A 57671-nucleotide genomic window follows, 5' to 3' on the forward strand; every position below is an offset into this window, starting at 1 on the left:
GGGTCCGGCAGCGTCGCGTTCACCGAGCAGACCGTGACGATCGCACCCGCCCGCTCGATCAGCGACGGCAACGCCGCCCGCGTCGCGCGCACCGCGGACATCAGGTCGAGATTCAGCGTATTCAGCCAGTCGTCGTCGGTCACGGACAGGAACCCGGCCGGCCGGGGCCGGACAAAACCGACGTTGTTCACCAGGATGTCGATACCGCCGGTCCGCGCCACCACATCGTTGACCAGCCGCCCCGGCGCGTCGGCGGTGCTCAGGTCGACCGCGACGGCGTCGACCGGTAACGACTTCAGCTCACCGTCCGTGCTCCGCGACGCGGCCACCACCTGGACGCCTTCGTCCACCAGCGCGCTGGTCACCGCCAGCCCGATCCCCCGGCTCGCGCCGGTGACAAGCGCGGTCTTACCTCGTAATCGAAGATCCATCGAAGGACTCCCGTCGTGGCGCCAAAGATGCGCGGCCGTGCCTCGATGGCCGCGCCCCTGGTTGAGGCTAGTGGCCCACCTTCGGGCACCCGAGAGCGCGGCCCGCTCGATAGGTCAGAGGCCGAGCAGGCCGGGGTCGGCGGCCAATACGCGGAACCGCTCGCCCGGCTCGGCGACGAGCCGCCTGGCCGTCAGATCCATCAGGCCGCCCACCCCCGTCACCTCCGCGACCAGTTCGCCTTCGGGCGTCGTGAACTGCTGCTCCACCTGGAACGTCTTGCCCGTGCCCCACACGAACGCGCAACTCACCAGCACGGCGTCGCCGGCGCGCAGCTCCTTGCGGAACCGGATGGTCGTCTCGAGGTTCACCGGCCCGATCCCGTCGGCGATCAGATCCGCCTGGCGGATGCCGGCCACGCGCAGGATCTCCCAGCGGGCGTGCTCGGCGTACTGCAGATAGACGGCGGTATTGAGATGTCCCTGCGCGTCGGTTTCGTAGCCGCGCACGCGCATCTCGACGCTGAACGGTTCCCCCATGCCCTCGAGTTTTCCACGGGCTTATCCGGAGCCGCCTGCCGGTTCCGGCCGTTTCAGCGGGTGTCGGCTGCGATCATCGGCTGGGGGCCTCTTTCGGCCTCTTCCGGCTTCTCTCGGCTTCTCTCGGCTTCTCTCGGCTTCTCTCGCAGGGCGAGGCATAGCGCAAACACATCGCTGTCACAGCTCTCGATGCTTGCCTGGTGGTGCTCCATCACGGCGGAAACCACCGGAGGAATCTCGTGACCGACCACGACCGGACATTTGAGGGGCGACGACTGCCCCGGCCGCACGACGAGGTTGTCGATCAGGGGCTGTCCTTTGATCTGGGGACCCTCATGGGACGGCGGACGCTGTTCCGCGCGATCGGGCTCGGCGGGGCGACACTCGGGCTGGCGGCCTGCTCCGAGGACACGACCTCATCGTCACCGTCGCCCGCAGCGACGGCGGCGTCCGGGGAGATTCCGGGTGAGACCGCCGGGCCCTACCCCGGGGACGGGTCGAACGGGCCGGACGTGCTCGAGCAGAGCGGCATCGTCCGCCGGGACATCCGGTCCAGCTTCGGCGGGGCCACCGGTACCGCCGAGGGCGTACCGATGACGCTAGATCTCACCATCAACGACCTCGCTAACGGCGGCCGGCCCTTCACGGGTGTCGCGGTCTACGTCTGGCACTGCGACCGGGCCGGGCGGTATTCGCTCTACTCCGACGGCGTCACCGGCGAGAACTACCTGCGTGGGGTGCAGATCGCCGACAGCACCGGCAGGGTGACGTTCACCAGTGTCTTCCCGGCGTGCTACAGCGGACGGTGGCCGCACGTCCACTTCGAGGTCTATCCGGACCAGGCTGCCATCACCGACTCCGCGAAGGCCATCGCGACGTCGCAGCTCGCGCTGCCGAAGGAGATCTGCGAGAAGGTGTACGCCCAGAGCGGTTACGAGGCGTCCGTCAGCAACCTCGCACGCGTCAGCCTGGACAGCGACAACGTGTTCAGCGACGACGAGGCCGCCAAGCAGCTCGCGATCGTCACCGGCGACGTCGCCGGCGGCTACACGGTCTCACTCGTCGTCGGCGTCGACACCACGACGACGCCGACCGGCGGCCAGCTCTCCGGCGGCGGCCCGGGCCAGGCCCCGAACGGCACCCCACCCAGCGGCGGCCCGGGACGATGAACCAACGCCGTGAACTGCTACCTTGATGAGCTGATGACGCGACGATTCGGTGACCGAGCCAGATTCTGCATCGAGATCGGCGAGATCACGCCGCCCAGCCTGCGCACCGTCGACCTATGGGCCAGCGGCAAATGGCTCACCACAGACGACAACACGGTCTTCCTTCCCACCTTCATGAATTTCCTACGGTCCACAGCAGCCCAGGTGCGCCGCCGTGACGTCAGTCCGTGCCCTTACCCGGACCATTCGCCAGAGGAGATCTTCCGACTGCTCGACGCGGACGACGAGACAGACCTCCGGGAGCAGTTTTGGCTGATGCACTGGGGCGAGACCGTTGACAACGTGACGACCTACGTCTACATGGACGGTGACAATCTAGTGATCGTCTTCGGGTATTGGCGGGCATCGCACCCCTTCCCCGACGACTTGGGGAAGGTCTTCGTTGCCAGGATCCCGCCGGACGAGTTCGCGGCCGTTCTCGAGGAGGCAGCTGATCTCTTGAATGCCGATTTCCCCACCCCAACTCAGGGACGCTTGCCCGAGGGGCTGCCTATGTCGTCGCGCGAGCCCTACCCTGTCCCGGGTGACTGACGATCTCTCGCTGGCTCCGTTTCGCATCCACACCCTTGAGGACGGATCACAGCAGCTCTGGCTCTTCGACGGCGACATGGAAGAGGTCGCGGACGTCTTTGAAGACCGCGACGCGGAAAGCAACGGGCACGGATGGGAAAGCTTCGCCAGCTGGCTGCTCGAAACCGAAATGCCCGACAACGCCGAGCTGATCTGGTTCGGTTCCGAGGGCGACACCTTTGTCGCCGGAAGCTCCGACCCGGCAGCACTACGCCAACTCGCCGAGCGCCTGCACGCCGCATTCCATGACCGTTCGTTGCTCGCGCGACTCGTCACCGAAGCCGAACTCGACTGACTGGCGCTGGTCGTGACTAGCGATCTTTCGCGTTCGAGGCCTCTTCGCTGATCGGCTTTCTGCAAGCGGCGCCCTACGAGGCCATAATGTGGGATCCGTGTCCGCTGTACGGGACCGGCGACCACATCGTGGCAGCGCGTCCGAAGTGTGAGATATGCATCCACAGTGGAGCACCTTTATCTCCGCTTTCACGCCCTTTGTTCGGCCGCTTTCCCCGACGTTTTGTAGACCTTGGAGACTTCGGGCTCGCATGTGGGCGCAACTCTCCAAGGTCTCCAGAATGCCCAGGATGTGGCCGGGATCGCCACATAGTGGGATAGGCGGGACGAGGCTCGCGTCGACCTGGAGGCATGTGCGGCTCGTCGGTCACCTCGGCGGCCGATGCCGGCTGCGGACGACGGTCGAGGACTGCTCGACCGTTGACCTCGAAAATCACCACGAGTCAGTGAAGGTTTGGAAGATCGATCCGACTCCGCACCGCTCAAGGTCATGACGAGCGCCTCCGCCTCGGCCACATCTTCGGCGGCGAACTCACCGCTGCGAACAGTTGTCGAAAAGTCGTCCACCTCCGCGCGGACGCACGGCTGACGAGCCCCACCCCGCCGGCGGCTGCACCCGGGCGTCGCTCCTGGCGGTCGGGGGCGGAGCGCGGGCGTACCGGGAAATGAGGGGTTGGATCAGGCGGCTTGAGGCGCGGATCGGGTGCCCGGGGAGGAAAACTCTGGACTGGGCGACCGCTGACATTCACGATCGTCGAATGCCTACCGATCGCTTCAGTCACTCCTTTGTCGTGGATGCGCTTCCCTCCCGTGTGTACGCCCATCTGATCGAACCGCAGAGCTACGTCGGTCTGTCACCGTTAGTCGTAACCGTGCGTGAGGTGGAGCAGGTGGCGGATGCGGTGCGTTACGTCGCGGTGGAGCGGTTCGGCTTCGGGCCGTTTCGGTGGGACAACAACATCCGGGTCGAGATGCGTGGCACGCCTGATGTACGAGTGGTCAGTGATGTGAGCAGCCCGGGACGGGTCCGGCTGGTCGCGACGGTCGACCTCCGGCCGGCGCGCCACGGAACTCAGGTCACCGAGATCATTGAGCTCACCGCGCCCATTTTGTTACGTGGCTTCGCCAACGGGCAGGCCCGGAAGGTGCAGCAGGAGCGTGCCGCGGAGCTGACCCGCCGGATGCGGGCCTGAGGAATGCCAAGCTGACCGCCGGATGCGGGGCTGAGGGCCGTTGGGCCGACCGCTGGATGCGGGGTAAGGGCCCCGGGCCGACCGCCGGGCGCCAGCGGGGAAGAGCCGGAAGCGTGCCTGCGGGGCCGGGAAGGGATAGCGTGTCAACCCATGGCGGTGGATTGGCGCTCGCCGCGCACAACCGTCGGCAGGCCGCTGCTCCGGCCGTGGATGGCACCACCTCGTCCGCCCGGCCTCGTGGCACGTCCCGCCCTGTCCGAACGCCTGCGGGCCGCCGTCATCCACGACGGAAGCACAGCCGCCGCGGCCGACAACGGCGCCGTCGTTCTGCACGGCGCCGGCGGCTACGGCAAGACCACTCTCGCCACCTGGCTGTGCCATCGGCCGGAGACGCGGGAACGCTTTCCCGGCGGCCTGCTCTGGGTCACTCTCGGTGAGCACGTCGCGGGGCCGGAACTTGCCAGCCGCGTCAACGGACTTATCGAGCGCCTCACCGGCACCAGACCCACCAGCACCGACCCCGATCAGGCACGCGACCAGCTCGGCGCCCTGCTCGACACCGCCCGCGAGCCCATCCTCCTGATCGTCGACGACGCCGGCAGCACGCACGCCGGCACGTTCCCGGCCGGGAACCGCCTCCTCATCACCCGCCACGACACCCCACGCGGCATCGAGGTCGGACCGATGACCGAGCACGAGGCCAAGGCCTTACTGCTGCGCGATCTGCCGGGCGACCTCACCCCGCAAACCGGCTGGGCCCTGATGCTCCACCTGGCCAACCGGGCCGCCATGCGCGCGGTCCGGCACGGCGCCGCACCCGAGAACGCCCTGCACGCCGGCCAACAGCGGCTCGATGCGGGGCTGGCCCTGCTCCCGCCGGACTATCGCGACCGGTTCGCCTACCTGGACATCTTCGGCCCGGATGTGGAGATCCCCCTCGAGGTGCTGCATCCCTTGTGGGGCGGCCGTTTCGGCGAGGTCGCCCGGATCTGCGAGGCCCTCGCCGACCTGGCCCTGGTGCAACGCGGACGACCCGGCACGATCCGCCTCCACCAGGTGATCCGCGACCACCTGCTGCGCACCGGGAACCCTGGCGAACGGGTCATGCGACACCGCCGCCTGCTGGACGCCACCGACCACCGGCACAACGACTACCTGGTCGCGCACCTGGCCGAACACATGGCCGCCGCCGACCGCCCGGACGAGCTGGCGGATTCGCTCACCGACCCGGGCCGCGTCGTGCAGCGGCTGCAACGGCACGGCACCGCGGCGGTGGCGGCGGACCTCGCGTACGGGCAAGGGTTGAAAAAGGCCGACCGGCTGGCGGAGATCCTGCACCGGGACAGCCGCCTGCTGGCGCCGACCGATCCGCCGGACGCGCTCGGCGCGATCATCGCGAGCCGCCTCGGCGAACCGCCCGCGAAGAACGAGCACGCGTGGCTGGTCAACCGCCCGGTGCCGGAAGGCCCGCCACCCCGCGCGCCGGAAACAGCGTGGGTCACCGACGAGCAGGGCGAGGTCCGGGCCGCCACGGTCTCCCCGGACGGCTCCTGGATGGTGAGCGGCGGCGCCGACGGCACCGCCGCCATCTGGGACTGCGAGACCGGGAAGCTGCTGCGCCGGCTGAGCGTCGCGGCCGAGGTCACCGCCGTCACCCCCGACCCCCATTGGCTGGCGGTCGGGAGCGATGACGGCCTGGTCCGCATCTGGGACCCGGAGAGTGGCCGGCTTCTGCATCGCCTGCGGTGCGAGGGCCCGGTCACCGCGATGACGGCGGCGAAGGGCATGCTCGCCGCCGGCACCGCGACCGGCACCATCAAGGTCTGGAACCCGCGCACCGGCCGGCCGCTGACCATGATGCGCATCGACTCCTCCATTCGCGACTGTCGGTGGTTCGACGACGACAGCCTGCTGGTGGTGGCCGAGCGGGGCAGCTACGCGTTCCGGCTCACCTGAAGACGTAGGTGCGGGCCGGAACGACCGCCGCGGTCCGGAAGTTCGCGTTCACCTGCGCGACCTCGGCACTGTTCGGGTTCGCGTTCGTGCAGGACACCGGCGCGCTGCTGCCGGACATCAGATCCCCGCACAATCCCGTACGCCGGTCCGGCAACCCGAGAATGTGCCCGAACTCGTGCGCGGCGATGCGCGGCTGGAAGTACCCGTCGTCCACCGCTTCCCGGCCCATGTACCAGCGGCCGTTGCCGAGCGACGTCGTGTAGGTACGCGGCCAGCCGTTGTCCGCGTACACCCGGACGTTGGGGGTGCGCCCGGCGGTGACCGGCATCAGCCGCACGTTGGTCGCCCGGCTGTTCCAAATCTGCGCGCCCTGGTCGACCACCGCGCGGAACTCTTGGGCCTGGCTCGCGTCGTAATAGAGGATGCGTGGCGCGGCCGAGGCCGGCGTGGCGGTCAGGGCGAGCATGACCGCTACGGCGCCGAGTAGGGCCGCCAACCGTCTGCGGAGCATCGAAACCCTCCTGGGGGTGAAGGAAAGGGACTTCCGACGCTAGCCATTCGATAGATCACAATCTATATATCGAAGACCCAATCTCCCGTACGCGATGACGTGCGCAACGTAATGGATGACACAACGCGGAACCGGTGCGCGCGACGTACACGTCCTTTACGGTTCGATGCGCAAAACAGGAGGAGAGGCACCAATGACCGACGATTCAGTGCTGGTGGCCGGAGGCGGCATCGCCGGGCTGGCGGTCGCGCGGGCGCTGCGGCAACGCGGCATCCGCACGTTCGTCTCCGAGCGCATGGCCGACGCCGCCTCGGGCGGTCTGTCGATCATGTTACCGGGCAATGCGATCATGGCGTTTGCCGAACTGGGGCTGCGGAACCGGCTGGAGCGGCTGGGTGAGGCCGTGCACCGCCGCGAATATCGGTCGGGCAGCGGCCGGTTGCTGTTCGAGGTCGACGAGGACGCGTTCTGGGGTCCGCTGGCGCAGCCGCGCGTGTTGCGCCGCTCCGAGCTGCTGGATCTGCTCGACGACAAGCACGAGGACAACCGGCGCTCCTCCGCGGTGGTGTCGGTGCGGCCGGTCGACGGCGGCGCCGAGGCCACGTTCGACGACGGGCACGTGGAGCGGCACGGCTTCGTGATCGGTGCCGACGGCGTGCGGTCGGCCGTCCGCCAGTCCGTCTTCGGCGAGCATGAGGCGCGTTTCGCGGTGCTCAGCGCCGCGGCCTTCCGGTGGATCGCCCCCAACCCGGGCGTCGACAGCTATGTGGGCTGGACCGGCGAGGGGTCGTTCCTGCTCATTCCGCTGGACCGCGGCGAGGTGTACGTGTTCGCGTCGGCGACCGGGGGCGCCGGCTTCGAGGCCACGCCGGAGTGGTTGGAGCGCACGTTCGGGAGCTTTCCCGAGCCGGTGCGCGCCGTCGTGGCGTACGCGCGAAATCACCCGGAGGCGCTGCACCACTCGCCGATCGAGGAGATCCGGATCAACGAGTGGACGCGCGGGCGGGTCGCGCTGATCGGTGACGCCGCGCACGCCACCTCTCCGATGTGGGCGCAGGGCGGGGCGCTCGCGGTGGAGGACGCCGTCGTGATGGCGGACACGCTGGCCCGCGGCGACTGGGACAGTGCCGGGCAGCGCTACGAGCGGCGGCGGCGCAAGCGGGTCGACCACGTGCAGCTGGCGACCGACCAGTTCTCGGCGGCCGCGTCGCTGCCCATCGAGGTCCGCGAGCGCACCATGCCGGAGGTGGGCCCTAAGGCGTACCGCGCGGCGTACGGTCCTCTTCGGGAGAAGCTGACGTAGTCGCGGGTTCCTCCGCCGGGCCCACCGTGGGCTCGGCTTTCAGACGGCCCCGGCGGGTGTCCCAGATGTCGCGCGCGATGATCTGCAGGATGCCCGCCGCCGGGATCGCCAGCAGCGCGCCCAGCAGCCCGGCCACCTCCACCGCGATCAGGATCGCCAGCAGCACGGTCAGCGGGTTGAGCTGCACGGTCCGGGCGAAGATGATCGGCTGCAGCAGGTGGTTCTCCAGCTGCTGGTAGACGACGAAGAACACGATCAGCACGATGCCCGCGGTCAGCGACTGAGCGAAGCCGGCCAGCACCGCGACGACGGCGCCGAGGGTCGCGCCGACCAGCGGTATCAGGTCGGCGATCCCGACGAACAGGGCGATCAGGCCGGCGAACGGCACGTGCAGCAGGGCCAGTACGGCGTACGCGAGAAGTCCGGCGATGACGCTGATGAGCAGGTTGCCGCTGATGTAGCCGGTGATGGTGCGGCCGCAGTCCGACGCGACCCGGCTGATCCGCTTGGCGTGCTCCTCGTTGAACAGCGACAGGACGCCGCGGATGACCCGGGGTGCCTCGACCACCATCAGGTAGGACAGCACGAAGATGGTGACCAGCCCGGCGACCCCGGTGGCGGCGGTGCGCAGCGCGCTGATCGTCGGGGCGCCGAGCCCGGTGAGGTAGCCGCGGAGCTGGTCCGAGTGGCTCTGGATGTACTGCACGACGTGGAAGCGCTCGGCGAGGCTGCCGACCGGTCCACGCCCGGCCCGGATGTCGTCGATGTAGCGCGGCACGTCGTCGGCGAGCTGGCCGGCCTCGCGCACCAGCGGGATCACGAAGAGCGTGACCAGCCCGCCGATGAAGATCACGGCGAGCAGGTAGACCAGCAGCGTGGCGAGCCACCGTTTGATCCAGCGGGCCCGGCGTTCGAGCCAGGAGACCACCGGGTGCAGGGCGACCGCGAAGAAGATCGCGATGATGATCCAGGTGAGGACGCGGCGGGTCTCGTAGGCCAGGGTGAGCACCAGCAGCGTGGCGATCACCAGCCCGATGACCACCAAGGAGTACCGGGCGACGGTCCGGTTGCTCACGCTCGGCATTCCGCCCGGTTACCCGGCGCCGACCTCGGCAAACGTATGGCCGCATCGTTGTGATCGCTAACATCGCGGAAATACGCACCGTTGACACTGTGAATGTTAGCGATAACACTTAAGCCTCCCCGGTGCGAACCCTCGATGCGGAGGTAATCCCCCATGTCCGTTGATCCGTCCGCGGCGTACGTGGTGGGTGTCGATTTCGGCACCCTCTCCGGCCGTGCGGTCGTCGTCCGGGTGTCCGACGGCGCGGAGCTCGGCTCCGCGGTGCACGACTACCCGCACGCGGTGCTCACCGAGGCCCTGCCGGACGGCACGCCGCTCGGCCACGACTGGGCGTTACAGGTGCCCGGCGACTACGTCGACGTGCTGCGTACCGCGGTGCCCCAGGCGATCGCGGCGGCCGGCGTCGACGCGGCGCAGGTCATCGGGATCGGCACCGACTTCACCGCCTGCACGATGATCCCGGCGCTGGCCGACGGCACGCCGCTCAACGAGGTGGCCGGGTGGGAGAACCGCCCGCACGCGTACGTGAAGCTCTGGAAACACCACGCGGCCCAGCGGCAGGCCGACCGGATCAACTCGCTGGCCGCTGAACGGGGCGAGGCGTGGCTGCCGCGGTACGGCGGGTTCATCTCCTCGGAGTGGGAGTTCGCGAAGGGGCTGCAGCTTCTCGAGGAGGACCCCGAGGCGTACGCGGCAATGGACCGCTGGGTCGAGGCCGCCGACTGGATCATCTGGCAGCTGACCGGGGATTATGTCCGCAATGCCTGCACGGCGGGTTACAAGGGCATCCGGCAGGACGGCGAGTACCCGTCGCGAGAGTTCCTCGCCGCGCTGAACCCGGCCTTCGAGGATTTCGTGGCGTCCAAGCTCGACCAGCCGATCGGTGAGCTGGGCGCGGCCGCGGGGACGCTGACCAAGCAGGCCGCCGAGTGGACCGGGCTGCCGGAGGGCATCGCGGTCGCGGTGGGCAACGTGGACGCGCACGTGACCAGCGCGGCGGCCGCGGCGCTCGACCCGGGTCAGATGGTCGCGATCATGGGTACGTCGACGTGTCACGTGATGAATTCCGCGGAGATCCTCGAGGTGCCGGGCATGTGCGGGGTGGTCGACGGCGGGATCGTCGCCGGCCTGTACGGGTACGAGGCGGGCCAGTCCGGCGTCGGTGACATTTTCGGACATTTCGTGAAATATTTGGCGCCTGAATATTCGCATGAGCGCCTCACCGAGCTGGCGGCGCGGCAGAAACCGGGAGAACACGGACTCATCGCGCTGGACTGGCACAGCGGCAACCGCTCGGTGCTGGTCGACCACGAGCTGTCCGGCCTGCTCATCGGCGAGACCCTGGCGACCAAGCCGGAGGACATCTACCGCGCGCTGATCGAGGCCACCGCCTTCGGCACCCGCAAGATCGTCGAGACGTTCACCGAGGCCGGCGTGCCGGTGCGGGAGTTCATCGCGGCCGGCGGCCTGCTCAAGAACCGGCTGCTCATGCAGATCTACGCGGACGTGCTGAACATGCCGCTGTCGCTGATCGGCTCGGAACAGGGCCCGGCGCTCGGCTCGGCCATCCACGCGGCCGCCGCGGCCGGCGCCTACCCCGACGTCCGTGTCGCGGCCGCCGCCATGGGACGCGTCGAGCGCGACGTCTACCAGCCCGATCCGGCCGCCGCCGCGGTCTACGACGAGCTCTACGCCGAGTACTCCACGCTGCACGACTACTTCGGCCGGGGCGGCAACAAGGTTATGCGCACGCTGCGAGCCATCCAGCGAAAGGTCTCCTCATGATCGTCACCGACGCGGTACGCGACACGATCGCGCACCTGCGCCGCCAGGTCGCCGCGTTACACGCGGAGCTGCCCCGCAACCAGCTCGTGGTGTGGACCGCGGGCAACGTCTCGGCCCGCGTGCCGGGCGCCGACCTGCTGGTCATCAAGCCGTCCGGGGTCTCCTACGACGAGATCACCGCCGATCGCATGGTCGTCACCGATCTTTCCGGCCGGCTGGTCGACGGCGAGCACAACCCCTCGTCGGACACCGCCGCGCACGCGTACGTCTACCAGCACATGCCTGCCGTCAACGGTGTGGTGCACACCCATTCCACGTACGCGACGGCGTGGGCCGCCCGCGGCGAGGCGATCCCCTGCGTGCTCACGATGATCGCCGACGAGTTCGGTGGTGAGATCCCGGTCGGGCCGTTCGCGCTGATCGGCGACGACTCGATCGGTCGCGGCATCGTCGAGACGCTCCGCACGCACCGCTCCCCCGCGGTGCTGATGCGTAACCACGGCGTGTTCACCGTGGGCAAGTCCGCCCGCGACGCGGTGAAGGCCGCGGTGATGTGCGAGGACGTCGCCCGCACGGTCCACATCGCCCGGCAGATCGGCACCCCCATTCCCATCGCACAGCCGGACGTGGACTCCCTCTACGCCCGGTACCAGAACGTCTACGGACAGGAGCCCGCCAAGTGAAGCCGCAGATCTGGTTCCTGACCGGCAGTCAGCATTTGTACGGACCGGAGACGCTCGACCAGGTCGCCGCGCAGTCCGCCGAGATCCAGCAGATGCTGGTGTCCGGTGGGCTGCACGCCGAGCTGGTCGGGCGCCCGGTGCTGACCGACTCCAGGGCGATCCGGCAGACCATGCTGGAGGCCAACGCCGACCCGTCGGTCATCGGCGTGATCGCGTGGATGCACACGTTCTCGCCCGCCAAGATGTGGATCAGCGGGCTGGACACGCTGCGCAAGCCGCTGCTGCACCTGCACACCCAGCACAACCGGTCGCTGCCGTGGGGCACGATCGACATGGACTTCATGAACCTGAACCAGGCGGCGCACGGCGACCGCGAGTTCGGCTTCATCCAGGCCCGGCTGGGAGTGCCGCGCAAGACGGTGGCGGGGCACGCGTCCGACCCGTCGGTGGTGTCGCGGGTGGACGCGTGGATCCGGGCGGCGGCCGGCTTCCAGCACATGCGCACGCTGCGGCTGGCCCGCTTCGGCGACAACATGCGGGACGTGGCGGTCACCGAGGGCGACAAGGTCGAGGCGGAGTTGCGTTTCGGGGTCTCGGTCAACACGTACGGGGTCAATGATCTGGTTTCGGTTGTCGACGCGGTGTCGCCGTCCGAGGTGGATGCGCTGGTCGGGGAGTACGCGGACGTGTACGAACTGGATCCGGCGCTGGCCAAGGGCGGGGATCGGCACGATTCGTTGCGTTATGCGGCGCAGATCGAGGCCGGGTTGCGAACGTTTCTGACTTCTGGCGGTTTCGGCGCGTTTACCACGAATTTTGAGGACCTGGGCGGGTTGCGGCAGTTGCCGGGATTAGCCGTGCAGCGGCTGATGGCCGACGGGTACGGGTTCGGTGGCGAGGGCGACTGGAAGACGTCGGCGCTGCTGGCGACCGTCAAGGCGATGGGTGCGGGCACCGGGCGTGGGACGTCCTTCATGGAGGATTACACGTATCATTTCGGGCCTGGGGAGCAGAAGATCCTCGGGGCGCACATGCTCGAGGTGTGCCCGTCGATCGCGGTGGCCCGGCCGCGGGCGGAGATCCACCCGCTCGGGATCGGCGGCCGGGAGGACCCGGTGCGCCTGGTGTTCGACGCGGCGCCCGGTCCTGGCGTGGTGATCGGGCTGGCCGACCTGGGCGACCGGTTCCGGCTGGTGGCCAACGAGATCGAGGTGACCGCGCCGGATTCGCCGCTGCCGTCGTTGCCGGTGGCGCGGGCGGTGTGGAAGCCGCAGCCGTCGCTGTCCACGTCGGCCGAGTGCTGGCTGACCGCGGGCGGACCGCACCACACGGTGCTGACCCAGGCGGTGGGCGCCGAGACGCTCCGGGATTTCGCCACGATGGTGCAGACCGAGCTCTTGTTGATCGACGCGCAGACGACTACGCATGATTTCGCCGATCGGGTGCGGTGGAATCAGGCGTATTACCGGCTGGCGCGTCCGCTGTAAGGAAGGGGTGGGGCGGCCTGGATCGGGCCCTGGGCCGCCCTTCTCCCCCGTCTATTGTGGACTGTTCTTGCGCTTCGCCTTTCTGGCGCTTTGTGGGTTGGGCTTTCTTGCGCTCCGCGGGTTGGGCTTTCTTGCGCTCCGCGGGTTGGGCCTTTCTTGCGCTCCGCGGGTTGGGCTTTCTTGCGCTTGACGGTGGGGGGACGAGGGTGCCCCATCACGGCTTGGTGGAGCGCTTTTATGCCGTGATGGGGCACCCTCGTCCCCCCACCTCGCGTGGTGTCACGCGCCGGCTGGGCGTTGGCTTACTGGCCTCTGGTTGCACGGCTGGGCTTCCCGGCTCCCCTTGCGCTGAGTGATCCGGCTGCCGCGCTGTGGTCGCCGTTTGCCTTTCGCTTTCAGCGGGCAGATCTGGGTGCCGGGTCAAGCGAGCGAACCGTGCCGCCTCACGCTCAGCACGTCACGCCTGGGCGTTGGGTCACCCACCGATAGCTGCATGGCCGGCCTGGGCGTTCGCCACCGGCTCGGCGGTTCCTCACCCTGGCCTCGCCTGGCGGTCGCGCTCGGTCTGGTGTCCGCCGTGATGCAGACCGGCGGGCAGCTCAAGGACTACACCGCCTTCGGCCGGTCGGCACGCCGGCCAAGCGGACATGCCGGCCAGGCGGACACGCCGGCCAGGCGGACGCCGCCCGCGGCGGCAAGCCCGGCGCAAGCTGATCGCCCCTACCCCCCACACCTACCGCAAGGTGGCCGACCAGCTGTCCCCGCTCGGCCTCCAGCGCCCCACGGGGTGCAAGCTGATCGCCGAGCTCACGCATGTAGCTGCTTTCAGCCCGCTGGGCGCAAGGTGATCGGCTGGCTCACGCACGTTGTCGGCTTTCAGGCCCCGCTGGGCGCAAGCTGATCCCTCAGCTCTCGCAGGTCGTCGGCTTTTAGCCCCGCTCGGCGCAAGTCGATCGCCTTGACGAGTAAGTCCTAACCGTGGTGGTAGGCGGTGAGTGACCTGGTCACGGTGTGGCCGTTGCGCGGTGTTGCCAGAGCTGAGGCTCTGTGGCGATTCGTTCGCGACCGGGCGTCCCGCTATGTGGACACCGCGGTCACATGATGGATTTTTGTGAACCTTGGAGAGTTGCGCCCACATACGAGCCATAACTCTCCAAGGTTCACACTCGGCCGGAAAAACCCGCCGAGCGAAAGCCTCGTTACGTGACAAACATACTCTCTACAATGGACGCCGGTCTCACATCGCGGACGGTGGGTCCATAATGCGGGCGTGGGTCTCACCAAGCGGTCGCCCGTCTCACGGAATGGAAGCGTCGCGCGGCCGCGCGACGAGCCCGCCTGTCCAGCGGCCCAGCCGCTGTGCGCGACCGGAGTGACCGAAAGGTCGGAGAAGTCGCGGGTGTAGACCGTGCTTACCTGGACCTGGCCTGAGGTCACCTCGAGGCCGGCCTTGAGCCAGTTGCGTGCGTCTCCGCGCACCATCATTCCGGCCTGGTCGAAGCGGGTGTCATGCGCGGCGTCGACGGTCGCCTCGGCGGTGAAGTCGCCCTCGACCGCCCGATGGTAGAAGTGGCCGTTGTCGGTGACCCAGCCGTAGAAGGTCTCCCGCCAGAAGTCGGTCCGCTCCCCCGTTACCGCGCGCAGCACACCGTCGGTGACCGACCAGTCTTGCGGCTCGTTGAGCCACTTCATCTCCGTCAGCATGTGGCGCAGCCTAGTTAGGTTGATGCGCGTGCTGCCGCTGCCATCGCCCGTAGACGCCCTGTTGCTCGACGTGAACGCTCCCGCACGCCTGCGGGCACACCTCACCCTCGTCCACGACGTGGCCGCCACGCTGACCGACTGGCTGCGGTCGACGCATCCAGCGGTGGAGTTCGACCGTGCCGCGGTGCTGTTCGGTGCCGCCACCCACGACATCGGCAAGGTGGTGCACCCGTCGGAGCTGTCGGCCCCCGGGTCCGAGCATGAGCCGGCCGGCGAACGTCTGCTGCTGGCCGCCGGGGTCGAGCCGCGGTTGGCCCGGTTCGCCGCGACGCACGGGAGCTGGCACGCCCCCGGCATCACCACCGACGACATCCTGGTGAGCGTGGCCGACAAGGTCTGGAAGGCAAAACGGGTCGCCGACTTGGAGCAGTTGCTGGTGGGACGCGTGGCCGAGGCGTCGGCGGTGCCGCCTTGGCAGGCGTTCCTGGGCCTCGACGACGAGCTGACCCGCATCGCTGACTCGGCCGACGCGCGCCTGGCCTACCAGAACAGCCATTCCGTCGCATAGACACGCCCTGGCCGTACCGCCGCTGGCTCTTGATGGTGAAGCTGGAATATCCGGTTCGGCGGACACCCGGGTGGGCGAACGGGTTGAATCCGGATTCAGCAGTGCTGACCGGATCTGTTGCCCAACAGGAGTCTTCGTGCGCGCCTTGCCCATTCGCCGCCGCCGGCTTTTCGCCGGGTTCTTCGACGACCCCGCCTTGGCTGCGCCGGCCGCTGCCGGATCGGGCGACGATGGGCCGGCACTCGCAGGCGGTGCCACACCGGGCGGCGGGAACAACGTCGGCGGGCTCGGTGACGCAAGCCAGGCAAGTCGGGTCGGCGGCGCGTCGTGGGTGGCGGCTGCCGTGGCGTGGGCCGGGCGGCGGCCGTGATGAAGAAGTGGGTGGCGGGCGGGCTCGTCGTGGTGGCTGCCGGAGCCGGGGTGGCGGCGTGGGTGGTGCGCGATGAGAACGGGAAACCCGCCGCCGAGCCGGTCGCGACGGTTGCTGTTGGCACCGGGGCGGTGACCGCGGCGGTGGCTGCGACCGGGACCGTGCAGCCTGCGGCTATCCGCGCGCTGTCGTTCGCGGTTGATGCCACGGTGAAGTCGGTTGGTGTCCGGGCCGGGTCACGCGTGGCCAAGGGGGCTGTGCTGGCATTCGTCGACGATGCCGATGCCGTGGACTCGGTTGCCGAAGCCAAAGAGTCGCTGTCCGAAGCGGAGGATCGGCTCGCCGCGGCCAAATCGGCCGAGGCAAAGGCGGCTGCGGGAAAGACGGCTGCCGCCACGTCGGCTGCGGAGACTTCGATTGCCTCCACGTCGGCCGCAGCAAAGGCGGCGGCCGCGTCGGCTGCAGCAAAGGCGGCGGCCCCGTTGGCTGCAGCGAAGGCGGTGGCAGGTTTTTCGACTGCCACCGCGGCGACTGCCCACGCTGCGTCCTCGGCCTCGGAGGCTGCGCCCAACCCCCCACTCTCGGTGTCCGGGACGACGTCAACGACGGTAATTGGTGCCGCCTCCGCCGCGGGTGGCACCGGCGGGCAGGGCGGTGGGGCCGAAGCGTCGGCTGCCGGGGACGCCACCTTTGTCGCGCAGACGCAGGTCAACCAGGCGCGGTACGCGCTGGCGGAGGCGCGCGTCGCGCTCGCCGGGACCACGATCACGGCGCCCGTCGCCGGGACCGTGATGGCGGTCGCGGGCAAGGTGGGCGCGAACGTCAGCAAAGGGGCCACGTTCATCACGCTGGCCGATGCGGACGCCATGCGGGTGTCGGCGGCGTTTCCGGAGGCGGACGCCGGGAGCCTGGCGGTCGGGCAGAACGCCACCGTGACGCTGGCCGGCCGGGTGGGTGAGAAGTTCGCGGCGTCCGTGGTGCAGGTGGATCCGGTGGGGGTCGCGGACGGCACGCTGGTCACGTACGGGGTGATGCTGGTCTTCGGGAAGCAGCCGGCCGGGCTCCTCGCGGGGCAGAGCGCCGCCGTCGAGGTGACCACCGACTGGGTGGCGGAGAGTCTGCGGGTGCCCTCGACCGCGGTGCACGACGCCGGGGGTGGCAAAGGGACCGTGCGGGTGGCGGGCAGCGAGAGGCGGGTGGGCGTCGGGCTGCGCGGCGATCAGTACACGCAGATCACCTCGGGGCTGACGGCCGGCGAGCTCGTGGTCCGATCCTGGTAGCGACCGCTCGGCAGAAGCCACATCCGGATGGCCCTTTTCTGTGGCTTTTGCCCTTATCGCGCCTAAGAGGCGGTAATCATGGTGTGTGGCTCGGCTTCTCCCTAGTTTTCTCGTCAATCTCCTCCTGGCTGCGCTCGCGCTGGGCGCTGCGGGCTGGGCAACCGTGCAGGTCCGGGCGGACGGGGCGGTCACGAGCGCGGCGGCGTCCGGGGCGCGGACCGTCACCGTGGGCCGGGGGATCGTGACGGCCACGGTGTCCGCCGACGGGAGTCTGGAGCCGGTCACCAGCGCGATCGCCAACTTCGGGACGGGCGGCACGGTCACCGCGGTCTCCGTGAAGGTGGGCGACAAGGTCACCAAGGGCCAGCTGCTGGCCCAGGTCGACGCGGCGGCGGCGCAGCGAGCCCTCGATCTCGCCAAGGCGAACCGGACCGCGGCGCAGGATGCCGTGAACCGAGCGACGGGAGCCGGCACCGACGCCGCCAGGAACGAGCTGGCGACCGCCCAGATCGCCGTCGACGCGGCTCAGGCGGGTGTCGACGGCACGACGCTCACCGCTCCGATGACGGGCACGGTCACCTCGCTCAACGGCACGGTGGGGTCGTCCGTGAACACCAATGCGGCGTCGCCGGGCTTCGTGGAGATCGCCGACCTGACCCGGTTGCAGGTCGTGGCGGCGTTCGCCGAGGCGGACGCGACGCGGGTCAAGGCCGGGCAGACCGCCGCGATCACCTGGAGCGCGCTGCACGGGGCGACGGCGAACGGCGAGGTCCTCGCGGTCGATCCGTCGGCCACGACAAGCAACAGCGTGGTCTCGTACGGCGTGACGACCAGCATCGGATCGCTGCCGCCGGGGGCCCGGGCCGGCCAGTCGGTGACCGTCAGCGTGACCACCGGGACGGCCCGCAACGCGCTCATGGTGAACGCGGCCGCGGTCGCCGTCAGCGGCAGCCGGTACACGGTCGGCGTGCTCGGCGCGGGCGGAACCACCGAGACCAGAGCGGTGCGGGTCGGTGTGAAGGGCGATTCCGCGTACGAGATAACTTCCGGGCTCGCCGAGGGTGAGCAGGTCGTGGTGCCGCAGGGCGGAGGGCCGCCCTGATGCATCCGGTTCTCGAGGTACGCGCTCTGACCAAGGTGTACGGCGAGGGTGACACCCGGGTGCACGCGCTTCGCGGGGTGTCGCTCGCCGTCGAGCGAGGCCAATACGTGGCGATCATGGGCCCGTCCGGCTCCGGCAAATCCACCCTGATGAACATCCTCGGCTGCCTCGACATCCCGTCCGGCGGGTGCTACCTGCTGGACAGCGTCGACGTCAGCGGCCTTTCCGACCGGCAGCTCGCGCTCGTCCGCAACCGGCTCATCGGGTTCGTCTTCCAAGCCTTCAACCTCATTCCCCGTACGTCCGCACGGGCCAATGTCGAGCTCCCACTGGCGTACGCGGGAATCCATGCGCGGGAGCGACGGGAGCGTGCCATGCGGGCGCTCGAGCTGGTGGGGCTGGCCGATCGGGCCGACCACGAGCCGAATCAGCTCTCCGGCGGGCAGCAGCAGCGGGTCGCGGTGGCGCGTGCGCTGGTCACGCAGCCGGCGTTGATCCTGGCCGACGAGCCCACCGGCAATCTCGACAGTCACTCGACCGAGGACATCCTGACCGTGTTCGACGAGCTCAAGGCGGCCGGCCGGACCGTCGTGCTGATCACCCACGAGCCGGATGTCGGCGCGCGTGCCGACCGGCTGATCAAGCTCTTCGACGGGCAGATCCGCAGCGACGAACCGAAACGGCCGGCCGGGCGGCACGCGGAGGCGAACGCGCTGTGAACATCGCCGAGATCGTCCGGTTCGCGCTGCGCGGGGTGGCGGCGAACAAGCTGCGGTCGTCGCTGACGATGCTGGGCATCCTGATCGGGGTGGCCGCGGTGATTCTGCTGGTCGCGGTCGGGAACGGGTCGGCGAAGGCGGTCAGCGACCAGATCGCGGCGCTCGGCACGAACACGCTGACCGTCAGTTCGCGAGCCGGCGGGCTGACCATGGGGGTGGCCGACGCCCTCGTCGATCCGGTTCTCGCGCCGGACGTGAAGTCGGTGTCGCCCGTGGTGAGTGCGGCGGCCGCCGTGGCGTACGGCGGCACCTCGTACGATGTCGGCTCCTTCGTCGGGACCACGCCGGGCTATTTCGCGGCGACCAACAGCCCGGTGTCGGCGGGAGCCGTTTTCGGTGCCGACGACAATGCTCAGGGCCGCAGGGTGGTGGTCATCGGGCAGACCGTCGCCGATTCGCTCTTTCCGGGTACGGACGCGATCGGTCAGCAAGTCACGGTGGGCGGGGCGTTGTTCACCGTCACGGGCGTACTGGCGCAGAAAAGCTCTTCGGTCGGCGGCTCGGACGCCGATGACACCGCGATCGCGCCGATAACGGCCGTGCGGCAGGTGCTCACCGGGTACGGGACGCTCAGCTCGATCCTGGTCGAGGCCGCCGATTCGCCGAAGGTCGGGGCGGCGGAAGCGCAGATCACCACGATTCTCGATCGGCGGGTGCCGGCGGGATATCGGATTCGCAGCGCCGAGCAGCTTCTCGACACGCAGGCCGGGACCGCGGATACGTTCACCACGTTGCTGGGTGCGGTGGCGGCGATCAGTTTGCTGGTCGGGGGTATCGGCACCACGAACATCATGCTCGTCACGGTCACCGAGCGGACTCGTGAGATCGGGATTCGCAAAGCGCTCGGGGCGCCGCGCCGGACGATTCTGACGCAGTTCCTCATCGAGGCGACGTTGCTCAGTTTCCTCGGTGGCGGGTTGGGCGTGGCCGCGGCGCTGATCGCGGCGAGATTCAGCATTGCCGGGGTCACGCCGATCGTGGTGCCCGGTTCGGTCGCGCTGGCGCTGGGCGTTTCGGTGGTGATCGGTTTGTTCTTCGGTGGATTGCCGGCCGCGCGGGCGGCGCGACTGCGGCCGATCGACGCACTTCGCTACGAATAGGAGCGCAGTCATGAGCAAGACGCACACCGATTCGGATTCCGGCACGGACGCGGAGGCGAAGCCCGGCACAGACGCGGAGGCGAAGCCCGGCACAGACGCGGAGGCGAAGCCCGGCACGGACGCGGAGGCGAAGCCCGGCACGGACGCGGAGGCGAAGCCCGGCAGCGACGATCGCTCGGATGCCGGCGCCGGCTCGAAGCGCGACACCCAAGCCCTGCCGACCGCCGCCGCCGAGGCGGAAACGCCGCACGACGACGAGCTTCCGGCGCGGCTCCGGGCCGCCGCACCGCGGCAGTGGCGCAACCGAGCGACGCCCTGGCTGTTCGCGGCGGTGCTGCTGGCCGGTGGCTTCCTGGGCGGGGTGCAGGTACAGAAGACGTGGGGAAAGCCGGCCGCCGACTCGTCCGGCGCGAGCCAGGCCATCCCGGCACCGGCTTTCACCCCACCGGCCGGCACCGACATCCAGGAGACCACCGGCATGCTCAAATCGGTCACCACGAACGCGTTGACGATACGGACCACGGACGGCCGAACCCGTACGGTCAAAATCGCCGAATCCACCAGGATGCGGCAGAGCGTGACCATCGCGAAGCTCAAGCCCGGCCGCCCGGTCACCATCCAGGGCAGCACCGCGGCCGACGGCACCGTCACCGCGACCGCGGTCACCGTCTCCTGATCCCCCGCCGATAGGGTGGAGTGATGGCGTCGGTAAAGCAGGTCCAGGTCACCTTCGATTGCGCGGAACCCGAGCGCGTCGCCCGTTTCTGGTGCGAGGTGCTGGGTTACGTGGTGCCGGCGCCGCCCGAGGGCTTCGCCAGCTGGGACGAGTTCGAGCGGTCGCAGCCGCCGGAGCGTCAGGGTGCCGCGTTCGCCTGCATGGATCCCACCGGGGTCGGGCCGCGGCTGTTCTTCCAGCGCGTTCCCGAAGGCAAGGTCGTCAAGAACCGGGTCCATCTTGACGTACGCGTCGGCACCGGCCTCGTGGGTGACGAGCGCCTGGCCGCGCTCGAGGCGGAATGCGCGCGACTGCTGCCGCTCGGCGCGACCCGGGTGCGGCTCCTGCGTGCCGACGAGTTCAACGAGTCGTGCCTCGTGATGCAGGACGTCGAGGGCAACGAGTTCTGCCTCGACTGAGCGGCCCTATCGGCGCCGGTTACGTGGGTGGCTCTTGGCGGTCCGCTCGTTGCCGTGCTTGTAGTTTCCGGTGAGGCGGGCCATCAGCTCCTGCGGGTCGTCGCTCTCCACGTCGACGAGGAAGCGAGCCGCCGCGGCGCCGCGAAGCACGGTGGCGACGCGACCGTGGTGCAGCAGTTCGACGTCCCCGTTCTTACGGACGCGATAGGTGAACCCCTCCGGCACCGGCACCGCCGTATCGTCCCCGCCGGACGCCCCGGTACGCCACCGATTTACGCGGCCGCGCGCTCGGCGAGGTGTTTCAGGTTCAGCAGCTGACGCCGTGCCATGACGAGATCGCCGACGGACAGCCCGGCCGCGGTCAGGCGACCGGTGCGCATCACCACCTTGAGCAGCAGCCGCGTCGCGTCGTGCGCCTCGGGCACCAGCACGTACGACATGAAGCCGCCCATGATGCTCGCGGTCAGCTGCCGCCCGGGCTCGACCGAGACGATCCGGCCCAGCTTCCGCCCACCGGCCGTGGTGAACGCCTCGCCGACTTCCGGCTCGGGAAGGCCGAGCAGCTGCGGCGGTGAGCGACGGCCAAGGTTGTCGATCCAGTCGTAGGCGTACGGCGCGATCCTGATCTGCGCGACCCACGGCCACACGGCTTCCGGCGGCGCGTCGACCCGCACGCCCCGCCACACCCGCAGCTCCGGCGACGCCACCAGGTCGTCGCAGGGGTAGCGGCGCACGATGTCGCCGTCGGTCACTCCCCACCGATCCCCGATCACCCCTCCTTTTGTACGCCGGTAGGACCGCTCACGTGCGGCGGACCAGACCACGGTAGACGTCGACCGTCCACAACCCACTGTCCACAATGTGCCCGGCCATAATCCGCCGTCCACAATCGGCGTCGGCCTCAGCATCGCCGGCTTCCGCGCCTTCACGCTGGGCGTGTCCGCGTCCATCCCGCCCCCGCGTCGCCCGATTTTTCGGCTTTTTTCTGTTGTTTCAACCCACCGTTCACAACCCACCATCTACAACCCACCATCCACGAACCGGCGTCCGCGACCCGCAACCCAACGCGAGCGGCGACCCAACGCGAGCGGCGACCCAACGCGAGCGGCGACCCACAACCCGCGAACCGCAACCCGCGAGCCCCAGCCCGCGACCGACATCCGCCGCCGAGATAACCGACGAACCGCACATGCCTGCAAGTCGACGCGCGCTTCGTCCGTCCATCCCACTATGTGGAGATCCTGGCCGCATTCTGGACTTTCTTGAGACCTTGGAGACTTACGCCCATATGCGAGCCATAAGTCTCCAAGGTCTACGAAACGTCGGGGAAAGCCGCCGAATAAAGGGCGCGAAAGTGGAGAAAACACGCTCTATTGTGGACTCATGTCTCACATTGCGGACGCGCTGCCACGATGTGGGCGCCAGTTCCGTGCAATGGACGCCGATCCCACATTATGGACTCTAAGGGCAGCGGGCGCAGGCTGACGCGGCCCTGTCGGCGAAGCACGGGAATGCCCGTCGCGAGCCAAAGCGCTGCCACCCAGGCCGCCGAGCCACGAGACGACCTGGGCTGCCATCGGTAGAGCCGACCCGCAGGTGAAGCGAGTAACAAGGTCGACTGGACCGGATGGCGCAGCGGCAAGTCGATCAGCGCTGAGACCTCTGACGCGAAAGATCTCTAGCGGCCGGCCACGTCACGGCCGGGCATCCCGGCGTCGGTGTCGGTGCGGCGGCCGGCCGGGGTGGTGGCTTCCAAGCGATGACTGTGGCGGCCTGACCACGGCGGCGACCGGCGGTCCGGGTCGGCGAACCTGCACACCAGCCACGGCAGCAAGCGGCAGACCGGACCGGCCAACCTGCACACCAGCCACGGCAGCACGCGGCAGACCAGGCCAGCCAACCTGCACACCAGCCACAGCAGCACGCGGCAGACCAGGCCAGCCAACCTGCACACCAGCCACAGCAGCACGCGGCAGACCAGGCCAGCCAACCTGCACATCAAACGACGGCGGCGAGCGGCGGACCGGGTCCGCGAACCTGCGGATCAGTGACGGCTTCTCCCCCGTCGGGCGTTAGGTGAGCTTCACCCCGGCCCTGTCTATGTCGTCGGGCGCCGCGAACGGTTTCGTTGCCGCGGATCGCAGGGATCGTGGCCGGACACGTTGTCGGTCATTCCCGGGACGCTGCCGGGTCAGGCGCGTGTGGCCAATGCGGCGCGGCAGGCGGTCAGCAGGCGCTCGTCGTCTATCACCTGGCGGCTGGACCGGCCGGTGTCGGTGAGGCCGTGGCGTGCGGGTGCCGAAAGCTCTGCCCGCAGCAGCGGTGCCAGGCCTGCGGTGAGCGCGCCTCGGGCGTGGGCGACGATCTCGTTGCGTCTCGTGGGCTTGTCCTGCCAGGTGGCAGCCAGGATCGGCAGGGTACGGTCGGTGTCGCCGGTGAGCTGCCACAAGGTGATGGCCGCGTCAGGCCGCCGCTGTGGGTCGGCCAGCAGCGCGGTCACGGACGCGGTCGCGGGCTCGGCGGCCGCGCCCATGGCGGCGACGGCCCGCAAGGCGGCGTATCCGGAAGGGCCGGCGATCTGGGCGATCAGCGACGGCAGCACGTCGTCGGCGCCGGTTACAAACCACAGTGCCTCGGCGGCGGCCACCGCTAGCCCCGCGTCGTCGGCGGTCATGGCTTGTCGCAGGAGGGGTGCGGCGGGGGCGGCCGCGGGGCCGAGGCGGCCGAGTGTGCGGGCCTGCGAGTCGTCCAGCGGCTGAGACAGTAGCCACGGCAACGCGGGGGCGGACGCGGCGCCGAACGCGCCCAGCGCGGCGTGCATCCCGTGCCACTCGGGTGGCGGGCGCTCGCCCTCTTGCCGTGGGCGCAATGCCGGCAGCAGTGCGGGAACTATCGTCTCGGCCTGCGCGGGGTACCGGCTCAGCAGGTATCCGACGTTGCGCGGAAGCCGTGGGAGGCGCAGCGCGGCCAGCAGGTACGGCACGGCCCGCGGGTCGCCGAGCTCGGCCAGCGTCTCCAGCGCCGGGTTCAGACCGGGCGCGTCGTGGTACGGGATCGTCCAGGCGGGCATGCCGTCCTGCCATGGCCGGGCGTCCAGGGCGGCGAGATGCGCGGCGACCGTGTCGGCCACCGGCGCGGTCAGCGGGCCCCAGGTGCTCAGTGCCGTCGCCGCGTGGTCGGCCATGCGCGGGAACGGGTGGGTCAGGTGGGTGGCCACCAAGCGGACCAGTTCGGCGTGGTCGCCACGCCAGCGGTCGATGAGCTTGCTGGTTCCGTACAGGGCGTCGGCGGTGATGTCCTGATGCGGCGACCGGAGCAGCGTCGTCAGGATCGCGGTCCGCTCGGGGACCCGGGGGCCGAGGGCGTCGGTCAGCGAGTCGATCAGGCGGGCGGCGTGCGGGGCGCGGCGGGCCGCGTTCGCCTGCTCGGTCACGGCGCGGATCGCGCCGACCAGCGTGTCGGTGGTGAATCCGGCGGGCCGGGCCGGTGCGGCCGTCTCGGCGTAGGCCCTCTCCAGCAGCGCGGCGACCCCGCCGGCCGGAACCAGGTGAGGGTCGATGCGGGCCAGGGCGACCAGTGCGGAGACCGCGGTGGACGCGTCGGGTGCGGCGGTCGCCATGTCGAGCAGCTGGGCCGTGACGCCGGGGTCGCCGGTGCGGACGCCGAGGTGGCTCAACGCGTCCAGCAGGGCCCGGCGTACGTCCGGGTCGGTCTCGACGCCGAGTCGCGCGGCGAGCAGGTCGCCCGCGAGGGGTTCGGCGCAGATGATCAGCAGCGGGGCCAGGCCGGCCCGGAGCTGCGGATCCGGGTCGTCGACCAGGGCGCTCAGCGCGGGCAGGGCCGTCGCGATCAGCTCGCGGGCCTGCCGGGTCAGGCCGGTCATCGGGCCGTCCGAGGCGGGCGGCCACCATTCGTAGGCGCCGATGCTCGCCAGCAGCTCGGCGACGTTGCCCCGGCCGGGAAGCCCGGGCGTGGTCAACGCCTCCAGCAGGAACGGGACCGCGGCGACCGTGCAGTCGTACACGTCGCCCTGGTGGTGGACCGCGCCGTACATGGCGTCCAGCGCTTCCTCACGCACCGCGGGGTCCGGGTCGGCGAGCCCGCGGATCAGCGACGGCATCTCCTCCGCCGGCCCGTACGCGTGTTTCATGGCGGCCCAGTCGATGTCGTCCAGCCCAGCGAACATCGCGGCAGTCTAGGGCAGACTCATCGGCCGGACGTCATCGCCAGGTCATGTCGATCTGACGTTCGAAGGTGACGTAGCCGGCCCGGGCGAAAGCCGCCGCCATCGGCACGTTGCCCACGTCGGTGGCGGCCCGGATCCGCGGCACATCCTCCGCGGCCAGGATGCCGGTGCCCATGGCGAGCACCTCGTGGATGTAACCGTGGCCGCGGTGGGCCGGGAGCACCGCGAGGTACGCGATGATCGGGTGGTAGCCGTTGTGCGCGGGGATCACGAAACCGACCGGTTCGCCGTCCGGGAGCGTCGCGATCCGCCACCACGAGCGCGGGCTGGTGTAGCGCTCGAGCTCGTCGCGGTACTGCTCCTCGGCGGACTCGCGGGCGGTCATCCGGGTCAGCTCGTCACGGCTGTGCGCGTCCAGCGTGCCGTCCAGCACTAGCGTCATCAGGTCGATGAGCTCGCCAGGGTCGCCGACCGGGCGGAAGGTGAGCCGGCCGCCGGGGGCCGCGATGGGTGTGCCGGGGCGCCATTCCAGGCGGAGACGTTCGACGAAAAGCTTTGCTCCGGTACGTTCGAGCGCCGCCGTCACCGCGTTGACGGGCTGCGGCCGGTCGTGCCAGTCCGGCGGAAGGAAGCGGCGGTATTCGGGTGGCGTGGTGCCGGGCGGAAGCGCCGCGTTCAGCAGCCGGACGGCGTCGTCGGGGTCGCCGTCGAAGTCGAAGATGTCCATCAGCAGCGGTTGCTCGTCGCCGGGCTGTGACCACCATCCGGCTCGGGCCACTAAGCGGTCGCCGCGCAGGGCGACCCACAGCCATTGCGGGCGGCGGCGTCCGGCTGCCAGGTCGCCGGCTACCTCGGTGTTGAGGACGTACGGGAACTGGTTGAACAGGTCCAGCTCGTCGGGTCCGGAAAGCGGGCGCAGGACCAGGTCGTCGGGCATGGCATTCTCCAGCTCAGAGGGTCGTCGGGACGGACTCGTCGCCGGCGAAGAAGCCTCCGTCCATTGTCTGCTGTCGATGATCGCATGATGGCGACGCTCTGCGCCCGGCGGGCGCGGCAAAGGCGTAAGGGTGCGGCGGGATCGCGGCGGCAGCCGCCGGAGGCGGGGTTCTGGGTGGTGCGGTTGTGGGAGGCGGGTGGGCGTACCGGATCATCGTGGGTTTTCGGCGCGCCAGGCCAGGTAGTCGGCTACCGCGGTGCGGACGTCGAAGGCTGGGGTGAAGCCGGTGTCCTTGGTGAGGCGGGTGATGTCGAGGTACGGGCCGGGTGGGGCTGGTTCGGCCGCGGGTGGAGCGGGGGCTTGCAGGGCGGCGGCGAATTCGCGGTTGGTGGCGGGGTGGCCACTGGAGACGTTGTAGGTGTGGTGGGCGAGCGTGGGGGCGGTCATCAGGAGGGCGATGGCGCGGCCGGCGTCGGGGGCGTAGCAGCTGTCGAACGAGGCGTCGGGCAGGTGGGGGTGCTCGCCGCGGAGGACGGCGCTGATGTACGGCGGGATGTGGCAGAACGGGGACTCGGGGTCGACGAGCGGGCCCCAGACGGTGCCGATCCGGAGGACGAGCGGGTGGACGCCGCTGCCCCGCAATCCGTGTGTGGTCAAGGGTTCGGCGGATTTCTTGAAGGCTACGATGAGGTGCGGTGCCTCGGTCGTGGGGAGGGCGAGGTCTTCGTGCCAGCGGGTTTCGGGGCGTCCGGCGTAGACGAAAAGGCTGCTGGGTACGGCGAATCGGCGAACGCGTCGGTGGAGGGCGGTGTCGAGCGCGTTGAGCAGGCCGGTCGTTTCCGTGCGGAGGAAGGTGATCGAGTCGTCGGCGGGGATGCCTCCGGCTAGGTGCACGATGTCGTCGATGTCGTGGCGGTCGGCCAGGGCCAGGAAGGCGTCGCGGTCGGTGACGTCGAGAGGTTCTACGGATACGCGGCCGGTCAGGAAGGACGGGACCGCGGTGTTTCGGTGCGCGGTGACAACCACCCGGTGGCCGAGGTCGGTCAGTGCGCGGGCGGTGTGGGCGCCGATCATGCCCAAGCCACCGGTCACCAGGGTGGTCATGTCACTCTCCTTGAGTCGTACGCCCGTTGCACCGTTGCGAGGTGCGGATGCTGCGCTTGTGCTTGCCAGGCCAAGTATCCGGATTTTTGCTGTATATCCGGCGGGTTATTCGAGTCTGGGACCGCGCGAGGCGTAGTGCCGTCGATCACGCCGAACCACTCGCCTGGTCGCAGGCCTCGCCCGTCCCATTATGCGGGCGATTCCGACCACCTGCTGGAACTGTTCAGCTGTTTCTCGAGCCGCTCACGCTCCGATGAGTTGACCTTGCGCGGCGGACCTGCGCGGACCGTCGCTGTGGGGAGCCGGGACCTTCCGGTCGCGGCGGCTGCCCACACCTGGGTGGGGGTGGCTGCGGTGTGGGGAGCTGGGACCTTCCGGTCGTGGCGGGTGCCCACACCGGGGTGGGGGTGGCTGCGGTGTGGGCAACCGCAACCTCCTCGGCGTCGCGACTGCCCACACGGGGGTGGGGGTGGCTGCGGTGTGGGCAACCGCAACCTTCCCGGCGTCGCGGCTCCCCACACGGGGGTGGGGCGGCCACTGTGGGGAGCTGGGATCTGCCCGGACCTGGCGGCGTCGCCTCGCACGGGGACTCCCGGCCGACGGAACCAGCTGAACAGTTACACCTGCTGGGCTTTCTCGCGACCTTGGATACTTACGCCCATATGTGAGCCATAAGTATCCAAGGTCCACGAAACAGCGTGGAAGGCGAGCGAACAAAAGCCGTAAGAGGTGTGGAAACGGTCTCCATAGTGGACATGGATCCCACATTGCGGACCCGCTGCCACGATGTGGTCGCCAGTCCCGCACAACGGACGCAGGTCCCACATTGTGAGCCTGATCGACTGTCGACCGGGCGATTCGGGGCCCGTCGTGCGGCAATCCCGCGTCCTGGGCGCCGGTGGCAGCTGACTGTGCTGTCCGCACTGTGGCGGCGGCGATGCGGCTACGGAAGGAGTCTCGCCGAGGCAAGGCGGGGCCCGGGTGGCGGCCGCGATGCGGCTACCGACCAGCCCCGCCGACGCAAGGCGGGCCCGGGTGGCGGCCGCGATGCGGGTGCCGACCAGCCTCGCCGAGGCGGGGCCAGGCCGGGCCCGGGCGGCGGCCGCGATGCGAGTGCCGACCAGCCTCGCCGTGGCGGGGCCAGGCCGGGCCCGGGTGGCGGCGTGCCGCTGGCGCCGCCACCCGGGGGTGTCAGCAGGTGCTTGCGTCGAACGGTGCCTCGAACTGCGCCGTCGTCGTCACGCCGTTGACCGTGCCGGTCACCTTCACCGTCGCGGTGCCTGCCGGGATGGCCGCGCGCCGGGAATTGAAGGACTGGTAGGCCGACTTACCCGGTGCTACCCCGGTGACGGTCCGCGAGCCGTACGGGGTGATCAGTTCGATGGTCAGCGGCACCCCGTCGGCGTTGCGGGCGGTGACCGAGACGTACGCGTTCGCGGCGATGCACTGCGCCCGCGCCGACACCTCTACCGCGAACGTGTGCGGCGGGTCCAGCTCGCTGCGCGCCTGGTTGGCCGCGGCGACGATCGTGTCCCGCTCGGTGTCCGTGTAGAGGGGTGCCGCGGTCTGGCGCACCGCCGCGACGAAGGCCTCGTGGGTCGCGAACGGTGCCTGGTCCCACAGCAGGTCCAGGAAAGTCGGGCCGTCGGTGCCGGGTGACACGATGCCGTTGACCGGGACGTCGTAGTTCGGCAGGCCGTCGTTGCGTTTGCGGTTGGGGACCCCGGAGTCGACCGAGCCGAAGACCACGGTGGGCTCGACGCGCCGGAAGTACGACGAGGTCGCCTGGGTGTCGCTGATGTAGTACGGCCGCAGCGTGAACCCGCCGGTGGTGAAGAACGGGTCGCCGGCCGCGTTCGGGCTGCCGGGAGTGATCGCCGCCGCGGAATAGTCGCCGTCGCGCTTGAGGAACCGGTAGAGCGACAGCGACCGGTACGAGCCGCTGCCCGGGTTGCCGAGGATCTGCAGGAGCACCGGGCCCCAGAAGATGGACTGCGTGTCGGGCCGGTCGATGGCCCGCTCGATGCGGATGCTGAACGGCATCCGGATGTCGATCGTGTCCCCGCTCGTCCACGTGCGGCTCAGCGTCACATAGCTGCCCGGCGTGGCGGCGATATTCTGCGGAACACCATTGATCGAGACCTGGTAGCCACGCCGGACCCAGCCGGGGACGCGCAGCTTGATGTCCAGCGGGCCGTCGCCGCCGACCGTGAGCTTCGTGCTGTCCGAGCGCGGGAACGACGTCTCCTGGGTGATCGTGAAGCCCTTGCCGGCCCAGGTCAACGTGGACGGCAGGAACAGGTTGACCCACAGCGCCGAGCCGTCCGCCGACTTGAAGTAGATCGTCTCCTGGTACTTGGTGTGGTTCTCCATGCCGGTGCCGCCGCAGCACGTTCCGGTGTTGCCGTAGCTGCGGTTCGCGCCCGGCGTCAGCGGCTGGAAGTAGGTCACCTGCGGGTCGTTGACCGAGGTGGTGTCCGCCCGCGAGCCGGTGATCATGTTGACCAGGCCGCGCTCGTAGTAGTCCATGTACGCCGGGTCGTGCTCGTGCAGGAACAGGTTGCGGGCCAGCTTGATCAGGTTGTACGTCGTGCAGGTCTCGGCGCCGCCCTGCGCGATCGCGTTGGCGATGTTGTCGCGGTTCTGGAACAGCTCGGTGTTGTTGTTCGACCCGGGGTAGTTGCCGCCGGTGCCGCCGTGCGCGAACATCCGGTGCGGCACCACCATGCCGAAGAAGTTCTTCGCCGCGGCGAAGTACGACGCGTCGCCCGTGTGCTCAAAAACCCGCATATATCCGATGAACTGCGGCACGTGCGTGTTGGCGTGCAAGCGTTCCGGACGCCGCCGCCCCGGTCGATTCTGCGGCGTCACCACCAAAATGTCACGATTGTCCACAGAGGCCCCGAACAGCGACTCCCGGTTGTCGAACGCCTTGGCGGTGGACAGGTGCTTCGCGTCCCCGGTCAGCGCATAGATCTCCGGGAACACCTCGTTCGCCCCGCCGAACTCGCCGCCGATGTAGAGGTCCCACATGTAGTTCAGGTTGTCGCGGGTGAGCGGCGCCCCGGCCCGGGGATCCCCCACGGTCAGCGCGAGATACGCCCAGTCGGCCATCTTCACCACGACGTCGCGCGCCTGCGTGTTCCCGGTGTGGTAGTACGCGTCGAGCAACCCTCGCATGATCTTGTGCTGGGTGTACCAGGGCGCCCACGTGTTCGTGTCCAGGTTCCCGCCGTACACGGCGAAGCGGGGCGGTCCGAGCCGCAGCACCGTGTCCTCGGGAAGCGCGCCGAGGTAGCCGGGATAGACCGGCACCCAGGTGGCCGCCCCGCTGCTGGTGGCCGCCACGACCCCGGCGTCCCGGCCGTTCGGCGACGAGTCCTCCAGCGTGGTGCCACCCTCCTCGTCGAACTTGTACGCCGCGATGGTGCCGCTGCCGGTACCCGACGACAGGGCCACGATCTCGGCAGCCGACAGCGCGCGGTCGAAGATGTGGAACTCGTCGAGTGTCGCGTCCAGGAACGCGTCGCCGTACTGCGAGCGGCCGAGCCAGCGGTTGCCGGGGTTGCCGAGGTTCGACGGGTTGAGCGTCATCGCCGTGTTGGTGCCGGCCACCTCGCCGTTGACGTAGAGCGTGCCGACCGCCCCGGCCAGCGTCACCGCGAGGTGCACCCACTGGCCGACCGGCAGCGCCGCGTTGCCGTTGATCTGCTGCTCGCGCCCGGATCCGCCGGTGGTGATGGCGAACCGCGGCGTGTTGCCGGTGACCCCGGCGCGCGGCGTCAGGAACATGTTGACCGTCGTGTTCTGCCCGAAGTCGAACAGCCGGCTCCAGCTCTGCGCCGACCCCAGGTTGATCCAGGTCGCCATCGTGAAGTCGGTGAGCTGGTTGATCGTCTCCTGCGGCAGCGTGACGTACTGCGCCTTGCTGCCGCCGTTGAGCCGTAACGCGTTGCCGGACTTGCCGGCGACCCGGCCGATCTCCGGTTCCGGCTCGTCATCGCCACCGCCCGGCCCACTCGACATCCGCGCGGTGATGGCCGCCTGACAAGCCGCGAGCTCGTTGACCATCCAGTCCAGCTTGGTCTTGTACGCCGCTTCACCCTGGTCCGCGTACGCCTGTGCGAGCGCCGACAGGTAGTGCCCGGTCCAGTGCCCGCTGAGCAGTCCGCCGTCCTCCCAGCCGCCCGGCACGGCCACGCCCGCCGGGTTGGGCCGTCCCGCCTGGTTGTTGAACATCACCAGGAAGCGCCGCTCGTCGTACTGGCGCAGGAACGCCTTCATGCGGTCGCGCTTCTCCTGGAACAGGCCGTTGCCCAGCCGTACGTCGGTGAGCGGGAACGGCCGGACCGGCGCGGTAGCACCAGGCCCGATATCCGATATGTCGGAAATGTTCGGGACGGCGACGGCAGCGGGCGAAGCGGCGACGGGCCCGGCGCCGGCCGCGGACCCGACCGCCGCGCCACCCGCCGCAGCGGCGGTGAGAGCGGATGCCTGAAGGAGTTGACGTCGGTTGAATTGCACCTCGTCGGACACGGAGGCCTTTCCTTCCTGAGGGGAGGGTACGCAACTTCCGAAAACCTTTTCGGGGATGTTTCCAGCGCATCAAGGCCATGTCAACGGTCCATCTTTCCTGCTTACGGTGCGTGATCACGACGTGAGGGCGGAACGCCTCGCCGAAATGTTTTCGGGGATCCGCGCTCAGCCCGGCACGCGCGGCAAAGGCGTGACGGCACGCGGCGATCGCGGCGGCAGCCGCCGGAGGCGGGGTTCGAGGTGGTGCGGGTGGGGGCTCGGCTAAGGCGTACCGGGGCGGCCTTGGGGTTGGATGCGGTCGGCCTCGAAGAGCTGATGCAGGAGCTGGATCGCGACCGAGCCCTCGCCGACCGCGGAGGCGACGCGCTTGACCGAGCCGTGCCGGATGTCGCCGGCCGCGAGCACCCCCGGCATGCTGGTCTCCAGGAACAGCGCGCTGTTGCGGCCGGTGACCAGGAAACCCTGCTCGTCGCGGTCGATCTCGGGCGGGAGCCATTCGGTGTACGGGTGGGCGCCGATCATGATGAACAGGCCGGCGGCGTCCACCGTCTCCTCGACGCCGGACTCGCGCAGCACGAGGTGGTCGAGCACGCCGTCGCCGCCCCCGCCGACGATCTCGGTGGACGTTCGCACGTGCACGTTCGGGGTCAGCTCGACCTCGCGGATCAGGTAGTGCGACATGCCCGCGGCCAGCGAATCCGCGCGCACCACGAGGGTGACGCTCTTCGCGTACTGGGCCAGGTAGAGCGCGGCCTGCCCGGCCGAGTTGGCGCCGCCGAGCACGAACACGTCACGGCCGGCCATCGCGGGCGCCTCCGAGGTCGGGCCGCCGTAGAAGACGCCGGCGCCGTTCAACGCCTCCAGCGAGGGCACGTCCACCCGGCGGTAGCTCGCGCCCATGGTCAGCAGGACCGCCCGGGCGCGCACGGTGCCGCTGCCGGACAGGGTCAGGGCGAGCTTGTCGCCGTCGCGGCGCAGGTCGGTCGCCCGCTGCATGAACGCGAACTGGGCCCCGAAGATCCAGGCCTGGTCGTACGCGCGCTGGGCCAGCCGGCGACCGCTCACGCCGCGCGGAAAGCCCAGATAGTTGCGGATCATCGAGCTGGAGGTGGCCTGCCCGCCGACGCCGCCCTGGTCGACGACGAGCGTGCTGAAGCCCTCCGACGCACCGTAGACCGCCGCCGACAGACCCGCCGGACCGGCCCCGATGATCACGAGGTCGTAGTCGATCTTCGCGGGGTTCACCGCGGAACCGGCGGCGCGCGCGACGTCGGAGTCGCTCGGATTGGTCAGCACCTTGCCGTTCGGGAAGATCACCACCGGCAGCCGGCTGTGGTGGCCGGTGTCCTTCAGCAGGGCGCGCCCCTCGTCCGAGTCGGCCAGGCAGAACGAATGCGGCAGGGCACAGTTCGCCAGGGCCTTGCGCAGCTCGTACGCCCGTCCGGACCATTCCTCGCCGACGATGTGCACCATGTACGGCAGGGCGCGGGTCGCCTCCGCCCAGCCGAGCAGCAGGCTCGACACCTCGTGGTGGAAAGCCTCGTCCGGCGGCTCGGACGGCTCCAGCATGTAGTGGTCGATGAGCCCGCGCGCCATCGATTCGAAGATCGCCGCCCCGATCTCCGGGTTGCCCCAGTCACCCCAGGCGATCACCAGGCCGCGCTTGGCGTGCGGATGCGAGCGCCGGGCCGCCTCCAGCACCGGAATGCCGGTGATCGCGGACAGCACGGCCGCCACCTCGTCCCCGGCGACCGCCAGCTCCTCGAGCGTCGCGTACGCCTCGTCAGGCGAGGCCAGCGCGATGATCCGGTAATGGCGCTCATAGCGCTCCCGCAGCTCCCGTTCGAGATCACGCAGAGCCGCGCCGTCGTCGTGGACCGCTACTATCGCCGGCGGGTTCACCTCATTGACACTATTGTCGCAGCGTGCGGGCGCACAACGAGCCGAGGCGGCGGTGCGCGTTCAGCCGGTCGGGGGATACCGTCAGCGCTTGAAGAACGAACGCCGCTTGCGGGCGAGCAGTTGCGGCCGCCGGTTGTTGCGCGGATCCCGGTCGTCGTCGCAGAACCCCAGATCGACCATGCTGGTGAATCCCGCCGCCTTGAGATGCCGGCGCGCCGCCGCCATGTCGCAGTTGCTGTTTCCCTCGAAGCACAGCAGCTCCCCGGTCACCTGCCCGAGCAGCCGGTACAGCCGTTCCGGATCGTTGACGTGCCCCTCGATGGCCAGCGCCAGCACGATGTCGTGCACGCCGATGTCCGCCGCCGCCAGCTTGTCGAGGTCGCCCTGCTCGAAGCGCACTTTTTTGATGGCCGCGTGCGCCGCGATCTCGTTGGCGAGGTCCACCTTGTCCCGGTCATACTCGATGCCCAGCCCGTCGCGCGGCGCGAAGTTGGACAGCTGGAACAGCATCGCGCCCGCGTTCGACCCGAGGTCCAGCACCGATTTTCCGGCCACGTTGTCCGCGGTGAGCCCGAAGTGCGCCACGCGTTTCGCGGCGTCGCGCTGCGCCTCACCCGGCGCGACCGTGAACCCCGGCGTGCTGAACGCGCAGTACATCACGTTCTTCGTCCGCAGCTCGTGCCGCCCGTCCTTCTTCCGGAACGAGCCCGACGCCCCCCGCAGCCGCGTCCGGATGTCGCCGGGTGTGTGCGCCACGATGAACTCCTCCAGCTCCTCGACGCCCTTATCCCCGCTTTCCAGCACCAGCACCGGCACGTCCCGGGCCCGCAGCGCGCCGGCGGCGAGGTCCGCGAGCTCCACACCGCGCTGCACGGTCGCCCGCAGCGCCGCGTCCCCCAGCCCGTGATAGACGTTGGGGACCGTCCCCCGCCCCTTGATCCGCTCGAGAATCGTCGCCGCGTCCGCCCGCACCACGACCGCCGCCTCCGGCACCGGCACCAGCTTGAAGAAGTCCCGCCCCGCCCGCTCCGGATCCGCCGCCCGCGGCAGCAGGCTGAACGCCCGGTGCAGCAGCAGCTCGTCGTGCACGACCGGCGCGTCCAGCCCCGCCACGTACCGGGTGTCGAAGCAGGACTTCCGCAGCTTCATCAGCATCGCCAGCACCTGCGACGGCGCGACGTCCGCCTCGGCAGCGGTGTCCACACAGAGCCGCACGAACGCGCGCATGCCCGGCTCGTCCATCGCCGCCCGCAGCTCGGAGGAGCCCGGCGCGGTCTCGACGTCGGCCGGGCCGAGCCAGCCCCGCACGTTCCCCCGCGCCAGCACCGCGTCCAGGAGGGTGGTCTTCCCCACCGCCGAGGGCCCGAGCAGTTCAATCCGCATGCCCTTAAAAACGAATCCCCACCCTATCCGGTACGCCGCCGCGAGCCCCCAACCGCACCAGCCGGTCCCCCGCCTCCGGCGGCTGCCGCCGCGACCTCCCTGCACCGTTACGCCCGGTGCCGCGCCCACCGGGCGCAGCTGCCGACGGCACCCTCACCCCGCCCGTCCCCCTTCCGCCCGCCATGGCTGGACCCGGCACCTTCCGCGGCGACCCTGCGCACCGCGGCGACCCTGCGCACCGCGGCGACCCTGCGCACCGTCGCGACCCTGCGCGGGCCACCGCTGTGGGGATCCGCAACGCCCCGAACGCCGCGACCACCCACACCCCGGGCAGGCAAGCGACACTGTGGGGATCCACAACGCCCCCACCGCCACAACCACCCACACCCCGGACAGGCAAGCGACACTGTGGGGATCCACAACGCCCCCACCGCCACAACCACCCACACCCCGGACAGGCAAGCAACACTGTGGGGATCCACAACGCCCCCACCGCCACAACCACCCACACCCCGGACAGGCAAGCAACACTGTGGGGATCCGCAACGCCCCGAACGTCGCGACTGCCCACACGCGGTGGGCCCGGCCGCAGTGTGGGCGGCTGCGACCTCCCGAACCGTCGCGACCGCCCACACCTGCGAAGGGCCGGTCACGGCGTGGGGATCTGCAACGTCACTGACGTCGTTGCCGCCCGAACCGGAACAGGGCTGCCGACGGTGTGGGGAACTGCGACCAAGCAAGGACGCGGGCGCGCTAGGGCGTGTGAGGGGAACTGGGCGCGCGACGGGCATGCCGGACGATGGCGAGAGAAGCGGTGAGTGATTGACCAACTTCGACAGTCGAAAAGGACGGTCGCCGGAGCGCGCTGCTGTCGTTGATCTAACAATTCGTGGGGCGGCGGGCGGCTATCGTGGGATGCGGCTGGGGCGGCGGCTTCCGACTGTCGTTCTGGTCTCCCTCTATAGCCCCAGCGTGCTTGGCCAGTCGAGTCACGGGGTCGCCACACCATGTTCGTTGTCATTCAGTTTCCGCTCGTGGACGGCCGCGTGTTCACGAGCGCCGCCGGGCTGGTCAACCGGCCGGACTGGGGTGCGCCGCAGCTGTCCCGGTTCGTGGCGCACCGGGATTTCGTGCGCGGGTTCGGCCGGCTGGCGTACCGGCGCGCCGAGACCAGCGCCGAGTGGACCGACGAGGCCGTCTTCGCGTACGCGCGCCGTGCGGTGCAACTGCCGTCGCTGCAGCGCCGGCACTTCGTCGGGCGCAACGGTGGCCGCTGGATGGTGAGCTGCCGGTTCCGCCGGCTGTTCAGCGACGGCGAGGCCACGCTGCGGCTCGAGATCGGCTTCGAGATCACCGTAGGCTGGCAGCGGAAGGTGCCCGCCGAAGAGGTCGTCGCCGGCCTGCTGGCGCTGCCGGCCGTCGTGCCCGGCGGGTCAGCCAAGGAGCTGGCGCTCATCGGGCCGTACGTTGCCCGGCGCTACGCGGCCGCCTCGACGCGGCACGGGTGTGCGCCGGCCGGCACGCTCGTCGGTGCCGGTGACCCCGTCGTGGTGGTGGAGGACGACTTCTGGGCGACCGAGCCGCCGGACGGGGTGGTCGAGGCCGGGAACGCGATCGCCCGCGGGCGGCCGCTGCGGCTGGGTACCACGCGGACCAGGTACGGCGGGGTGGAGACCTGGTATCTGCCGGACGCCAAGCGGGATGACTGGCGCAACGCGCGGCTGGCGATCCTGCGGCAGCACGCGCAGGAGGAGAGCGTCGACCGGGTGCTGCACTGGGCCGCTACCGGCGCGTTGAGCTATCGGCCGCGGACGCCGGACGGTGACCGGTTCGAGGCGTACGTGAATGAGGGAATCAAGATCATCAACCGGGACACGTATCGGGGTGTGGACTGCGCCTCGATGCGGAAGGCGCTCGACGCGGTCACCGATACGAGGCGGGCCACCATCGACATTCGGCGCCGGGAGCGGCTGGACGGGATGCGCAGGCAGGTGCGGGAGCGGGCCGAGCGGTTTCTCGCGCGGCGGGAGGCGCGGCGGCCCACGTTCAACGTCTCGGGGCGGGTGGTGCACGTGGGTGAGCAGATTTTCAGCGGTCAGTTCTACGGGCCGGTCGCCGGCACCGTGTACGCGGAGAAGATGGAGAACAGTTTCAACAGCTTCGCCGCGCGGGGGCCGGACGAGCAGCTGCGGCATCTGGTCGCGGAGCTGCACGAGCAGGTGGCCGACCTGGTGGGCCGGCTGCGCGCCACCGCCCCGGAGGAGGCCGGCGAGGTGGCCGAGACGCTGGCGAGCTTCACCGCGGAGGCCGGCAAGGAGCAGCCCAACAAAGTCACCCTGCGCGCGCTGGGCACCGGCATCGTCGAGGTGGCGAAGAAGGTCGCCGAGGTGACGGCCCCGGTCGCCGCCGCCGTGGCCGCCGTACTCAAGCTTTTCTAAGGGGCGTAGACCAGATCCAGCGTGTCGGTGCGGCCGGACCACGACAGGGTGAATCGCCAGCAGCCGGGCTTGGGCAGGTCGACGATGGACGGCCCGGGACCGCCCTGAACCGTCTGGGCGGCCCGCAGTCCGGTGCCGGCGAGCACGCCGCTGATCTCCAGCCGGTCGCCCAGTTCGACGGGCTGGCGGGAGACCCAGAGGATCTTGTTGCCGTGGTCCGGCGGCGACGGGCTGCGCAGCGGGGCGCCGAACAGAATGGCCACGATCTCGCCGCGTGCACCGAAGACATGCTGCATGCCGCTGCCGTCCCAGCTGAACCCGGTCCGGGCCCACGTCGGCAGCGCATCGGTGCTGACGGGCGAACCACAGGCGGCCGCCGAGGCCGGGGGCGGCGTGGCTGTGCACCCAAAGGGAAGAAGACCGGCAAGAAGAACGGCGAGAATCCTCATGCCGGGTGGACACCGCCAACGCCCCCGAGGTTCCCTACTCCTTCCCGGGCACCCGGTCCTTGACGTCGTCGTAACCAACCTTCGCGGGCACCTCAGCGGGCGCGTAGATGACCCGGATAACCCCGGTAGGAAAGACTTCGGACGCGACCACGGTCAGGTGATAAGGCACCCCACCCTCGTCGAACAGCTTGCGCCCTTTACGCGCCGCCACCGGATGCACCAACAGCCGGATCTCGTCGACCAGCCCGGCGGCCAGCAACTGCTGCACCACCGAGATCGACCCCGGAACGAGAATCCCCTTGACCCCGGGATCGGCCTTGAGCGCCCGAACAGCGGCCACCAGGTCACCGGAGATCAACTCAGAGTTACGCCAGGAGAACTCCAGCGGCTGCCGCGACACCACCACCTTCCGGATGTCGCCCAGCAAGGTGCCCATCGCCGCGTCGTCCTCGCCCGCCCCCTCGCGCTCCGGCCAGGCACCGGCGAAACTGTCGTACGTCTCCCGCCCGATCAGCAGCACGTCGGCCGTCGCGTAGTCCTCGCTGACGGCCCGGCCCATGTTCTCGTCGAAGTACGGAAAGTGCCAGTCCGGGTCGATCTCGGCGACCCCGTCGGCCGAGATGAACAGGGTGGAGATGACCTTCGCCATGTCGGTGATCCCTTCGTACGGTGATGACGACCAGTTGATCAAACTGGAGTAGGCTGCGCGCCGTGAATCCGGTTGAGTTGAACACGGGTGTCGCCCACTCCGCCCGCATCTACGACCATCTGCTCGGCGGCAAGGACAATTTCGCGGCCGACCGGGACGCGGCCACGCACATCACGAAGGGCTGGCCGCACCTGGCCATCTCGATGCGCGCCAACCGGTCCTACATGGCCCGTCAGGCCCGGTTCATCGCCGCGGAGCTGGGCATCCGCCAGTTCCTGGACATCGGCGCCGGCCTGCCGACCTCACCCAACCTGCACGAGGTGGTGCAGTCGGTCGCGCCCGAGTCCCGGGTGGTCTACGTGGACAACGACCCGATCGTGCTGTCCCACGCCCGCGCGCTGCTGACCAGCTCACCGCAGGGCCAGACGGCATACCTCGACGCGAACCTGCGCGACCCGCAGGCGATCATCAGCTCGGCCCAGTTCCTGGAGACCTTCGACCTGAGCCGGCCGGTCGCGTTGAGCCTGATCGCGATCCTGCAGTTCGTCGTGGACGAGGCCGAGGCGTACGAGATCATCGATCGGTTGATGGCGCCGCTGCCGTCCGGCAGTGTCCTGGCGATCTCGACGGTCACCGCGGACAGCGCGCCGGAGGAGGTCAACGCCGGTGTCGCCGCGTACGTGGCCAAGGGCATCGACGAGATCGCGCGCGACCGGGCCGCGGTGCGCAAGTTGTTCCGCGGCTTCGAGCTGATCGACCCGGGTGTGGTGCTGGTGCACCGCTGGCGCCCGGACGAGGCCGCCCGCGCGCTGCCGGACGAGCACGTGCACATGTACGGCGGAGTAGCGCGGAAACTCTAGGGCTTGCGGGCCAGCACCAGCGTCAACCGATCCGCCAGCCGGACGGCGTCCACCGCGAACCCGGCCGCCGTCAGGTCGTCGCGCACCGCCCGCACCGGGCTGGTGCGGTAGTACATGACGAACGGCGGCCGCCACACCGCGTTGCGCACCCGCATGACCACGTCGAAGCCGAGCAGCGTCCAGTACGAGACCGACGTCAGGCCGGCCGGCTCCCCCAGCGGCATGGCGAACACGCCACCGGGCCGCAGCGCCCGATAGACGCCGTCGAACACCGCGGGCCGCTCGGAAGGCAGGAAATGCCCGAGCGCGCCGAAGCTGACCGCCAGGTCGAACGACGACGAGAACGGTAAGGCCCGGGCATCCGCGCGCACGAGAGTGGCATCCGGAAAAGCACGGGAAGCCTCCGCGAGCATCCCGGCACTGAAGTCCACCCCGGTGATCGGCCCCCGGCAGAGGCGCTGCAAGACCATCAGCCCCGCGCCCGTTCCGCAGCACACGTCCAGCCCCGACTCGAACGGCCCGTCCAGGGCGCCGGCGGTCGCGTCGAGGACATTCACCGGCGTACGGAAGGGGGTGTGGTCGAATTTGGGGGCCAGCAGGTCGTAACCCCGCTCGACCGAGGACAGCGCCTGGACGCACAGCTCACGCAGCGACGGGCCTTGAGGAGAGAACACCGGCCGAGGCTACCGGACCAGGCGCGGCACCAACCGCACATAGGCGAGCATGCCCAGCACCTCCACCAGCGTCTGGGTGACGACCACCGCGGCCACGATCGGCGACAGCGCCAGAGCCAGCGGCAGCACCACCAGCGAGTTGCGGGTCGCCCCGGTGAACACCACCGCCCGCCCGGCCGGCACGTCGAGGCGGAACAGCCGCGCGACCCCCAGCCCCGCGAACGCCATGACCACCAGGAACAGCACGTAGCACGGCACCACCGCGGCCACCTCGGCGAACGAGATCCGCGCGATCTGGGACGCGACCACCACGAGCAGGGTCGCCGCCATCAGCGGCACGGACAGCACGTCCAGCCGCCGCGCCCATTTATGCGTGGCCCAGGCGAGCGCCAGCGGAATCACGATAAGCGTCAGGAACGCACGCGCCAGCGGCCCGGTGCTGCCGCCGAGAAACACCGGCAGCAGCGCCATCTGCACGATCAGCAGCAACGGCGTGGCGGCCAGCAGCCGCCGGTTGTCCGCGCCGGCCAGACCGCTGAACACGATCACGTAATCCACGCAAGGACACAGCAACACCAGCAGTACGCCGGTACGCGTCGACGAGTCCCCCGGTAAGAACGGGACCATCGCCGCGACCACGAGCGGCACCACCACGAAGTTGACCACCAGGGCCGCGCCCAGAAACCGCCCGTCCCGCAGCGACCGCGCCAGTTCCCGCGCCGGCACCTGCAGGAACGTCACGTAGAGCAGGGCCGCCAGCACCGGGTTGATCGCGTGCGAGAAACCCGGCCCGGCCTCCGGAGCCGCCCGGCCGATCGCGGCACCCGCCGCGATCGCACCGAGATAGACGGCGACCTGATACCGGTTCAGCCCCGCGAGCGCGGCAGGCAGCACTTCTTGTACTTGAGACCGGACCCGCACCAGCACGCGCCGTTACGCTCCGGCGGCCAGTTGATCTGGCCGGGACCGGTCGCCACCTGACCGGCGTACCCGCCGCGGACCTGCGCGTCGGTCGGGTCGCCGTCGGCGCCGGCGAAGCGGGTCAGCCCGTCGACGGTGCCGGGCAGCAGCGTCAGCCCGGTGCGCCCGGTGCCGGTCAGCCGGACCATCTCCTTCTCCAGGTGGGCGCGGTGCTCGTCCCAGTTCGCGCCGTACGGCCCGGCGAGGCTCGGCCACTGCTCGAGAAGGCGGTCGAACTCGGCCTGCGGGAAGAACAGCAGGTCGTCGGCCGGCGCGGTGTCGCGCGCGGCGGCGTTGGCGAGCCGCGTCTCCAGCCGGTCGGCCAGGTTGTCGTGCTGGTCGTGCGGCATGTCCAGCAGGTGCCGGATGCGGTGCCGCTGCTGCAGCAGGAAGAACAGCGTCCCGGCGTCGTCCGCGCTGGTCGGCTCCGCGGTGCGCTCGGCCATCGCGGACCGCACCGCGTCGCTCAGCCACTCCTCGGCGAGCTGGGTGCGCCCGCCGACGGCCAGCGCGGCGCTGATGTACGCGGCGGCGTCCGAGTCCTTCGTCAGCAGCGGGCGCAGCGGCTCGAGCTCGGCGACCGCCTCGTCGCCGCGGCCGGCCCGGAACAGCAGCCGGGCGTGCAGCGCGTGGGCGGGACCGGCGCGGCCGTCGTCGCGCGTCCCGAACGCCTCGATGGCGTGCTCCACGTACCGCTCGGCGGCGTCGGCCTTGTTGCGGCTCTCGGCGATCTCGGCGGCGAGGGTGAGCGCGTACCCGGCGTCGTCCGGGTCGGCCAGCCCACCGGCGTCCACCGCGTGGGCCAGCTCGGCCGCGACGCCGAGCGGGTCGGCGGCGCCGAGGGCGGACTGCCGGATCTCGATTAGATCTGCGCTGGTCAGGTCAGCTTTCAATGGCACGACCAGACATTACTTCTACTCATGCACATATGACCGTTGATTTGAGTCTCACTTTTCGTCAGTCCGCTGTGGACGGGCTGAGCCAGAAGGTAAAGTCGAGCGTTTCATCCCTAAATGCCCGCGCGTCGGGCCAGTCCGGCGTCCCCGCCTCGAACGATGTCGCCAGCACCTCGTCCGCCACCAGATCACGGTGTTCCGCGAGGGCCTCGTCCAGCCCCTGGTAGCGCACCCGGATCCGGTCGGACACCTCCAGGCCGCTGGTCTTGCGCGCCTCCTGGATCTGGCGGATGGCGTCGCGGGCCAGGCCGGCCCGTTTCAGCGAGTCGGTCAGGTGCAGGTCGAGCGCGATGGTGGCGCCGGCGTCGGACGCGACCGCCCACCCCTCGCGCGGCGTCTCCGTGATGATCACTTCGTCCGGCCCGAGCGTGATCCCGTCGACGGTCGCCGAGCCGTCTGCCGCCAGCGACTCCTTCAGTGCGGCGGCGTCGGCGGCGGCGATCGCCTTCGCGACCCGCTGCACGTCCTTGCCGAGGCGCTTGCCGAGCGTGCGGAAGTTGGCCTTGGCGGTGGTGTCGACGAACGAGCCGGCCAGCGCCTCGACCGTGCCGACGTTGAGCTCCGCCGCCACTTCCGCGAGCAGGGAAGGCTCCAGCGACACGAATCCGGGCGCCGAGGCGAGCGCCCGCGACAGCGGCTGGCGCACCTTCATCCCGGACTCGGCCCGAGCCGCCCGGCCCAGCTCCACGAGCCGGCGCACGACCGCCATCCGCGACGACAGGCCGGGGTCGATCAGCGAGGGGTCGGCCACCGGGAACGACGCCAGGTGCACCGACGGCGCCGCGTCCGGGTCCACCGGGACGACCAGGTCCTGCCAGACCCGCTCGGTCACGAACGGGGTGATCGGCGCCATCAGCAGCGTCACCGTCCGCAGCACCTCGTGCAGGGTGGCCAGCGCCGCCGGGTCGCCGCGCCAGAACCGCCGCCGGCTGCGCCGCACGTACCAGTTGGACAGGTCGTCGACGAACGCGGCGAGCAGCTTGCCGGTCTCGTGCGTGTCGAACGTTTCGAGCGCCGCGTCCACCCGGCCCACCAGCGTGTTCAGCTCGGAGAGCAGCCAGCGGTCCAGCACCGGCCGGTCCGCCGGTGCGGGGTCGGCGGCGCTGGGAGCCCACGAGGCCGTACGCCCGTAGAGGGCCTGGAACGCGACGGTGTTCCAATACGTGAGCAGTGTCTTGCGGACCACTTCCTGCAGCGCGTTGTGCCCGACGCGCCGGGCCGACCAGGGCGAGCCGGCGGCGGCCATGAACCAGCGCACCGCGTCCGCGCCGTGCGTCTCCATCAGCGGGATCGGTTCCAGGATGTTGCCCAGGTGCTTGGACATCTTGCGGCCGTCCTCGGCGAGGATGTGGCCCAGGACGACCACGTTCTCGTACGGGGAGCGGTCGAAGACGAGGGTGCCGACCGCCATCAGCGTGTAGAACCAGCCGCGCGTCTGGTCGATCGCCTCGGAGATGAACTGCGCCGGGAAGCGCTGCTCGAACAGCTCCTTGTTCTTGAACGGGTACCCGAACTGCGCGAACGGCATGGACCCCGAGTCGTACCAGGCGTCGATGACCTCCGGCACGCGGGTCGCGGTGGCGCCGCACTCCGGGCAGTCGAACGTCACGTCGTCGATGAACGGCCGATGCGGATCCAAATCCGACAAATCCTGATTTGTCAGGTGGGACAGCTCGGCCCGCGACCCGACGCACGTCAGATGGCCCTCCGGACACCGCCAGATCGGCAACGGCGTCCCCCAGTACCGGTTCCGCGACAGCGCCCAGTCCACATTGTTGGTGAGCCAATCCCCGTACCGGCCGTGCTTGACGTTCTCCGGCTGCCAGTTCGTCCGCTCGTTCTCCGCGATCATCCGATCCCGGACGGCAGTGGTCCGCACGTACCAGGACGGCTGCGCGTAGTAGAGCAGCGCCGTGTGGCAGCGCCAGCAGTGCGGATATTGATGCTCGTACGGCTCGTGCCGGAACAGCAGCCCGCTCTCGCGCAGCGCCTCGACCAGCGGCTGGTTCGCGTCGCGGAAGAACATCCCGCCGACCAGCGCGACGCCTTCGGTGAACGTGCCGTCGCGCCGGATCGGGTTGACCAGCGGCAGCCCGTACGCCCGCGTGCTGGCCAGGTCGTCCGCCCCGAACGCCGGCGCCTGGTGCACCAGCCCGGTGCCGCTGTCGGTGGTCACGTAGTCGGCGAGGATCACGATGTGCGCGTCCGGCACGTCGACGAGCTGGAACGGCGGCCGATAGGTCCAGCGTTCCAACTGCCTTCCCTCGTACGCCTCCCCCGTCGCTCGCCATCCCTCGCCCAGCACCCCGAGCAGCGGCTCGGCGACCACGAGCTGCTCGTTCCCGTCGGTCGCCACGACGTAGGTGACCGAGGGGTGCACCGCCACGGCCGTGTTCGACACCAGCGTCCACGGCGTGGTCGTCCACACCAGCAGCGAGGCCCGCCCGTCCAGCGGCCCCCCGGTGAGCGGGAAACGGACGTACACGGAAGGGTCGACGTCTGTCTCGTAGCCCTGCGCGAGCTCGTGATCCGACAGCGTGGTCTGGTCGCGCGGGCACCACGGCGCGACCCGGAAGTCCTCGACCAGCAGCCCCTTGCCGAAAATCTGCTTGAGCGACCACCACACCGAGTCGATGTATTCCGGGTCCATCGTCCAGTACGCGTCGGTGAGGTCGACCCAGTAGCCCATCCGTTCGGTGAGCTCGGCGAACGCGTCGGTGTGCCGGGTCACCGACTCGCGGCAACGGTCGTTGAACCGGGCGATCCCGTACGCCTCGATGTCGGGTTTGCCGCCGAAGCCGAGCTCGCGTTCGACGGCCAGCTCGACCGGCAGGCCGTGGCAGTCCCACCCGGCCTTGCGGGCCACGTGGTAGCCCTTCATCGTGCGGTAGCGCGGGAAGACGTCCTTGAAGACGCGGGCCTCGATGTGGTGCGCGCCGGGCATGCCGTTGGCGGTGGGCGGGCCCTCGTAGAACACCCACTCGGGACGGCCGCGCGACTGCTCGAGGCTGCGCGCGAAGACGTCCGCGGACCGCCAGAACTCGAGCACCTCGTGGTCGACCTCGGGCAGGTCGACCTGGGCCGGCACGGGCCGGTACGTCATGGGTTTCTCCTCCGCCGGGATGCCGCCAACGGAGTGATCAGGCACTCCCCATCAGCGCCTCAAGTGCCCGCAAATGTTACCGCGCCCCGGCTACCGGATTAACGCGTCCAGTTTGTCCCAGATCACACCATCGGGTGAGGGCATCCGCGCTACCGTCGCTCGGATCGACACGCGCAGCAGCCACCCGGTTATCCGAGCCGCCCCGGGGGTAATTCGCTGATCTTGAGCTGTTTGGCTAAGGAGACTAAGGCACGATGCGCATAACGCCCGATCCCGACCGTTACCCACCACTGGACCCCGGCGCGCCCATTCCGGACGACCCGGGTGAACTGGAACCCGACGCGCCGGATCCGCTCCCGCCACCGCCGATGGAACCCACCCCGGTGGAGCCCGAGCCGTCCGCGCCGGACCCGGACGAGGTCCCGGAACCGGCCTGAGCGGCCCGGGCCCGCGGCCCCCGCCCTACCAGGCCTGATCGGGTCCGTGCCGCAACTGCCGCCAGGGCCGGCCTTGTTCGCCGGGCAGGCGGTCGGTCGCGAACCGCTCGTCGACCTTGTCCAGATCCTCCCGGCTCGGGCTCGGCCCGAGCCGGCCCAGCTCGGCGAACAGCTCCTCGTTACCGGCCGGCGAGCTGACGAACAGCATCTTGCCGCCGGTCGCGGTGACGAACGTGTGGTAGGAGCCGCGCGGTACGACCACGATCGTGCCGGGCCCGCCGGAGAACTCCGCGTCGCCCACCCGGAAGTCGTACGTGCCTTCCAGGACGTAGGCGATCTTCATGAAGTCGTGGTGGGCGTGCGGCGGGTTCTCGGTGATGACGTCGTGGTGGAACACGAAGGCGCCCAGCGCGCCGTCCACGTCGGCGCCGCGCACCAGGATCTCCGGCCGGTGCGGCCCGCCGAGCTCGATCATCTCGCCCTCACCCGCCGCGACGGCCCATCCGTCGCGTCCCCAGCCGGTGTCGCCCATGCGTTCTCCCTTGAATCGAAGCCGGTCACCCTCTACCGGACCTCAACGGGCGGCGCGTGTGATGGTTCAGTCGGTGACGGTGCGGCGTTGCAGGCGTACCTCCTCGGCGTCCAGGCGGGTCTGGATCGCGCGCATCACGGAGTCGTCGATCGCGCCCTCGTCCCGCAGCCGGATCACCGTCGCCCGCTTGTGGTCGAGCGTGGCGCGGCTGAGCGCGGTGTACTGGCGGTCGTGGCGGGCCGCGTCCTCGTCCTCGTCGTCGAGCTGGTCGCCGCCCGCGTGCAGCACGTGCACGTGCCGTTCGAACTCGTGCTGGATCCGGTCGACCACCTCCTGGTCGACCTCGAGGCTCGCGGCGAGGTCGGGCAACGCCTTGAGCGCCTCCTCGCTGGCGGTCTCGTCGGCCAGCCGCCTCTCCCGGTCGTCCGAGTCGTCGCGCGGGAACCGCGCCCACCGGATCACCATGGGCAGCAGCAGGGCCTGGCCGACGAGCGTCACCACGATCACCCCGGTGGTGATGAAGATGATCTCGTCGCGGCCCGGGAACGGGGCGCCGGAGTCGACAGTGGTCGGTAACGCCAGGGCCGCGGCCAGCGACACCGCGCCCCGGAATCCGGCCACGCCGTTGACCACCCGGGCGCGCGCGCTGGAGCGCCGGGCCCGTTGCTGCGGCCGCCGGTCCAGGGCCCGGATGATGTACGGCGTGGTGAACAGCCACAGGAAGCGGACGCCGACCACCACCGCGGAGACGACCCCGACCGCGATCAGGCCCTTGGTCAGCGCGATGCTGGTCAGCCCCCGGACCGAGGACTGCACCTCGAGCCCGATCAGCACGAAGAGAGCACCGTTGATCAGGTAGGTCGCGAGGTTCCAGAACGCCGTGGTCTGCTGCCGGGTGCCGGCGTGCCCGACCCGCGGCCCGGCCTGACTGATGATCAGCCCGGCCACCACCACGGCCAGCACCCCGGACGCGTGCGCCGCCTCGGCCAGCAGGTACGCGGCGAACGGGATGACCACCACCGACACGTTCTCCAGCAGCGGGTCGTTGAGCCGGCGCCGGACCCACAGGCCCAGCCAGGCCACGATCACGCCGGCCAGCATCCCCGCGCCGTACGACAGCACCACCAGCCAGCCGACGTGCAGGACGCTCAGGTGCTCGCCGCCCACCGTGAGGCCCACCGCAAGCCCGTAGATGACCAGCGCCGTCCCGTCGTTGACCAGGCTTTCCGCCCGCATCACGACCATCGAGCTGCGGGGCAGCGCCCGGCCCAGGATGCCGACCGCGGTGGCGTCGGTCGGCGCGATCGCCGCGCCCAGCGCCCAGGCCGGCCCCCACGGCAGCCCGAGCGCGTGCGCCGCCACCGCCACCACGCCCGCGGTCGCGACCACCAGCAGCGTCGCCATCAGCACGATGACCCGCAGGTAGTTGCGGATGCCGCGCAGCGAGGTGGTCAGGCTCTCCCAGTACAGCAGCGGCGGCAGGAAGACCAGCAGGACGATCTCCGGCGGCACCGACACACCGCGCAGGGCCGGCGCGAAGCCGAGCAGGATGCCGAGGGCGAGCTGCGGCACCGGCGGGGCGACGCCGAACCGCCGGGCGAGCACCCCGGCGGCGAGCAGCGCGAGGCCGAGGACGACCACGAGTTCGAGTCCGAGCACGCCATCATCCTGGACGTTCGCGCCCGCGCCCGCACAGCCGGGTAAGTGTGGCCGTCGTTACGCAAAGTGTCCGCGCGCGTACCCCACATCACTCTGTTTCATGCACCGACCAGTCGAATGACTCACGAAGAGCGGTCGCGCGGCAGCCTAGCGTCGCTGGCATGACCACAACGCTTGCCGACGGGCGACGCGCGCGGACCACCGACTACCGGAGCCTGCTGACGCATCAGCAGGAGACGATCCGGGCCTTGCAGCAGACGATCCAGCCGTCCGGGGGGACGGCCGAGATCGCCGGCGTACGCGTGAGCGTGCGCTGCAACAGCGCCGAGCGTGGCCTGCACGTCGGCGGCGACTGGTACCTCACGATGCCGCTGCCGGGCGGCGACCTGCTGATCGCCGTCGGGGACGCGCGCGGGCACGGCCTGGGCGCGGCCGGCCTGATGCTGCGGCTGCGGTTCGCGATGGCGGCGCTCGCGGCCGAGGGCGCCATGCCGGCCATGATCCTGAACCGCCTCAACGACGTCCTGTGTCGGACCGGGACCGTGGCGGCGGCGACCGCGATCGTGGCGCTCTACCGGCCGGCGACGCGCGAGCTGCTGTCCGCACGAGCCGGGCACCCGCCGGCGGTGGTCAGCGACGGGGCGTCGACCACGATGCTGGCCGACGAGGGCGGGCCGGTGCTCGGCGTGGTGCCCGGGGTGGTGTACCGGCACACCCTGCACCGCCTGCACCCGGCCGATCAGCTGATTCTCTACACCGACGGCCTGCTCTGCCGGGACGAGGCGATCGAGGACTGGGTGGACGCGGCGGCCGGCACGATCCGCGCGGCCGGCGGCGACGCCCGGGCCCTGCTGCACCGGGTCGACTACGACGCCTGCGGCGACGACGCCTGCCTGCTGATCGCGCAGTTACGACGCTGATCCGGGCCCCGGCGGTGACCGGGAACACCCCTCCTCCGGGCCTTCATGGAGGGAGCCAGATCACCCCGGGCAGAATGACCACGTGGACTCAGCTCATGCCGTGGACCGGGGTCAACCGGTCCGCGCGAAAGAACCCGCCGCCGCCGGTCACGCCTTCGACCGGGGCCCGGTTCGCACCGCCTTGATCGTCGGCGCGCTCGGCGTCGTCTTCGGCGACATCGGCACCAGCCCGATCTACGCACTGCAGACGGTGTTCAACCCGGACGACCCGCATCCGGTGCCGCTCACCTCGGCCAATGTCTACGGTGTCGTCTCGCTGATCTTCTGGTCCGTGATGATCATCGTGACATTGACGTATGTCACGCTGGTCATGCGCGTCGGCAATGACGGTGAGGGCGGCGTCATGGCGCTGATCACACTGCTCCGACGGTTCGGTGGGTCACGCCGCCGCAAGACCGCGCTGGTCCTGGCCGCCGCCGGCATCTTCGGCGCGGCGCTGTTCTTCGGCGACAGCATGATCACCCCGGCGATCTCGGTGCTCTCCGCGGTCGAGGGTCTCGGGGTCGCCGAGCCCGGCCTCAAGGAGTTCGTCGTCCCGATCACCGCGGTGATCATCGTGCTGCTGTTCATGGTGCAGCGCCGGGGCACCGCCGTGGTGGGCCGCCTGTTCGGCCCGGTCATGATCGCCTGGTTCGTCGTGATCGGCGCGCTCGGCGTCAAAGCCATCGCCGAGCATCCGGAGATCCTCAAAGCCCTCTCCCCCACGTACGCCTTGACGTTCGTGGCCGGGCACTTCCACATCGCGTTCTTCGCCCTCGCCGCGGTCGTGCTGGCCTTCACCGGTGCCGAGGCGCTCTACGCCGACATGGGCCATTTCGGACGGCGGGCGATCACCCGGGGCTGGCTCGGCCTGGTACTGCCCGCCCTGACCCTGTGCTATCTCGGTCAGGGGGCGCTGCTGCTGCACGACTCGACCGCGTACCGCAGCCCGTTCTTCCTGCTCGCGCCCGGCTGGGCGCAGTTCCCGCTGGTCGCGCTCGCCACCGCCGCCACCGTGATCGCCGCCCAGTCCGTGATCACCGGCGCCTACTCGGTCGCCAACCAGGCGGGCCAGCTCGGCTACCTGCCGCGCATGCGGGTCGCGCACACGTCCGAGGCGACCATCGGCCAGATCTACGTCCCGTGGATCAACTGGGTCCTCATGGTGGCCGTCCTGGTGCTCGTCTTCGCGTTCCGCAGCTCGGCCGCCCTGGCGTACGCGTACGGGATGGCGGTCATCATCACCATCACCATCACCACGCTGCTGTTCTTCTACCTGGCCCGGGTCCGCTGGAAGACGCCGCTCTGGATCGTCATCACCGGCGGCGGGCTGCTGCTCATCGTCGACCTGCTGTTCCTCGCCGCGAACCTGACGAAGCTGGTGCACGGCGCGTGGGTGCCGCTGCTGATCGGCCTGCTCGCGTTCACCATCATGACGACCTGGCAGCGCGGCCGGCAGGTGGTCACCGCCGAGCGGGTCAAGGCCGAGGGTCCGCTGCGCGCGTTCGTCGACAAGCTGGCGAACCATCAGCCGCCGCTGCTGCGGGTGCCCGGCACCGCGGTCTTCCTCAACCGGGGCAAGCAGACCGCGCCGCTCGCACTGCGCGCCAACGTCGAACACAATCACGTACGCCACGAGCACGTCGTCATCATGTCGATCGAGACGCTGCCGGTGCCCCGGGTGCCCGACTCGGAGCGCATCATGGTCGACGACCTGGGGTATTCGGGCGACGGCATCACGCACGTCAGCGCCCGCTTCGGATACATGGACGTGCCCGACGTGCGGGCCGCGCTGCGCCTGCTCAAGCCGAAGGACACCGAGGGCGAGATCAGCATCGAGGACGCCTCGTACTTCCTGTCCAAGATCGAGCTGACCCGCGGCCCGGCCCCGACGATGGCGGTCTGGCGCAAGCGCCTGTTCATCGCCACCTCGTACATCACCGCCGACGCCGCCGAGTATTTCGGCCTGTCCCGCGACCGCACCGTCATCATGGGGTCCCGCATCGAGGTGTGAGCGCCCAGGGCCAGGCGTTCGGGTTGCTTCACATGGCGGTTCCGCGATCGCGCGTTTGGCGTTGGGTGCGGCCATCAGAGCACGGCCGCCGGGGTGGAGGGTGACGGTGGTCGTCAAAACCGGTGCCTGGCTGCATGCGTCTCACCATCCGGACCAGGTTTCCTGCATCGTGCGACTCACGTCCAAATAGGACGGATTTTTGCCCTGAATTGCGGCTTCTGCACCAGCTTTTCCCGCGCGATTTCGGGACCTTGGAGAGTTACGCCCACATATCAGCCATAACTCTCCAAGGTCTCCGGAAATCGGCTTCACCAACTGAAGCCGACGCACTCACCAGGCGCTTATGAACAGCTTTTGCGTCCGAACCGGTCGGTGAGCCACCCGGAGAACAGGGCTCTGAGCACGGAGGACGAGGCTCCGAACCCGGTCATTCTGCGAGATGTCCAGTCCGCTGCCCGGTTCGGCGAGGCGTCCGGAGAGGTTGCCGACGATGGTGACCTCGCGGACTACCCATCCGGAAGCTGCATGAAGCAGCAAGGTTTACCGGGTGGTCACAAACGAGCGAAGCTCGCGTATCGTCTCGGGTCGTCCCCAACTACCGCAGGCCGGGTGAAATGACTGAGAACCACGACGACGCGACGGAGCGTACCGAACCCGTCCTCGTACGCCCATACGTCAAGACCAACGACGACGAACCCGCGTCGGCGGAGACGTGGCCCGCGGCGTACCGGGAGAAAAAGGAAGAGACCGACACCGTTGTCCAGCCCGTGGTCGTGGACGAGGAGCCACCCGCCCCGGTTCCGTCGCGCCGGCGGCCCCGCCTGGTCCTGCGGCTGCTCGCGCTGATCGTCGGGGTCGCGCTCGCCGGCGGCGCCGCGTACCTGGTCCTCGGCGACAACGACTCGTCCGGGGCGCAGCCGGCCGCGCTCCTGCCGCGCCCGGACGACGTGGCGCCCACCGGCGACGCCCCCTCGGCGCCGGGCCGGACCACGCCCAGCGCGAAGGTGAGCAGCTCGGCCAGCGCCTCCGCGTCGGCCTCGGCCTCGATCCCGGCCTCAGTGCCGGCGGCGCCGCCGGTCAGCGGCAGCGTGGCGCCACCGACGCAGCAGACCACCACGACGGCGCCCGCCGCGCCGGGCCTCGATCCGCCACCGGCCGCCGACCGCTCCGGCAAGGTCACCGCGGCGAGCGGACGCTGCCTGATGCGCGGCGGCCTGCTCGGCGTCGACGGCAGCCCGGTGCAGGTCGCCGACTGCGGCCTCGCGTCCACCTTCACCCTGGCCGCCGACGGCACGCTGCGCGTCTCCGGCCGCTGCGCGCAGATCACCGGCGACGGCACCGTCCGTATCGACGACTGTGCCGGTCAGGCCAGCGCGCAGTGGCGCGGCGGCCCCGGCGACTCGCTGGTGAACCCGGCCAGCGGCCAGTGCCTGACCGACCCGGGCCGCTCCGGCGCGACCGCCAAGGCCGCCGCGTGCACCGGCGGATCGGAGCAGACGTGGGCGCTGCCCTGAGTGCCGCGTGCTGCTCGTCACGGCGATCCCCGCCGCCCGCTCGCTAGCCTTGCGCTGTGAATCCGTTGGAGAGCGACCGGATCGCGCTGCGCCCGATCGAAAAAGACGATCTGACCCAGCTGGTGACCTGGTTCCAGGATCCCGAGGTGCTGCGTTTCCAGAGCAGCGGCCCGTTCATCCCGCGGTCGGTGTCCGCGCTCGCCGAGGAGTACAGCTCGGCGAGCGGGCGCCGGGACACCGACGTCTGGCTGGCCGTTTTCAGCAAATCCGAGGAGAAGGTGATCGGCACGGTCGCGCTGCAGGGCGGCGGCGGCTTCAACCGTACGGCCACCTTCATCCTCATGATCGGCCCGCCGTACCAGGACCGGGGCTACGGACTCGCGGCGACCCGGCTCACGCTGTCGTACGGCTTCAGCCAGCTGGGCCTGCACCGGATCCAGCTGGTGGTGTTCGGCTTCAACGAGCGGGCGATGAAGACGTACAAGAACGCCGGCTTCGTCGAGGAGGGCCGCGCCCGCGACAGCCTGTTCCGCGACGGCCGGTTCCACGACGTCGTGCACATGGGCATCCTCGACGAGGAGTGGCGGGCGCTCTCGGCGTCACGTGCTGGTTAACATAGGCGCCGCTAACCTGGGATGATGCTGGAATTGGAGGCGGAATCCGAGGCGGAGGCGGCGGGCCTGCGGCACGTGAGCGACCTCGCCCCCGGCGTCACCCGCGAACGCCACGGAAACGACTGGATCTATCGGCGGCCGGACGGCACCGAGATCACCGACCCGGCGGACCGTGCGCGGATCACCGCGATCGGCATCCCGCCGGCCTGGAGCGACGTCTGGATCAGCCCGTACGCCGACGGCCACATCCAAGCCACCGGCCGGGATTCGCGCGGGCGCAAGCAGTACCGGTACCACCCGGCCTGGCGCGACGTCCGCGACGGCACCAAGTTCCATCGCGTCGGCACGTTCGGTCACGGCCTGCCCGCGCTCCGCCGCCGCACCGACGCCGACCTCAGCCGGCCCGGCCTGCCCAAGGAGAAGGTGCTGGCCGCGGTGCTGCGGCTGATGGACGAGACGCTGATCCGGATCGGCAACGAGGAGTACGCCAAGCAGAACGCCTCCTACGGCCTCACCACGCTGCGCCAGGACCAGGTGAGCCTGGTGGGCGGCAGCTCGATGCGGTTCGAGTTCCGCGCCAAGTCCGGCAAGCACCAGGACGTGAAGCTGCGCGACCCCCGCCTCGCGGAGGTCGTGTGCGCGGTCCACGAGCTGCCCGGCCAGGAGCTTTTCCAATACCTCGACCACGAGGGCCGGGTGGTCAACATCGGCTCGGCGGACGTCAACACCTACCTGCGTACGCTGACCGGCGCGGTCTTCACGGCCAAGGACTTCCGTACGTGGGGTGGCTCGGTCACCGCCGCGGAAGCCCTGGTGCGGATGGGTCCGCCCCGGTCCGCCGCCGACGCCAGGCGCAACGTGCTCGCCGCGATCGACGAGGCGGCCGCGAAGCTCAACAACACCCGGGCGGTGGCCCGGAGCAGCTACATCGACCCGCGCGTGCTGTCCGCGTACCCGGACGGCCGGCTCGACGAAGCGTTCGGGCAGGCCGCGCCCCGGCCCCGGCTCAAGCACGCGGAGGCGGCGGTCCTGCTGCTCGTCTGACCCGCCGGCGTCACCGCGCGGACACCACGACGTTGTCGCGGTAGGAGCCCCGGTTGCGGTCGAACGAGCCACCGCAGGTGACCAGGCGTAACGCCGGGTAGGGGATCGGGCCGTACACGTCCTCGGTCGGAAAGCCCGTCTTCGGGTAGCGGGCGACGCGGGTGACGTGGAAGCGCACAGTGCTGCCGTCCGAGCGGCGCACGGTCACCTCGGCGCCGGGTTTGAGCTGGGAGAGGCGGTAGAAGATCGCCGGGCCGTCGCGGGCCGAGTCGACGTGGCCGAGGATGACCGCGGGGCCGGTCGCGCCGGGGACGGCCGAGCGCCCGTACCAGCCGGCCGGGGCGTCGCCGTCCAGCGGTGGCACCTGGACGGTGCCGTCCTTGTTCAGGCCGAGCTTGATCAGTCGGGTGTGGACCCCGATCGACGGGATGTCCAGGCGGGTAGGGATTCCCTTGACTTTGGTGCGGGTCGAGGCTGCCGTTCTCACCGGAGCCTCCGGGGCTGCCACGGCCGCCGGCTCCGCCTCCGGTCCGGTCATCGCGGCCACGCCGCGGGCCGTCAGCAGGCCGCCGACCAGCGCGAGAAGGACGGCCAGGGCGGCGGCGGGCGGGCGCTCGATCAAGGCCGCGTCCGCGGCGGCCGGGCGGCCTTGTCGGGCGGAGCCGCGGCCGCGTCGGGCCGGCCCGTGGCCAGCCGGACGGTCGGCTGCCGGCCGCGCCGTGGCCGGGTAGCCAGGACCGCCGCGCCGACCGCCGCCAGCAGGGTGATCACGCCGAGGCCCGTGAAGATCGTGTTCTCGCCGGTGATCGAGCTGCCGCCACCGGTGTCCGCTCCCCCGCGCGGCGCGGCCGGGGTGGTCGTCGCCTTCGGGGTCGGGCTCGTCGTCTTCGTCGTCGTCGTTGTCTTTGTCGCGCTCGGCGTGCTGGCCGGCTCAGTCGCCGGGCGGCTGGTGGTGGTCGCCGGCGGGGGCACGGCGCCGCCGCTCGGGCTCGGCCGGGGGCTTTGCGCGGCGCTCGTCGTCGTACTCGGCCGCGACGTCGGCGGGTAGCTGCCGCTCGGCTTCGTGCTCGACTTCGGCGCCGACCGGCTCGGTGACGCCGTCTGCCTGGTCGCGCTCGACTCCGGCTGCTGGGCCGGCGGCTGGTCCTCGGCCTGGTCGTCGCCGCTGGTGCTCGCGCAGAAGGCGAGCAGCACCAGCGCGGCCACCACGATCACCCCCACGACCGTCCACAGGATCGCCTGCCGCCGGCGCTGATCAGTGGGGGCCCGGTGTGCGCTGTCCGACATGACCGGCACCTCCTGCGGGGGACGGTTCGTGCCCCGACAGGTTATGGCTCCGGACGCTTCGGGCCTGTCGGATCAACGACTCCGCGCCATACGCTGGGACCCGGGACGTACCAGGGAAGGACCCTGGTGCGAGTATTTGCGCGCCGAGGCTGTGATGAACTGATGAACCCTCCATACGGCTACCAGTCGCCCGTGGTGATCAGCCGCGACCGGACCCACACCCTGTTCGCGCAGACGATGGGCTACGTGGCGCTCACCGCCGGGCTGTTCGCTCTCGGCGCGTACCTGGGCCGCAACCTCACCGGCGGCGTCGCCATCATCTCGTACCTGGCCTCGTTCGGCTGCCTCATCGGCATGCAGTTCGCGGTCCGGCGCTCGACCCAGCTCACCGTCGGCCTGCTGTGCGGGTTCGGCGTGCTGATCGGCCTGGCGATCGCCCCGACACTCTCCTACTACGCGGCCACCGATCCCCAGGCCCTGTGGCAGGCGGGCGGCGCGACGGCGCTGTTCATCGCCGGCTTCGGCGCCGCCGGCTACGCCACCCGCCGCGACCTGACCGTGGTGGCCCGCATCAGCTTCTGGGCCCTGGTCGGCCTGATCATCTTCGGCATCGTCCTGATCTTCGTGAACATCCCGAACGGCGCCCTGATCTACTCGGTCCTGGGCCTGGTCATCTTCGCGGGGCTGACGATGGTCGACTTCCAGCGCCTGCGCCGCACCAAGGACGTCCGATCCGCCCCGCTGCTGGCCGCCTCGATCTTCCTGGACATCCTCAACGTCTTCCTCTTCTTCCTCCAGATCGTGAGCCGCTCCAGCAGATGATCTCTGGCCCGATCACCCGATGACCGACACCCGCACGGAACGCCTGGCGCACGCGATCGAGTTGCGCGAGGCCGGCCGATGGGACGAGGCTCGCGAGCTGCTCCTGGCCCTGCGCCCTGCTGGGCCTGGGCAGCACGCTGCGCGCGCTCGGCCGCGACGACGAGTCCGCCGAGATCTTCCGGCGCGGCCTCGAACGGTTCCCCGGCTATCGGTCGCTGCGGGTGTTCCAGGCGATGCTGCGCTACAACACGGGCGACACCCGCGAGGCGGTCGCCGACCTGCTTCGGGTTCTCGTCGAGTCCACATCGGACCGCGAAATCCTGGACTACCGGAGGGCCGTCACGGCGTACGCGGAAGATCTGGATCGAAGCTGGCTCGGATCGCCCAGCCGGTCAGAATAACGTTCTTCACCTGCGGATATCGACCGGATCAGCGCTAGATTCGGCACCATGACCCTGTTCACCCCGCTGGACCCCGCCGACGTGGCGGTCCGGCTGCCCGCCGCGGACCTGGACCGCGCCCGCGCCTTCTGGCGGGACAAACTCGGCCTGGAGCCGGTCGAGTCGCGCCCCGGCGGCCTGCGTTACCGTTGCGGCGAATCCTGGTTCGTCATCTTCCAGTCCGGCGGCCGCGCGTCCGGCGCCCACACGCAGATGGCGATCTGGGTGCCGGAACTCGATCCGGTCGTCGCCGCCCTCGAGGAACGCGGCCTCGAATTCGACACCCCCGACCCGATCTTCGGCCCGCCGGACGCGAACGGCGCCGTGCACATCGACGGCGCCTACCCCTCGACCGGCGCCGTCGGCGAGCGCGCCGTCTGGTTCCACGACTCGGAGGGCAACCTGATCGGCATCAGCGAACTGGTGTACGCCCCCGGCGCCGGATAGACGCCTCCGGCTATGCGTCGCGGGCACACATCGCACATCCCGGTACGCCGCAGCCCCGCGCCATCAACAACCGGTTCCGCTCCAGCCGCCACCGCCGCCGCTGATGCTGCCGGTATCTCCGGGTGACCGTCCACCCCGACCACACCAGCACCAACGCGAGAATCCCGAGGACAAAAGCCCATTCCCCGGTACGCGCGATCGGCACCATCACAGCCGCAGCCGCGATGCCCAGCGCGCCCGCGACCAGCGCCTTCCCGCTCGACACCGCACGGCCACCCGGACCGCTGGACGCCAGCCACGCGTCGATGACTTCCACCTCTTCGCGCAGCACCGCCCACCCGGTCTTCTCCTCGCGCGCCGCCACCGCGGCCGCGTGCCGCTCTTCACGCCGGAACGCCTCGGCCCGCTTGGCCGCCTCGACGTTGCGGCGCTCGCGCTCGGCGTGGGCGGCCCGGCGCGCATCGAAGCCGCGACAGGCCCCGCACAGCGTCGCCCGCGCGTCCCCACGATGCGATTCGCAGAACGCCCGCCCGCATTGATGGCACCGCCCCACCGCGAGCACGGCACAGACATCAAAGTCCGTGGACTCGCACTCGCACAGCGCCGCCCGCATCCCCATGCCCACAGCCTGCGCACGGCGCCGCCCCGTCCGCATCAGCCCTACC

52 protein-coding genes (1 of these 52 running past the window's edge) are annotated in these 57671 nt (G+C 70.2%); 27 read left to right on the forward strand and 25 right to left on the reverse strand.

The window, feature by feature from the left end; genetic code table 11:
• Both HH310_RS11635 and HH310_RS11640 read right to left on the reverse strand, forming a co-directional pair.
• On the reverse strand, window positions 1-431 hold the 5' portion of the coding sequence (locus HH310_RS11635) for an SDR family NAD(P)-dependent oxidoreductase (protein WP_169175490.1). 343 nt of this gene lie to the left of the window's left edge; only the first 431 of its 774 coding nucleotides appear in the window; the start codon lies at window positions 429-431; its stop codon lies off the left edge, out of view.
• Window positions 432-545: 114 nt separating this feature from the next.
• Window positions 546-968, reverse strand: a complete 423-nt coding sequence (locus tag HH310_RS11640) for a thioesterase family protein (RefSeq protein ID WP_169175491.1) — start codon at window positions 966-968, stop codon at window positions 546-548.
• Between the two features lie 239 nt (window positions 969-1207).
• Here HH310_RS11640 and HH310_RS11645 point away from each other — a divergent pair, with 239 nt between their 5' ends.
• From HH310_RS11645 to HH310_RS11665, 5 genes are all read left to right on the forward strand, one after another.
• On the forward strand, window positions 1208-2137 hold the full coding sequence (locus HH310_RS11645; RefSeq protein ID WP_312033977.1) for an intradiol ring-cleavage dioxygenase: 930 nt from the start codon (window positions 1208-1210) through the stop codon (window positions 2135-2137).
• A 33-nt stretch (window positions 2138-2170) separates the two neighbouring features.
• Window positions 2171-2728 (forward strand): hypothetical protein, encoded by a 558-nt coding sequence (locus HH310_RS11650; protein ID WP_248293940.1) that lies wholly within the window; start codon window positions 2171-2173, stop codon window positions 2726-2728.
• Window positions 2721-3062: an Imm51 family immunity protein gene (locus HH310_RS44775; protein WP_169175492.1), complete on the forward strand. Its 342-nt coding sequence runs from the start codon at window positions 2721-2723 to the stop codon at window positions 3060-3062. Before HH310_RS11650 ends, HH310_RS44775 begins: the two co-directional genes overlap by 8 nt.
• 757 nt (window positions 3063-3819) lie before the next feature.
• The gene (locus tag HH310_RS11660; RefSeq protein WP_169175493.1) at window positions 3820-4254 is read left to right on the forward strand and encodes an SRPBCC family protein; all 435 of its coding nucleotides are present in this window, start codon (window positions 3820-3822) and stop codon (window positions 4252-4254) included.
• Between the two features lie 150 nt (window positions 4255-4404).
• The gene (locus HH310_RS11665) at window positions 4405-6210 is read left to right on the forward strand and encodes an NB-ARC domain-containing protein (RefSeq protein WP_169175494.1); all 1806 of its coding nucleotides are present in this window, start codon (window positions 4405-4407) and stop codon (window positions 6208-6210) included.
• Here HH310_RS11665 and HH310_RS11670 read toward each other — a convergent pair.
• Entirely contained in the window at window positions 6203-6721 is a 519-nt protein-coding gene (locus HH310_RS11670) for a snapalysin family zinc-dependent metalloprotease (RefSeq protein ID WP_169175495.1), read from the reverse strand. The two genes, HH310_RS11665 and HH310_RS11670, sit on opposite strands and share 8 nt — an antisense overlap.
• A gap of 193 nt (window positions 6722-6914) precedes the next feature.
• Between HH310_RS11670 and HH310_RS11675 the strand changes: the two genes are divergently transcribed.
• Complete coding sequence (locus HH310_RS11675) at window positions 6915-8024, forward strand: FAD-dependent monooxygenase (protein ID WP_169175496.1); 1110 nt, start codon at window positions 6915-6917, stop codon at window positions 8022-8024.
• Here the strand turns inward: HH310_RS11675 and HH310_RS11680 are convergent.
• Window positions 7975-9108: an AI-2E family transporter gene (locus tag HH310_RS11680; protein WP_169175497.1), complete on the reverse strand. Its 1134-nt coding sequence runs from the start codon at window positions 9106-9108 to the stop codon at window positions 7975-7977. The genes HH310_RS11675 and HH310_RS11680 overlap by 50 nt on opposite strands.
• A 153-nt stretch (window positions 9109-9261) precedes the next feature.
• Here HH310_RS11680 and araB point away from each other — a divergent pair, with 153 nt between their 5' ends.
• Genes araB through araA form a run of 3 tightly spaced genes read left to right on the forward strand, consistent with a single transcriptional unit; the run spans window position 9262 to window position 13063 of the window.
• Complete coding sequence (gene araB, locus HH310_RS11685; protein ID WP_169175498.1) at window positions 9262-10893, forward strand: ribulokinase; 1632 nt, start codon at window positions 9262-9264, stop codon at window positions 10891-10893.
• Window positions 10890-11576, forward strand: a complete 687-nt coding sequence (locus tag HH310_RS11690) for an L-ribulose-5-phosphate 4-epimerase (RefSeq protein WP_169175499.1) — start codon at window positions 10890-10892, stop codon at window positions 11574-11576. Before araB ends, HH310_RS11690 begins: the two co-directional genes overlap by 4 nt.
• A complete protein-coding gene (gene araA / locus HH310_RS11695; RefSeq protein WP_169175500.1) occupies window positions 11573-13063 on the forward strand; it encodes an L-arabinose isomerase in 1491 nt (496 codons plus the stop codon). Before HH310_RS11690 ends, araA begins: the two co-directional genes overlap by 4 nt.
• Window positions 13064-14140: 1077 nt before the next feature.
• Here araA and HH310_RS11700 read toward each other — a convergent pair.
• A complete protein-coding gene (locus HH310_RS11700; protein ID WP_169175501.1) occupies window positions 14141-14767 on the reverse strand; it encodes a DUF1349 domain-containing protein in 627 nt (208 codons plus the stop codon).
• A 22-nt stretch (window positions 14768-14789) separates the two neighbouring features.
• Here HH310_RS11700 and HH310_RS11705 point away from each other — a divergent pair, with 22 nt between their 5' ends.
• The 7 genes from HH310_RS11705 to HH310_RS11735 all read left to right on the forward strand — a co-directional run bounded on the left by HH310_RS11705 (window position 14790) and on the right by HH310_RS11735 (window position 21100).
• Window positions 14790-15335 carry an HD domain-containing protein gene (locus HH310_RS11705; RefSeq protein WP_248293943.1) on the forward strand — a complete coding sequence of 182 codons (546 nt, stop codon included), beginning with the start codon at window positions 14790-14792 and terminating at the stop codon, window positions 15333-15335.
• A gap of 369 nt (window positions 15336-15704) precedes the next feature.
• The gene (locus tag HH310_RS11710; protein WP_169175603.1) at window positions 15705-16985 is read left to right on the forward strand and encodes an efflux RND transporter periplasmic adaptor subunit; all 1281 of its coding nucleotides are present in this window, start codon (window positions 15705-15707) and stop codon (window positions 16983-16985) included.
• Between the two features lie 85 nt (window positions 16986-17070).
• The gene (locus HH310_RS11715) at window positions 17071-18087 is read left to right on the forward strand and encodes an efflux RND transporter periplasmic adaptor subunit (protein ID WP_169175503.1); all 1017 of its coding nucleotides are present in this window, start codon (window positions 17071-17073) and stop codon (window positions 18085-18087) included.
• Complete coding sequence (locus tag HH310_RS11720; RefSeq protein ID WP_169175504.1) at window positions 18087-18806, forward strand: ABC transporter ATP-binding protein; 720 nt, start codon at window positions 18087-18089, stop codon at window positions 18804-18806. Before HH310_RS11715 ends, HH310_RS11720 begins: the two co-directional genes overlap by 1 nt.
• Complete coding sequence (locus HH310_RS11725) at window positions 18803-19966, forward strand: ABC transporter permease (RefSeq protein ID WP_169175505.1); 1164 nt, start codon at window positions 18803-18805, stop codon at window positions 19964-19966. Before HH310_RS11720 ends, HH310_RS11725 begins: the two co-directional genes overlap by 4 nt.
• 10 nt (window positions 19967-19976) lie before the next feature.
• Entirely contained in the window at window positions 19977-20642 is a 666-nt protein-coding gene (locus tag HH310_RS11730; protein ID WP_169175506.1) for a hypothetical protein, read from the forward strand.
• A 23-nt stretch (window positions 20643-20665) separates the two neighbouring features.
• The gene (locus HH310_RS11735) at window positions 20666-21100 is read left to right on the forward strand and encodes a VOC family protein (protein ID WP_169175507.1); all 435 of its coding nucleotides are present in this window, start codon (window positions 20666-20668) and stop codon (window positions 21098-21100) included.
• Window positions 21101-21106: 6 nt separating this feature from the next.
• Here HH310_RS11735 and HH310_RS11740 read toward each other — a convergent pair whose 3' ends face one another.
• From HH310_RS11740 to HH310_RS11780, 9 genes are all read right to left on the reverse strand, one after another.
• The gene (locus tag HH310_RS11740) at window positions 21107-21331 is read right to left on the reverse strand and encodes a hypothetical protein (RefSeq protein ID WP_169175508.1); all 225 of its coding nucleotides are present in this window, start codon (window positions 21329-21331) and stop codon (window positions 21107-21109) included.
• A gap of 41 nt (window positions 21332-21372) precedes the next feature.
• Window positions 21373-21873 (reverse strand): polyketide cyclase, encoded by a 501-nt coding sequence (locus HH310_RS11745; RefSeq protein ID WP_169175509.1) that lies wholly within the window; start codon window positions 21871-21873, stop codon window positions 21373-21375.
• 905 nt (window positions 21874-22778) lie between these two features.
• The gene (locus HH310_RS11750) at window positions 22779-23090 is read right to left on the reverse strand and encodes a hypothetical protein (RefSeq protein ID WP_169175510.1); all 312 of its coding nucleotides are present in this window, start codon (window positions 23088-23090) and stop codon (window positions 22779-22781) included.
• A 201-nt stretch (window positions 23091-23291) separates the two neighbouring features.
• Window positions 23292-25286 carry a hypothetical protein gene (locus tag HH310_RS11755; protein ID WP_169175511.1) on the reverse strand — a complete coding sequence of 665 codons (1995 nt, stop codon included), beginning with the start codon at window positions 25284-25286 and terminating at the stop codon, window positions 23292-23294.
• Between the two features lie 34 nt (window positions 25287-25320).
• On the reverse strand, window positions 25321-26223 hold the full coding sequence (locus HH310_RS11760) for a GNAT family N-acetyltransferase (RefSeq protein ID WP_169175512.1): 903 nt from the start codon (window positions 26221-26223) through the stop codon (window positions 25321-25323).
• A gap of 210 nt (window positions 26224-26433) precedes the next feature.
• The gene (locus tag HH310_RS11765) at window positions 26434-27327 is read right to left on the reverse strand and encodes an NAD(P)-dependent oxidoreductase (RefSeq protein ID WP_169175513.1); all 894 of its coding nucleotides are present in this window, start codon (window positions 27325-27327) and stop codon (window positions 26434-26436) included.
• A gap of 1191 nt (window positions 27328-28518) precedes the next feature.
• Complete coding sequence (locus HH310_RS11770; protein ID WP_169175514.1) at window positions 28519-31863, reverse strand: beta-L-arabinofuranosidase domain-containing protein; 3345 nt, start codon at window positions 31861-31863, stop codon at window positions 28519-28521.
• A gap of 261 nt (window positions 31864-32124) precedes the next feature.
• Window positions 32125-33765 carry an FAD-dependent oxidoreductase gene (locus HH310_RS11775; protein ID WP_169175515.1) on the reverse strand — a complete coding sequence of 547 codons (1641 nt, stop codon included), beginning with the start codon at window positions 33763-33765 and terminating at the stop codon, window positions 32125-32127.
• An 81-nt stretch (window positions 33766-33846) separates the two neighbouring features.
• Window positions 33847-35148, reverse strand: coding sequence for a methyltransferase domain-containing protein (locus tag HH310_RS11780; protein WP_169175516.1), 1302 nt, complete (start codon window positions 35146-35148; stop codon window positions 33847-33849).
• A gap of 1007 nt (window positions 35149-36155) precedes the next feature.
• On the opposite strand from HH310_RS11780, the gene HH310_RS11785 reads away from it, so the two are divergent.
• The gene (locus HH310_RS11785) at window positions 36156-37586 is read left to right on the forward strand and encodes a hypothetical protein (RefSeq protein ID WP_169175517.1); all 1431 of its coding nucleotides are present in this window, start codon (window positions 36156-36158) and stop codon (window positions 37584-37586) included.
• On the opposite strand, the gene HH310_RS11790 is transcribed toward HH310_RS11785, so the two are convergent.
• Both HH310_RS11790 and HH310_RS11795 read right to left on the reverse strand, forming a co-directional pair.
• Complete coding sequence (locus HH310_RS11790) at window positions 37583-38035, reverse strand: hypothetical protein (protein WP_169175518.1); 453 nt, start codon at window positions 38033-38035, stop codon at window positions 37583-37585. The two genes, HH310_RS11785 and HH310_RS11790, sit on opposite strands and share 4 nt — an antisense overlap.
• A gap of 34 nt (window positions 38036-38069) precedes the next feature.
• Window positions 38070-38684, reverse strand: a complete 615-nt coding sequence (locus HH310_RS11795; RefSeq protein ID WP_169175519.1) for a dihydrofolate reductase family protein — start codon at window positions 38682-38684, stop codon at window positions 38070-38072.
• 62 nt (window positions 38685-38746) lie between these two features.
• Between HH310_RS11795 and HH310_RS11800 the strand changes: the two genes are divergently transcribed.
• Window positions 38747-39544, forward strand: a complete 798-nt coding sequence (locus tag HH310_RS11800) for an SAM-dependent methyltransferase (protein ID WP_169175520.1) — start codon at window positions 38747-38749, stop codon at window positions 39542-39544.
• On the opposite strand, the gene HH310_RS11805 is transcribed toward HH310_RS11800, so the two are convergent.
• The 4 genes from HH310_RS11805 to ileS are packed head-to-tail and all read right to left on the reverse strand — an operon-like array spanning window position 39541 to window position 45237.
• The gene (locus tag HH310_RS11805; protein WP_169175521.1) at window positions 39541-40218 is read right to left on the reverse strand and encodes a class I SAM-dependent methyltransferase; all 678 of its coding nucleotides are present in this window, start codon (window positions 40216-40218) and stop codon (window positions 39541-39543) included. The two genes, HH310_RS11800 and HH310_RS11805, sit on opposite strands and share 4 nt — an antisense overlap.
• A 9-nt stretch (window positions 40219-40227) precedes the next feature.
• On the reverse strand, window positions 40228-41112 hold the full coding sequence (locus HH310_RS11810; protein ID WP_312033982.1) for a bile acid:sodium symporter: 885 nt from the start codon (window positions 41110-41112) through the stop codon (window positions 40228-40230).
• The gene (locus HH310_RS11815; RefSeq protein WP_169175522.1) at window positions 41085-42077 is read right to left on the reverse strand and encodes an SEC-C domain-containing protein; all 993 of its coding nucleotides are present in this window, start codon (window positions 42075-42077) and stop codon (window positions 41085-41087) included. Before HH310_RS11815 ends, HH310_RS11810 begins: the two co-directional genes overlap by 28 nt.
• Before the next feature lie 58 nt (window positions 42078-42135).
• A complete protein-coding gene (ileS, locus tag HH310_RS11820) occupies window positions 42136-45237 on the reverse strand; it encodes an isoleucine--tRNA ligase (RefSeq protein WP_169175523.1) in 3102 nt (1033 codons plus the stop codon).
• 254 nt (window positions 45238-45491) lie between these two features.
• On the opposite strand from ileS, the gene HH310_RS11825 reads away from it, so the two are divergent.
• Window positions 45492-45674 (forward strand): hypothetical protein, encoded by a 183-nt coding sequence (locus HH310_RS11825; RefSeq protein ID WP_169175524.1) that lies wholly within the window; start codon window positions 45492-45494, stop codon window positions 45672-45674.
• A 25-nt stretch (window positions 45675-45699) separates the two neighbouring features.
• Here the strand turns inward: HH310_RS11825 and HH310_RS11830 are convergent, their stop codons facing one another.
• Window positions 45700-46206, reverse strand: a complete 507-nt coding sequence (locus HH310_RS11830) for a cupin domain-containing protein (protein WP_169175525.1) — start codon at window positions 46204-46206, stop codon at window positions 45700-45702.
• 66 nt (window positions 46207-46272) lie between these two features.
• Window positions 46273-47865 carry a Na+/H+ antiporter gene (locus tag HH310_RS11835; RefSeq protein WP_169175526.1) on the reverse strand — a complete coding sequence of 531 codons (1593 nt, stop codon included), beginning with the start codon at window positions 47863-47865 and terminating at the stop codon, window positions 46273-46275.
• A 161-nt stretch (window positions 47866-48026) separates the two neighbouring features.
• Between HH310_RS11835 and HH310_RS11840 the strand changes: the two genes are divergently transcribed.
• The 5 genes from HH310_RS11840 (at window position 48027) to HH310_RS11860 (ending at window position 54010) form a co-directional block, all read left to right on the forward strand.
• Window positions 48027-48785: a PP2C family protein-serine/threonine phosphatase gene (locus HH310_RS11840; RefSeq protein ID WP_169175527.1), complete on the forward strand. Its 759-nt coding sequence runs from the start codon at window positions 48027-48029 to the stop codon at window positions 48783-48785.
• Window positions 48786-48867: 82 nt separating this feature from the next.
• Window positions 48868-50838, forward strand: a complete 1971-nt coding sequence (locus HH310_RS11845) for a KUP/HAK/KT family potassium transporter (protein ID WP_312033983.1) — start codon at window positions 48868-48870, stop codon at window positions 50836-50838.
• A 614-nt stretch (window positions 50839-51452) separates the two neighbouring features.
• The gene (locus tag HH310_RS11850) at window positions 51453-52352 is read left to right on the forward strand and encodes an RICIN domain-containing protein (protein ID WP_169175528.1); all 900 of its coding nucleotides are present in this window, start codon (window positions 51453-51455) and stop codon (window positions 52350-52352) included.
• A gap of 56 nt (window positions 52353-52408) precedes the next feature.
• Window positions 52409-52966: a GNAT family N-acetyltransferase gene (locus tag HH310_RS11855; RefSeq protein ID WP_169175529.1), complete on the forward strand. Its 558-nt coding sequence runs from the start codon at window positions 52409-52411 to the stop codon at window positions 52964-52966.
• Window positions 52967-52990: 24 nt separating this feature from the next.
• The gene (locus HH310_RS11860; protein WP_169175530.1) at window positions 52991-54010 is read left to right on the forward strand and encodes a DNA topoisomerase IB; all 1020 of its coding nucleotides are present in this window, start codon (window positions 52991-52993) and stop codon (window positions 54008-54010) included.
• A 10-nt stretch (window positions 54011-54020) separates the two neighbouring features.
• On the opposite strand, the gene HH310_RS11865 is transcribed toward HH310_RS11860, so the two are convergent.
• Together HH310_RS11865 and HH310_RS11870 are read right to left on the reverse strand one after the other, a co-directional pair.
• Window positions 54021-54632 (reverse strand): class F sortase, encoded by a 612-nt coding sequence (locus HH310_RS11865; protein WP_248293918.1) that lies wholly within the window; start codon window positions 54630-54632, stop codon window positions 54021-54023.
• On the reverse strand, window positions 54629-55297 hold the full coding sequence (locus HH310_RS11870; RefSeq protein ID WP_169175531.1) for a hypothetical protein: 669 nt from the start codon (window positions 55295-55297) through the stop codon (window positions 54629-54631). Before HH310_RS11870 ends, HH310_RS11865 begins: the two co-directional genes overlap by 4 nt.
• Before the next feature lie 162 nt (window positions 55298-55459).
• Between HH310_RS11870 and HH310_RS11875 the strand changes: the two genes are divergently transcribed.
• From HH310_RS11875 to HH310_RS11885, 3 genes are all read left to right on the forward strand, one after another.
• The gene (locus HH310_RS11875) at window positions 55460-56119 is read left to right on the forward strand and encodes a Bax inhibitor-1 family protein (RefSeq protein ID WP_169175532.1); all 660 of its coding nucleotides are present in this window, start codon (window positions 55460-55462) and stop codon (window positions 56117-56119) included.
• A 125-nt stretch (window positions 56120-56244) separates the two neighbouring features.
• A complete protein-coding gene (locus tag HH310_RS11880; protein ID WP_282438452.1) occupies window positions 56245-56520 on the forward strand; it encodes a tetratricopeptide repeat protein in 276 nt (91 codons plus the stop codon).
• Between the two features lie 48 nt (window positions 56521-56568).
• On the forward strand, window positions 56569-57006 hold the full coding sequence (locus HH310_RS11885) for a VOC family protein (RefSeq protein WP_169175533.1): 438 nt from the start codon (window positions 56569-56571) through the stop codon (window positions 57004-57006).
• Between the two features lie 10 nt (window positions 57007-57016).
• Here the strand turns inward: HH310_RS11885 and HH310_RS11890 are convergent, their stop codons facing one another.
• Window positions 57017-57625, reverse strand: coding sequence for a hypothetical protein (locus HH310_RS11890; RefSeq protein ID WP_169175534.1), 609 nt, complete (start codon window positions 57623-57625; stop codon window positions 57017-57019).
• Window positions 57626-57671: the final 46 nt, after the last annotated feature.

Source organism: Actinoplanes sp. TBRC 11911 (assembly GCF_012933445.1).
Classification (GTDB): Bacteria; Actinomycetota; Actinomycetes; order Mycobacteriales; family Micromonosporaceae; genus Actinoplanes.

Bases quoted from the DNA above. Each gene is read 5' to 3' on its own strand.
- HH310_RS11640 (WP_169175491.1), bottom strand. From the start codon at position 968: ATGGGGGAACCGTTCAGCGTCGAGATGCGCGTGCGCGGCTACGAAACC.
- HH310_RS11650 (WP_248293940.1), top strand. From the start codon at position 2,171: ATGACGCGACGATTCGGTGACCGAGCCAGATTCTGCATCGAGATCGGC.
- HH310_RS11660 (WP_169175493.1), top strand. From the start codon at position 3,820: ATGCCTACCGATCGCTTCAGTCACTCCTTTGTCGTGGATGCGCTTCCC.
- HH310_RS11665 (WP_169175494.1), top strand. From the start codon at position 4,405: ATGGCGGTGGATTGGCGCTCGCCGCGCACAACCGTCGGCAGGCCGCTG.
- HH310_RS11670 (WP_169175495.1), bottom strand. From the start codon at position 6,721: ATGCTCCGCAGACGGTTGGCGGCCCTACTCGGCGCCGTAGCGGTCATG.
- HH310_RS11675 (WP_169175496.1), top strand. From the start codon at position 6,915: ATGACCGACGATTCAGTGCTGGTGGCCGGAGGCGGCATCGCCGGGCTG.
- HH310_RS11680 (WP_169175497.1), bottom strand. From the start codon at position 9,108: ATGCCGAGCGTGAGCAACCGGACCGTCGCCCGGTACTCCTTGGTGGTC.
- araB (WP_169175498.1), top strand. From the start codon at position 9,262: ATGTCCGTTGATCCGTCCGCGGCGTACGTGGTGGGTGTCGATTTCGGC.
- HH310_RS11690 (WP_169175499.1), top strand. From the start codon at position 10,890: ATGATCGTCACCGACGCGGTACGCGACACGATCGCGCACCTGCGCCGC.
- HH310_RS11700 (WP_169175501.1), bottom strand. From the start codon at position 14,767: ATGCTGACGGAGATGAAGTGGCTCAACGAGCCGCAAGACTGGTCGGTC.
- HH310_RS11705 (WP_248293943.1), top strand. From the start codon at position 14,790: ATGCGCGTGCTGCCGCTGCCATCGCCCGTAGACGCCCTGTTGCTCGAC.
- HH310_RS11710 (WP_169175603.1), top strand. From the start codon at position 15,705: ATGAAGAAGTGGGTGGCGGGCGGGCTCGTCGTGGTGGCTGCCGGAGCC.
- HH310_RS11720 (WP_169175504.1), top strand. From the start codon at position 18,087: ATGCATCCGGTTCTCGAGGTACGCGCTCTGACCAAGGTGTACGGCGAG.
- HH310_RS11730 (WP_169175506.1), top strand. From the start codon at position 19,977: ATGAGCAAGACGCACACCGATTCGGATTCCGGCACGGACGCGGAGGCG.
- HH310_RS11735 (WP_169175507.1), top strand. From the start codon at position 20,666: ATGGCGTCGGTAAAGCAGGTCCAGGTCACCTTCGATTGCGCGGAACCC.
- HH310_RS11755 (WP_169175511.1), bottom strand. From the start codon at position 25,286: ATGTTCGCTGGGCTGGACGACATCGACTGGGCCGCCATGAAACACGCG.
- HH310_RS11760 (WP_169175512.1), bottom strand. From the start codon at position 26,223: ATGCCCGACGACCTGGTCCTGCGCCCGCTTTCCGGACCCGACGAGCTG.
- HH310_RS11765 (WP_169175513.1), bottom strand. From the start codon at position 27,327: ATGACCACCCTGGTGACCGGTGGCTTGGGCATGATCGGCGCCCACACC.
- HH310_RS11780 (WP_169175516.1), bottom strand. From the start codon at position 35,148: ATGCGGATTGAACTGCTCGGGCCCTCGGCGGTGGGGAAGACCACCCTC.
- HH310_RS11785 (WP_169175517.1), top strand. From the start codon at position 36,156: ATGTTCGTTGTCATTCAGTTTCCGCTCGTGGACGGCCGCGTGTTCACG.
- HH310_RS11790 (WP_169175518.1), bottom strand. From the start codon at position 38,035: ATGAGGATTCTCGCCGTTCTTCTTGCCGGTCTTCTTCCCTTTGGGTGC.
- HH310_RS11795 (WP_169175519.1), bottom strand. From the start codon at position 38,684: ATGGCGAAGGTCATCTCCACCCTGTTCATCTCGGCCGACGGGGTCGCC.
- ileS (WP_169175523.1), bottom strand. From the start codon at position 45,237: ATGACGTACCGGCCCGTGCCGGCCCAGGTCGACCTGCCCGAGGTCGAC.
- HH310_RS11825 (WP_169175524.1), top strand. From the start codon at position 45,492: ATGCGCATAACGCCCGATCCCGACCGTTACCCACCACTGGACCCCGGC.
- HH310_RS11830 (WP_169175525.1), bottom strand. From the start codon at position 46,206: ATGGGCGACACCGGCTGGGGACGCGACGGATGGGCCGTCGCGGCGGGT.
- HH310_RS11840 (WP_169175527.1), top strand. From the start codon at position 48,027: ATGACCACAACGCTTGCCGACGGGCGACGCGCGCGGACCACCGACTAC.
- HH310_RS11850 (WP_169175528.1), top strand. From the start codon at position 51,453: ATGACTGAGAACCACGACGACGCGACGGAGCGTACCGAACCCGTCCTC.
- HH310_RS11860 (WP_169175530.1), top strand. From the start codon at position 52,991: ATGCTGGAATTGGAGGCGGAATCCGAGGCGGAGGCGGCGGGCCTGCGG.
- HH310_RS11870 (WP_169175531.1), bottom strand. From the start codon at position 55,297: ATGTCGGACAGCGCACACCGGGCCCCCACTGATCAGCGCCGGCGGCAG.
- HH310_RS11875 (WP_169175532.1), top strand. From the start codon at position 55,460: ATGAACCCTCCATACGGCTACCAGTCGCCCGTGGTGATCAGCCGCGAC.
- HH310_RS11885 (WP_169175533.1), top strand. From the start codon at position 56,569: ATGACCCTGTTCACCCCGCTGGACCCCGCCGACGTGGCGGTCCGGCTG.
- HH310_RS11890 (WP_169175534.1), bottom strand. From the start codon at position 57,625: ATGGGGATGCGGGCGGCGCTGTGCGAGTGCGAGTCCACGGACTTTGAT.